This is a genomic window from Albibacillus kandeliae (genome assembly GCF_003116585.1).
Classification (GTDB): domain Bacteria; phylum Pseudomonadota; class Alphaproteobacteria; order Rhodobacterales; family Rhodobacteraceae; genus Albibacillus; species Albibacillus kandeliae.
In genome coordinates this window covers 224,636-280,340 of sequence record NZ_QEHM01000007.1, presented here as the reverse complement: position 1 = coordinate 280,340, position 55,705 = coordinate 224,636, and the positions used below count along the sequence as shown (strand labels likewise).

At 65.0% G+C, this 55,705-nt stretch carries 54 protein-coding genes (2 of these 54 cut by a window edge); 24 read left to right on the top strand and 30 right to left on the bottom strand.

The window, feature by feature from the left end:
• From DDT93_RS17155 to DDT93_RS17130, 6 genes are all read right to left on the bottom strand, one after another.
• Window positions 1-864, bottom strand: the 5' portion of a protein-coding gene (locus DDT93_RS17155; protein WP_109467225.1) for an ABC transporter ATP-binding protein. Its footprint begins 801 nt before the window's first position; 864 of the gene's 1,665 nt are visible here — the first part of the coding sequence; its start codon is at window positions 862-864; the stop codon falls past the left edge of the window.
• Window positions 865-890: 26 nt separating this feature from the next.
• A complete protein-coding gene (locus tag DDT93_RS17150; RefSeq protein WP_109467086.1) occupies window positions 891-1,760 on the bottom strand; it encodes an ABC transporter permease in 870 nt (289 codons plus the stop codon).
• Window positions 1,757-2,701 carry an ABC transporter permease gene (locus DDT93_RS17145; protein ID WP_109467085.1) on the bottom strand — a complete coding sequence of 315 codons (945 nt, stop codon included), beginning with the start codon at window positions 2,699-2,701 and terminating at the stop codon, window positions 1,757-1,759. The genes DDT93_RS17150 and DDT93_RS17145 overlap by 4 nt, the downstream gene beginning before the upstream one ends.
• A 95-nt stretch (window positions 2,702-2,796) precedes the next feature.
• Window positions 2,797-4,380 (bottom strand): ABC transporter substrate-binding protein, encoded by a 1,584-nt coding sequence (locus DDT93_RS17140; RefSeq protein WP_109467084.1) that lies wholly within the window; start codon window positions 4,378-4,380, stop codon window positions 2,797-2,799.
• Window positions 4,381-4,412: 32 nt separating this feature from the next.
• Complete coding sequence (locus DDT93_RS17135) at window positions 4,413-5,894, bottom strand: M81 family metallopeptidase (protein WP_109467083.1); 1,482 nt, start codon at window positions 5,892-5,894, stop codon at window positions 4,413-4,415.
• Window positions 5,895-5,917: 23 nt separating this feature from the next.
• The gene (locus tag DDT93_RS17130; protein ID WP_109467082.1) at window positions 5,918-7,243 is read right to left on the bottom strand and encodes an aspartate aminotransferase family protein; all 1,326 of its coding nucleotides are present in this window, start codon (window positions 7,241-7,243) and stop codon (window positions 5,918-5,920) included.
• 269 nt (window positions 7,244-7,512) lie between these two features.
• Between DDT93_RS17130 and DDT93_RS17125 the strand changes: the two genes are divergently transcribed.
• Window positions 7,513-8,370: a MurR/RpiR family transcriptional regulator gene (locus DDT93_RS17125; RefSeq protein ID WP_232825490.1), complete on the top strand. Its 858-nt coding sequence runs from the start codon at window positions 7,513-7,515 to the stop codon at window positions 8,368-8,370.
• A 4-nt stretch (window positions 8,371-8,374) separates the two neighbouring features.
• Here the strand turns inward: DDT93_RS17125 and DDT93_RS17120 are convergent, their stop codons facing one another.
• The 7 genes from DDT93_RS17120 to DDT93_RS17090 form a co-directional block, all read right to left on the bottom strand.
• On the bottom strand, window positions 8,375-9,211 hold the full coding sequence (locus DDT93_RS17120; RefSeq protein WP_109467081.1) for a 3-methyl-2-oxobutanoate hydroxymethyltransferase: 837 nt from the start codon (window positions 9,209-9,211) through the stop codon (window positions 8,375-8,377).
• 3 nt (window positions 9,212-9,214) lie between these two features.
• Window positions 9,215-9,679 (bottom strand): D-ribose pyranase, encoded by a 465-nt coding sequence (gene rbsD / locus DDT93_RS17115; protein ID WP_109467080.1) that lies wholly within the window; start codon window positions 9,677-9,679, stop codon window positions 9,215-9,217.
• A gap of 13 nt (window positions 9,680-9,692) precedes the next feature.
• Entirely contained in the window at window positions 9,693-10,610 is a 918-nt protein-coding gene (locus DDT93_RS17110) for a ribokinase (RefSeq protein WP_198654887.1), read from the bottom strand.
• Window positions 10,611-10,620: 10 nt separating this feature from the next.
• The gene (locus DDT93_RS17105; protein ID WP_109467223.1) at window positions 10,621-12,147 is read right to left on the bottom strand and encodes a sugar ABC transporter ATP-binding protein; all 1,527 of its coding nucleotides are present in this window, start codon (window positions 12,145-12,147) and stop codon (window positions 10,621-10,623) included.
• A gap of 55 nt (window positions 12,148-12,202) precedes the next feature.
• Complete coding sequence (locus DDT93_RS17100) at window positions 12,203-13,174, bottom strand: sugar ABC transporter substrate-binding protein (RefSeq protein WP_198654886.1); 972 nt, start codon at window positions 13,172-13,174, stop codon at window positions 12,203-12,205.
• Between the two features lie 86 nt (window positions 13,175-13,260).
• Complete coding sequence (locus DDT93_RS17095; protein WP_109467078.1) at window positions 13,261-14,298, bottom strand: ABC transporter permease; 1,038 nt, start codon at window positions 14,296-14,298, stop codon at window positions 13,261-13,263.
• Window positions 14,295-15,071: a phytanoyl-CoA dioxygenase family protein gene (locus tag DDT93_RS17090; protein ID WP_109467077.1), complete on the bottom strand. Its 777-nt coding sequence runs from the start codon at window positions 15,069-15,071 to the stop codon at window positions 14,295-14,297. Before DDT93_RS17090 ends, DDT93_RS17095 begins: the two co-directional genes overlap by 4 nt.
• A 99-nt stretch (window positions 15,072-15,170) precedes the next feature.
• Between DDT93_RS17090 and DDT93_RS17085 the strand changes: the two genes are divergently transcribed.
• Window positions 15,171-16,037, top strand: coding sequence for an AraC family transcriptional regulator (locus DDT93_RS17085; RefSeq protein WP_198654885.1), 867 nt, complete (start codon window positions 15,171-15,173; stop codon window positions 16,035-16,037).
• 4 nt (window positions 16,038-16,041) lie between these two features.
• Here DDT93_RS17085 and deoC read toward each other — a convergent pair whose 3' ends face one another.
• Window positions 16,042-16,746, bottom strand: a complete 705-nt coding sequence (gene deoC, locus DDT93_RS17080; RefSeq protein ID WP_109467075.1) for a deoxyribose-phosphate aldolase — start codon at window positions 16,744-16,746, stop codon at window positions 16,042-16,044.
• A gap of 208 nt (window positions 16,747-16,954) precedes the next feature.
• On the opposite strand from deoC, the gene DDT93_RS17075 reads away from it, so the two are divergent.
• The gene (locus DDT93_RS17075) at window positions 16,955-17,716 is read left to right on the top strand and encodes a GntR family transcriptional regulator (protein ID WP_198654884.1); all 762 of its coding nucleotides are present in this window, start codon (window positions 16,955-16,957) and stop codon (window positions 17,714-17,716) included.
• Between the two features lie 188 nt (window positions 17,717-17,904).
• The gene (locus DDT93_RS17070; RefSeq protein WP_109467073.1) at window positions 17,905-18,705 is read left to right on the top strand and encodes an IclR family transcriptional regulator; all 801 of its coding nucleotides are present in this window, start codon (window positions 17,905-17,907) and stop codon (window positions 18,703-18,705) included.
• Here DDT93_RS17070 and DDT93_RS17065 read toward each other — a convergent pair.
• The 3 genes from DDT93_RS17065 to DDT93_RS17055 are packed head-to-tail and all read right to left on the bottom strand — an operon-like array spanning window position 18,659 to window position 22,063.
• Complete coding sequence (locus DDT93_RS17065) at window positions 18,659-19,582, bottom strand: DMT family transporter (protein WP_109467072.1); 924 nt, start codon at window positions 19,580-19,582, stop codon at window positions 18,659-18,661. The two genes, DDT93_RS17070 and DDT93_RS17065, sit on opposite strands and share 47 nt — an antisense overlap.
• Entirely contained in the window at window positions 19,579-21,285 is a 1,707-nt protein-coding gene (locus tag DDT93_RS17060; protein WP_109467071.1) for an FAD-dependent oxidoreductase, read from the bottom strand. Before DDT93_RS17060 ends, DDT93_RS17065 begins: the two co-directional genes overlap by 4 nt.
• 25 nt (window positions 21,286-21,310) lie before the next feature.
• Window positions 21,311-22,063: an SDR family NAD(P)-dependent oxidoreductase gene (locus DDT93_RS17055; RefSeq protein ID WP_109467070.1), complete on the bottom strand. Its 753-nt coding sequence runs from the start codon at window positions 22,061-22,063 to the stop codon at window positions 21,311-21,313.
• A 163-nt stretch (window positions 22,064-22,226) separates the two neighbouring features.
• On the opposite strand from DDT93_RS17055, the gene DDT93_RS17050 reads away from it, so the two are divergent.
• The 3 genes from DDT93_RS17050 to DDT93_RS17040 all read left to right on the top strand — a co-directional run bounded on the left by DDT93_RS17050 (window position 22,227) and on the right by DDT93_RS17040 (window position 25,225).
• Window positions 22,227-23,255: a TRAP transporter substrate-binding protein gene (locus DDT93_RS17050; RefSeq protein WP_109467069.1), complete on the top strand. Its 1,029-nt coding sequence runs from the start codon at window positions 22,227-22,229 to the stop codon at window positions 23,253-23,255.
• A gap of 66 nt (window positions 23,256-23,321) precedes the next feature.
• Window positions 23,322-23,891, top strand: coding sequence for a TRAP transporter small permease subunit (locus tag DDT93_RS17045; protein WP_109467068.1), 570 nt, complete (start codon window positions 23,322-23,324; stop codon window positions 23,889-23,891).
• Window positions 23,888-25,225, top strand: a complete 1,338-nt coding sequence (locus DDT93_RS17040) for a TRAP transporter large permease (protein ID WP_109467067.1) — start codon at window positions 23,888-23,890, stop codon at window positions 25,223-25,225. Before DDT93_RS17045 ends, DDT93_RS17040 begins: the two co-directional genes overlap by 4 nt.
• A 188-nt stretch (window positions 25,226-25,413) precedes the next feature.
• Here DDT93_RS17040 and DDT93_RS17035 read toward each other — a convergent pair whose 3' ends face one another.
• The 5 genes from DDT93_RS17035 to DDT93_RS17015 form a co-directional block, all read right to left on the bottom strand.
• Complete coding sequence (locus tag DDT93_RS17035) at window positions 25,414-26,331, bottom strand: aminotransferase class IV (RefSeq protein ID WP_109467066.1); 918 nt, start codon at window positions 26,329-26,331, stop codon at window positions 25,414-25,416.
• Window positions 26,332-26,357: 26 nt separating this feature from the next.
• A complete protein-coding gene (locus DDT93_RS17030) occupies window positions 26,358-27,194 on the bottom strand; it encodes an amino acid ABC transporter ATP-binding protein (RefSeq protein WP_109467221.1) in 837 nt (278 codons plus the stop codon).
• Between the two features lie 8 nt (window positions 27,195-27,202).
• Window positions 27,203-27,868 carry an amino acid ABC transporter permease gene (locus tag DDT93_RS17025; protein WP_109467065.1) on the bottom strand — a complete coding sequence of 222 codons (666 nt, stop codon included), beginning with the start codon at window positions 27,866-27,868 and terminating at the stop codon, window positions 27,203-27,205.
• A 3-nt stretch (window positions 27,869-27,871) separates the two neighbouring features.
• On the bottom strand, window positions 27,872-28,537 hold the full coding sequence (locus DDT93_RS17020) for an amino acid ABC transporter permease (RefSeq protein WP_109467064.1): 666 nt from the start codon (window positions 28,535-28,537) through the stop codon (window positions 27,872-27,874).
• A gap of 88 nt (window positions 28,538-28,625) precedes the next feature.
• Window positions 28,626-29,456, bottom strand: a complete 831-nt coding sequence (locus DDT93_RS17015) for a transporter substrate-binding domain-containing protein (RefSeq protein ID WP_109467063.1) — start codon at window positions 29,454-29,456, stop codon at window positions 28,626-28,628.
• 193 nt (window positions 29,457-29,649) lie between these two features.
• Here DDT93_RS17015 and DDT93_RS17010 point away from each other — a divergent pair, with 193 nt between their 5' ends.
• The 5 genes from DDT93_RS17010 (at window position 29,650) to DDT93_RS16990 (ending at window position 36,030) form a co-directional block, all read left to right on the top strand.
• Window positions 29,650-30,351 (top strand): GntR family transcriptional regulator, encoded by a 702-nt coding sequence (locus DDT93_RS17010; protein ID WP_232825489.1) that lies wholly within the window; start codon window positions 29,650-29,652, stop codon window positions 30,349-30,351.
• 3 nt (window positions 30,352-30,354) lie between these two features.
• Window positions 30,355-31,833 carry a sulfatase-like hydrolase/transferase gene (locus tag DDT93_RS17005; protein ID WP_109467062.1) on the top strand — a complete coding sequence of 493 codons (1,479 nt, stop codon included), beginning with the start codon at window positions 30,355-30,357 and terminating at the stop codon, window positions 31,831-31,833.
• Window positions 31,830-33,587, top strand: coding sequence for a cobalamin-dependent protein (locus DDT93_RS17000; protein WP_109467061.1), 1,758 nt, complete (start codon window positions 31,830-31,832; stop codon window positions 33,585-33,587). The genes DDT93_RS17005 and DDT93_RS17000 overlap by 4 nt, the downstream gene beginning before the upstream one ends.
• A gap of 4 nt (window positions 33,588-33,591) precedes the next feature.
• Entirely contained in the window at window positions 33,592-34,476 is an 885-nt protein-coding gene (locus tag DDT93_RS16995) for a formylglycine-generating enzyme family protein (RefSeq protein WP_109467060.1), read from the top strand.
• A 168-nt stretch (window positions 34,477-34,644) separates the two neighbouring features.
• Window positions 34,645-36,030, top strand: coding sequence for a Glu/Leu/Phe/Val family dehydrogenase (locus tag DDT93_RS16990; RefSeq protein WP_109467219.1), 1,386 nt, complete (start codon window positions 34,645-34,647; stop codon window positions 36,028-36,030).
• A 52-nt stretch (window positions 36,031-36,082) separates the two neighbouring features.
• On the opposite strand, the gene DDT93_RS16985 is transcribed toward DDT93_RS16990, so the two are convergent.
• Genes DDT93_RS16985 through DDT93_RS16975 form a run of 3 tightly spaced genes read right to left on the bottom strand, consistent with a single transcriptional unit; the run spans window position 36,083 to window position 39,157 of the window.
• On the bottom strand, window positions 36,083-37,120 hold the full coding sequence (locus tag DDT93_RS16985; RefSeq protein WP_109467059.1) for an ABC transporter substrate-binding protein: 1,038 nt from the start codon (window positions 37,118-37,120) through the stop codon (window positions 36,083-36,085).
• The gene (locus DDT93_RS16980) at window positions 37,117-38,493 is read right to left on the bottom strand and encodes a sensor histidine kinase (protein ID WP_109467058.1); all 1,377 of its coding nucleotides are present in this window, start codon (window positions 38,491-38,493) and stop codon (window positions 37,117-37,119) included. The genes DDT93_RS16985 and DDT93_RS16980 overlap by 4 nt, the downstream gene beginning before the upstream one ends.
• Window positions 38,486-39,157, bottom strand: coding sequence for a response regulator transcription factor (locus DDT93_RS16975; RefSeq protein WP_109467057.1), 672 nt, complete (start codon window positions 39,155-39,157; stop codon window positions 38,486-38,488). The genes DDT93_RS16980 and DDT93_RS16975 overlap by 8 nt, the downstream gene beginning before the upstream one ends.
• 156 nt (window positions 39,158-39,313) lie before the next feature.
• Here DDT93_RS16975 and DDT93_RS16970 point away from each other — a divergent pair, with 156 nt between their 5' ends.
• From DDT93_RS16970 to DDT93_RS16960, 3 genes are all read left to right on the top strand, one after another.
• Entirely contained in the window at window positions 39,314-40,291 is a 978-nt protein-coding gene (locus DDT93_RS16970) for a Bug family tripartite tricarboxylate transporter substrate binding protein (RefSeq protein ID WP_109467056.1), read from the top strand.
• Window positions 40,292-40,378: 87 nt separating this feature from the next.
• Entirely contained in the window at window positions 40,379-40,810 is a 432-nt protein-coding gene (locus tag DDT93_RS16965) for a tripartite tricarboxylate transporter TctB family protein (protein ID WP_109467055.1), read from the top strand.
• Window positions 40,811-40,822: 12 nt separating this feature from the next.
• Window positions 40,823-42,361, top strand: coding sequence for a tripartite tricarboxylate transporter permease (locus DDT93_RS16960; protein WP_109467054.1), 1,539 nt, complete (start codon window positions 40,823-40,825; stop codon window positions 42,359-42,361).
• 95 nt (window positions 42,362-42,456) lie between these two features.
• On the opposite strand, the gene DDT93_RS16955 is transcribed toward DDT93_RS16960, so the two are convergent.
• Entirely contained in the window at window positions 42,457-43,164 is a 708-nt protein-coding gene (locus DDT93_RS16955) for a GntR family transcriptional regulator (RefSeq protein WP_109467053.1), read from the bottom strand.
• A 121-nt stretch (window positions 43,165-43,285) separates the two neighbouring features.
• On the opposite strand from DDT93_RS16955, the gene dctP reads away from it, so the two are divergent.
• From dctP to DDT93_RS16915, 9 genes are all read left to right on the top strand, one after another.
• Window positions 43,286-44,311, top strand: a complete 1,026-nt coding sequence (dctP, locus tag DDT93_RS16950; protein ID WP_109467052.1) for a TRAP transporter substrate-binding protein DctP — start codon at window positions 43,286-43,288, stop codon at window positions 44,309-44,311.
• A gap of 58 nt (window positions 44,312-44,369) precedes the next feature.
• Window positions 44,370-44,891, top strand: a complete 522-nt coding sequence (locus tag DDT93_RS16945) for a TRAP transporter small permease subunit (RefSeq protein WP_109467051.1) — start codon at window positions 44,370-44,372, stop codon at window positions 44,889-44,891.
• Window positions 44,881-46,197, top strand: a complete 1,317-nt coding sequence (locus tag DDT93_RS16940) for a TRAP transporter large permease (RefSeq protein ID WP_109467050.1) — start codon at window positions 44,881-44,883, stop codon at window positions 46,195-46,197. Before DDT93_RS16945 ends, DDT93_RS16940 begins: the two co-directional genes overlap by 11 nt.
• A gap of 12 nt (window positions 46,198-46,209) precedes the next feature.
• Window positions 46,210-46,371, top strand: coding sequence for a hypothetical protein (locus tag DDT93_RS26765; RefSeq protein ID WP_198654883.1), 162 nt, complete (start codon window positions 46,210-46,212; stop codon window positions 46,369-46,371).
• Window positions 46,372-46,376: 5 nt separating this feature from the next.
• Entirely contained in the window at window positions 46,377-48,110 is a 1,734-nt protein-coding gene (gene araD, locus DDT93_RS16935) for an L-arabinonate dehydratase (RefSeq protein ID WP_109467049.1), read from the top strand.
• An 8-nt stretch (window positions 48,111-48,118) separates the two neighbouring features.
• On the top strand, window positions 48,119-48,844 hold the full coding sequence (locus DDT93_RS16930; RefSeq protein WP_109467048.1) for a ribonuclease activity regulator RraA: 726 nt from the start codon (window positions 48,119-48,121) through the stop codon (window positions 48,842-48,844).
• Between the two features lie 69 nt (window positions 48,845-48,913).
• Window positions 48,914-50,443 (top strand): aldehyde dehydrogenase (NADP(+)), encoded by a 1,530-nt coding sequence (locus DDT93_RS16925; RefSeq protein WP_109467047.1) that lies wholly within the window; start codon window positions 48,914-48,916, stop codon window positions 50,441-50,443.
• 229 nt (window positions 50,444-50,672) lie between these two features.
• On the top strand, window positions 50,673-51,683 hold the full coding sequence (locus DDT93_RS16920; protein ID WP_109467046.1) for an Ldh family oxidoreductase: 1,011 nt from the start codon (window positions 50,673-50,675) through the stop codon (window positions 51,681-51,683).
• A gap of 40 nt (window positions 51,684-51,723) precedes the next feature.
• On the top strand, window positions 51,724-52,836 hold the full coding sequence (locus DDT93_RS16915; RefSeq protein ID WP_109467045.1) for a mandelate racemase/muconate lactonizing enzyme family protein: 1,113 nt from the start codon (window positions 51,724-51,726) through the stop codon (window positions 52,834-52,836).
• Window positions 52,837-52,865: 29 nt separating this feature from the next.
• On the opposite strand, the gene DDT93_RS16910 is transcribed toward DDT93_RS16915, so the two are convergent.
• The 4 genes in view from DDT93_RS16910 to DDT93_RS16895 are tightly spaced (at most 15 nt apart) and all read right to left on the bottom strand, a layout consistent with a single transcriptional unit that may run on beyond the window.
• A complete protein-coding gene (locus DDT93_RS16910; protein ID WP_109467044.1) occupies window positions 52,866-53,264 on the bottom strand; it encodes a RidA family protein in 399 nt (132 codons plus the stop codon).
• Window positions 53,261-54,124 carry an alpha/beta hydrolase gene (locus tag DDT93_RS16905; RefSeq protein WP_109467043.1) on the bottom strand — a complete coding sequence of 288 codons (864 nt, stop codon included), beginning with the start codon at window positions 54,122-54,124 and terminating at the stop codon, window positions 53,261-53,263. The genes DDT93_RS16910 and DDT93_RS16905 overlap by 4 nt, the downstream gene beginning before the upstream one ends.
• 11 nt (window positions 54,125-54,135) lie before the next feature.
• A complete protein-coding gene (locus DDT93_RS16900; protein WP_109467042.1) occupies window positions 54,136-54,867 on the bottom strand; it encodes an SDR family NAD(P)-dependent oxidoreductase in 732 nt (243 codons plus the stop codon).
• Window positions 54,868-54,882: 15 nt separating this feature from the next.
• Window positions 54,883-55,705: the 3' portion of a TRAP transporter large permease gene (locus DDT93_RS16895; protein ID WP_109467041.1), read on the bottom strand. It continues 467 nt past the right edge of the window; 823 of the gene's 1,290 nt are visible here — the last part of the coding sequence; the start codon falls outside the window, past its right edge; it ends in the stop codon at window positions 54,883-54,885.

Sequence of the window (55,705 nt, the reverse complement as noted above, 5' to 3'; positions counted from 1 at the left end):
TTCCTTGCTGAAACCACTGACCGACAGGACAATGTCGGCGTCTTCCGACTCGACCGGTTCGGGCGGGGTCAGCGATGGAATGGCGGCCAGCAGGTCCTTGGTATAGTCGGTCTTTGGCGCGGCCAGCAGCTCGCGCACCGGACCGGATTCCATCATTTCCCCCTTCCGCATGACGCAGACCCTGTCGGCGATGTCGACGACCACGCCCATGTCATGGGTGATGAACAGAACCGAGGTTCCGTTCTCGTCCTGAAGCTGACGGATCAGCGTCAGGATCTGCTTCTGCGTCGTGACGTCCAAGGCCGTTGTCGGCTCATCCGCGATCAGCAGGCGCGGTTTCAGCGCCAACGCCATCGCGATCATCACCCTTTGTCGCTGCCCGCCCGAGAGCTGGTGCGGATAGCTGTCGTAGATGCGGGGTGGATCAGGCAGCTGCACCGAGGCAAAGGCTTCGAGAACGGCGGCACGGCGGTCGCGTGCGCTCATGTCCCGATGGGCCATGTAGACCTCTTCCATCTGCAGGCCGATCCGCAGGACCGGGTTGAGTGCGGTCATCGGCTCCTGGAAGATCATCGCCATCTCGGCACCGCGCAGGGCCTTGGTACGGGCAGGGGTTGCCCTGAGGATATCCTCGCCGTTCAGCAGGACCTCGCCCCCGGTGGCGCGCAGCTCCTGTTCCGGGAGCAGGTCCATGGTGACCAGAGAGGTGACGGACTTGCCCGACCCGCTTTCCCCGACAAGGCAGACAACCTCGCCCGGGTTGATGTCGAAGCTGATCCCTTTCAGGATCTCGGAGGGGCGCGAGCCGATGGTGGCGACCCGCAGGTCGCGGACCGAAAGGACGGGTGAGGACGTGGTCGTCATGGTCTCGGTTCCTACGCGCGGTGCCATCAGCGCCGCGATTTCATCTTGGGGTCGAGGCTGTCTCGCAGGGCATCGCCCAGGATATTGATCGACAGGATGCACAGCGAGAGAACGATCGCGGGCCAGAACACCAGCCAGGGGTTGATCGCGAAATAGAGCCGACCCTCGGCCATGATGTTGCCCCAGGTGGGTGTCTCGGTGCCGATGCCGACGCCAAGGAAGGACAGGGCAGCTTCGGTCAGGATGGCGGCCGCGTAGATGTAGGTGCCCTGGACAATCATCGGACCGAAGGTCGACGGGAGGAGGTGGCGCCAGATGATCCGGGTCGAGGAGGTGCCAAGCAGGCGGGCGGCCTCGACGTAGGCCTCGCTTCGGATCGCGATCACACGGGAGCGGACCAGCCGGACGACCTGTGGAATCTCGGGTAGCATGATGGCGATGATCACCGTGACCAGCCCGGCCTTGGTCAGGGCGACAACCGCGATGGCCAGCAGGATGCCCGGGATTGCCATGAGGCCGTCCATGATGCGCATCAGCACGCCGTCTGCCCAGGGGAACCAGCCCGAGATCAGGCCCAGCGGCATACCAACTGCAAGGCAGCCAATGGCCGTCCCGAACCCCACCAAAAGGGAAATGCGGGCGCCGTAGAGCACGCGCGAGAACATGTCCCGTCCGTAGCTGTCGGTGCCCATCCAGTGTGTCGTGTCCGAGGGCTTCAGCCGCATCATTGAATTCAGTTCAGTAGGCTCGAAGGGCGCGAGAAGGGGAGCGAGGATACCCGTGATGATGATGATGACGAGCACGAGAACTGCCAGGGTCGTCAGCCAGTGCGGTCGGCGGAACGGCAGGCCCCTGCGCTGTCGGGGGGCGAGGACGGAAGCTGCGGAAAGGGTCATTGGTAGCGCACTCGCGGGTCGGTCAGGGCATAGGAGAGGTCGATCAGAAGGTTGATCAGAACGTAGAGGCCGGCGGTCAGCAGGATGATGGCCTGGATCAGCGGGTAGTCGCGGGCCAGCACAGCGTCGACGACAAGCCGTCCGAGCCCGGGGACGTTGAACACGCTCTCGGTGACGACCACGCCCGAGATCAGCATCGCGAAACCGGTGCCGACGATGGTGAGGATCGGGATGGCGGCGTTGCGCAGGGCGTGGCGGAACAGCACGATCTTCTCGCCCAGCCCCTTGGCACGGGCGGTGCGGACGTAGTCCTCCTGCAGGATCTCCAGCATCGAGGCGCGGGTCATTCGCGAGACCAGCGCGATGTAGATGGAAGCCAGCGCAAGGGCGGGCAGGAAGATGCGGTGGAGGAAGGGCCCGAGCCCTTCCGAGAGCGGCTTGTAGCCCTGGACGGGGAACAGTTGGAAGTGGACCGCGAAGATCGCGATCAGCACGTAACCCGTGACGAAGACAGGGACAGAGAAGCCCAGCACCGAGAAGATCATCACCGCGCGATCCAGCAGGCGGCCATGACGCCACGCGGCCATCACGCCGAGCGGGAGCGCCATGACGAGAGTCATCGCCATAGCGACCACGGCGAGGGACAGTGTCGGCCCGACCCGTTGACCGATCAGCTCGATCACCGGTTGCTGCGAAATCAGCGAGACGCCGAAGTCACCCTGCAGGAGATTGCCCATCCAGGTGACGAACTGGCCCAGCAGCGGCTCGTCTAGCCCGAGATTGCTGCGGATCGTTTCAAGCTGGCTCTGGGTGGCCTGGTCTCCGGCGATGATGACTGCGGGGTCACCCGGGGTCAGCCGCAGCAGGAGAAAGACGAAGACGGCAACGAAGAACATCACCGGGATCGCCATGACGAGGCGCTTGACGAAGTACTGGATCATGCTGGGGCTCCGATGGTGTCGGTCGGTTCAATGGGTCCGTGTGTCTAAGGTCCGACCGCAGCGCTCCCTCGTGGTGCGCTGCGGTCGGGACAATGTCAGCGGTGGATGCCCCAGAACTGGTTCACCATGCCGGGAACGATCCCGTCGAGGTCCGAGCTCCATGCGGAGAGGCTCAGGAATTCGCCCCCGTTGAAGTAGAAGCCGTCGTCGTAGACGATCTGCTGGATCCTAACGGCGATGTCCTTCTGCTCTTCGAGTGTCGGCGCAGCGATGTAGTCCACCCGAAGCTTCTCGACCTCGTCGCTCTTGCGCCAGCCGGACCATGCCCCGGGTTCGCCGGTGCCGTCGATCAGGACGCTGGCCAGCGGATTCCAGATCCCTTCGACGCCCCAGTAGGTAAAGAACATGTTCCAGCCCCCCTCGGCGGCAGGGGCCTGGCTGGTCCGGCGAGAGCTGAGAGTTGCCCAGTCCATCGACTCGACCTCGACGGTGAAGCCCGCCTTGCGCAGCAGTTCGGCGGCGACAATGGGCGGTGTCTGGAGGATTGCGAGGTCGGTCGGTTGCAGCATCACCACGGGCGTGCCGTCATAGCCGCTCGCCGCGAGGATGTCCTTGGCCTTGGCCATGCGCTCGTCGGCAGTACCTTGCAGGTACTCGGACCCGGCGTCGGAGGCGAGCGGGACGGTGCAGCCGTAGATCGAGGCGCACATCGAGTAGTACTCGGGGTTTCCGATCGCAGTCATCAGGATCTGTTCCTGATCCAGTGCGTACATCGCGGCGCGGCGCACCTCGGGATTGTCGAAGGGCGGGATCAGGTGGTTGAACTGCCCGGTGACCTGCGAACCGACCGGCTTGATCACGCCGTAGTCGACATTCTCGGCCATCTCGACGAGGGGCACTAGGTCGGTCGGCAGGGTTTCGAGGTAGTCGACGTCGCCTGCCTGCAGCGCGTTGATCGCGGTCTGGATGTCGGGCATCACCTCCCAGATCACCCGGTCGAAGTTGACGACCTTGCCGCCAGCATTGCCGGACGCGGGTTCCTCGCGCGGGACGTAGTCCTCGAACTTCTCATAGACGGCGCGGACACCGGGTTGGAACTCGTCCGCAACAAAGCGGAAGGGACCGGACCCGACCATGTCGGTGATCTGTTCGCCTGCCGGAGTGTCGGCAAGGCGCTTGGGCAACATGAAGGCCGGGATCGGCGAAGGTTTGGCGAGCAGGTCGGGCAGCTGACCGAAGGGCGCAGAGAGCGTGATGGTAAAGCCCTTGTCCGACGTCGCCTCCATCTTCTCGACAAAGGTCAGCATCTTTCCACCGGCACCGTCATGCGCGGCCCAGCGACGGATCGAGGCGATGCAGTCCTCGGCGGTTACTGCGGTTCCGTCGTGGAACATCAGGCCGTCACGCAGGGTGAAGGTATAGACAAGGTTGTCGTCCGACACGGTGTAGGAGGCCATCTCGGGCTGGACCGCCATGTTCTCGTCAAGGCCCAGCAGCGTGTCGAAGACCATGAACCCGTGCGAACGTACGATGCGCGCAGTGCTGCTGGTGGGGTCGAGTGTCCGCAGCGGCGCGCTCATCACCACCGTCAAATCCTCGGCCAGAGTCAGGCCGGGCAGCGCACCCAGCGGCAGCGCGAGCGCCGCGCCGAACAGGGCGGATCGAAGGTTGAGTTTCATGGGTTGGCTCTCCTGTTGTGGGATTTATTGGTTCAGTTTGTGAGGGGCGGGTTTTCCAGCCACGGGTAGACCTGCGCGGTCTGCAGCTGTTCAAACGCGATGAGGCGGACGTCGGCTGGTCCGAGGTCGGGCGTATCAACCACGATGATCCGGTCCGAGGCAGGTTCGTAGAAGGCGCGGAAGTGGGTCTTGGACCGCAGCACGATCACGTCATAGTCCTCGGGCTTTTCCCCGAAGATGTAGAAGGGGTCGCCATCGACGCCGAAAGCGAAGGCAGAGACCACCGAGACCCGGATATTGCCGATGTCGAGCAGCGCGGTTGTTCCGAGGTTCACCAGCTTGCCTGTCTCCATCGGCCCGGTGACCTTGTAAGACTTGGTCCCGGCCCAGAGCACCTTGGCGGTGGCGTGTACCGGACCGCCGCTCTCGGGCGAGCTCTTGCCGCCAATCGCAACCTCGATCTCAGCGCCTTCCCCGGCCTTCAGCGCCAGTTCGGCCGTTTCCGGGTCCAGCAGGAATGGAACTGCAACCCGTCCCACGTCACGCCCGATCAGGGCCCGCAGCAGGTAAGTCGAGTCATTCATCCGGTCCGCGTGTTCCAGCAGGACGACCGGCTTGCCGTTGCCGGGGCTTGCTTCGAGATCCGTCAGCGCGCCTGCGACGTCCATGACCTCGATCGAGTTCGAGATTTCGCGGCGCAGGTCGTGGAGCCGCTCGGCCAGTTTGCGCACCTTGGCCTCGGCGGCCTCCTGACCATCCCAGTCGATGGCGAGGACCGACATGCCGGTGTTGGGAGAGTCGGCATAGGAAAAGCCAGCCATGATGGAGATGTCGCAATCGCCCTCGGCTTCCATTGCCCGTGCTTCGGCGATCACGCTGGCGAGGGGTTCGAGGCGGGTGGCAGAGAGGATCGAGGGAATGATCACCCCGGGTTTGCACAGCGCGAGACCCGGCTTCCTCCCTTCGCGGAGAATGCGCATCAGGGCTTCGGTGGCGCGCTGCCCTGTCTGGCCCATGTCGGTATGCGGCGAGTGCCGGTAGGCGACCGCGACATCGCAATTGGCAAAGGTCCGGCTGTCGACATTGCCGTGGTAATCCAGCGCGATGGCCAGCGGAATGCCGGGCATCGCCTTGCGGACCTCGTCGATGATATGGCGTTCGATGTCGGGATAGCCGGGCGCCCAGGAGGCGCCATGCAGGAAGAGCACGATACCGTCGAGCGGACCGGCATCGGCCAATGCCCGGAGGATCTCGGCGGTCAGATAGGAGATTGCCTCGTCAGAGGCGGGGCCTAGGGCGCCGATCAGGGTCTGCAACAGGGGGACCGGCGTCACGTCATCAGCCGCTTCGAGGACGTCGAGGCAGCCACCGGCAACAGTGTTGGTCCCTCGGAAACCGTCCAGCAATTCGGCGCCACGGGTCATGCGCTGTTCAAACTCGGCCTTGGTGCTGACCACCGGAACGGCACTAACCGATTCCAGCATGAACCCGGCAAAGGCGACGCGGTAGGGCATGATGTTTTCCTTTGGCTTTCGGGCTATTCGGCGGTGGCGACGTCGATCGCACGGGCGACGCGGTCCACGATCTGGTGGATCTCTTCGGGCGAGATGATGAAGGGCGGCGCGAGCAGAATGTGATCTCCGCGCTGTCCGTCGATTGTGCCGGGCATCGGGTAGCACAGCAGGCCATGATCCATCGCGGCGGCTTTCACCTTGGCGTGGAGCCGCCTGGCGGGATCGAAGGGCGCCTTGGTATCGCGATCCTCGACCAGTTCGATCCCGCGGAACAGGCCGCGACCACGGATATCTCCGACATGGGGCGACTGGCCAAGACGTTCTTCCAACCCCTCCTGCAATAGCCTGCCCATGTCGCGGACACGTTGCATCATCTCGGGGCGGGTGATCTCGTCGAGCACGGCATTAGCGGCGGCGGCAGCCACCGGGTGCCCGAGGTAGGTGTGCCCATGCTGGAACGCGCCGCTGCCGTCGGCGAAGGCCCGGTAGATCTCCTCGCTCAGCAACACCGCCCCGATGGCCTGGTATCCGGCGCCAAGCCCCTTGGCGATGGTGATGATGTCGGGAACGACGCCCTCTTGTTCGACCGCAAAGAGCGAGCCTGTCCGGCCCATGCCGCACATCACCTCGTCGCAGATCAGCAGGACGCCGTAGCGGTCGCAGACCTCGCGGATGGCGCGGAGGTAACCTTCGACCGGCGGCACCGCGCCAAGCGTTGCCCCGACCACGGGTTCACAGACGAAGGCCATAACGGCGTCTTCGCCAAGTTCCCTGATCTTGGCATCCAGTTCATTGGCAAGCCGCGCGGCATAGTCCGCCTCGGTCTCTCCCGGCATCTGGTCGCGGTAGGCGTAGCAGGGCGAGACGTGATGGGTCTCCGGCAGGATCGGGCGGAACTGGGCGCGGCGCCATTCGTTGCCGCCAGCAGCAAGGGCGCCGATGGTATTGCCGTGGTAGCTCTGGCGTCGCGCAATGATGTGCCGCCTCTGCGGCTCGCCCCGCTCGACGTGGTACTGGCGCGCCATCTTCAGCGCGGCTTCGACCGCCTCGGATCCGCCCGAGACGAGGTACAAATAATCCAACTTCGGCGGCGCCAGAGCGCTGAGGCGCTCGCCAAGCGTTTCGGCCGCCTCGGTCGTGAAGAAGGAGGTATGGGCGTAGGCCAGCGCATCGACCTGCGCATGGATCGCAGCCCGGACACCGGCGTGACCGTGGCCCAGGCAGCTCACCGCCGCGCCACCGGACCCGTCGATGTAGTCGCGTCCTTCGGCATCTGTCAGGTAGACGCCGTGCCCGGAAACGGCGACAGGCAAAGTGGCTTTGGTCGAGCGATGGAGAAGGCGGGTCACAGGCGTATTCCAGTCAGTTGCAGGCGTTCCGAGCCGAGTCGGCATCTCGGTACGAGAGATTCTCGATGTTTGCAACGTTTGTTCCAAAAACATCATAAAGCAATCTAAATGTTTCATAGCTGCCGCATGTGAAACGATCAAAGCTTGAGCGATCTTTGATTTTAAAATGAAAATCGGTTGCCTGATCGAGGTGCTTGGCTAAGATCGTGACCAACTTCGAGCCGGGGATGAAACATTTGTTGCATGAAAATTCCGCAAGAGAGCGAATCGTGGAGCTCTTCGAGCAGATGCCGGGCAAGCTGCAGATCGCGGCGCGCTACATCCTCGATCATCCCAGCGAAGTTGCTCTGAACTCGATGAGAGACCTCGCGGCGAAGGCCGGGGTGCAACCTTCGACCATGACGCGCCTGTCCAAATTCCTGGGCTACGATGGGTTCAATGCGATACGTGATGCCCACGCCAATGCCATGCGCAAACCCAGCGAGGGCTTTGCCGCGCGCGCTCAGGCGTCGGGGGTGGCGGGGCAGGCGGTAGAGGCCAGCGACATGGCCCGCGACATGCTGAGCGTGTTGGGCCAACAGCTGATGCAGCTTGGCACAGGGGACATGCTTGCCAAGTTATGCGAAGCCGCAGAGCATCTCGACACCGCGCGCCGCGTCTATGTGCTGGGGCTCAGGTCGACCCATTCGGTCGCCTGGAACTTTCACTACGTGCTGTCCCTGCTGGGAGACAAGGCCGTCCTCCTCGACGGGACCGCCAACACCGCGGGCGACGCGCTGATCTGGGCGACGGACGAGGACGCGCTGCTATGCGTCTCGCTGAACCCCTATGTCGTACAGACGCTGAAGATGGCGGAACTTGCGCGCGGGAAGGGGCTGAAGGTGATCTCGGTGACCGACAGTGTCGTGTCGCCATTGGTCAACCTCAGCGATACGGCCCTGCTGTGCCCGATCGAAAGCGGTAGCTTCTTCCACACCCTCACCCCCGCGCTGGCAATCTCCGAGGTTCTCTGTGCGCTGCTCGCACATCGCAACCGCGCCGCAGCGGTTGAGGCGCTCAGGAAGGCGGACGAGCACATGCTGGCGACCGATGTCTATGCACAGACCCTGCCGAAACGGGATTTCTGAGGTACTAACCGTCCGAGAGCTGTGCCAGACGATCCCGCACTGCGCGCGCGGCCTCGGCATCGGGTTCGATCATTTCGCCACTGGCCGGAAAGGTGCCTCCTGCCACGTCCTGCCGAAACGACCTGAAGGCCGAGATCCGCGTGTCCTGTATCGTCCGATAGAGAGAGGCCAGATCGGCGTACTTGCGGGCATGACGAGGAACGCGGTCCGTTTCGCCGCAGATGTCTGAGCCGAACAGGAACTGGACCTCGGCACTGGGCCCGGAGCCGAGCGAGATCGTCACCAGCCCGGAACGCTTGCCGATTTCTTCCAGCAGCGGGGCAGAGATGAGCTCGGCTTCGACGGCAAAGGCGCCCGCGTCTTCCAGCCGGCGGAAACGGCCGAGCAGTTGTTCGGCCTCGTCAGGCGTACGGCCGACCCCCCTGATACGCCCGACCCAGGTGGACTTGCGGGGCACGAAGCCGAGGTGGCCGACGACAGGTATGTCCTCTGCCGCGAGCAGTTCAACCACCTCCAGCCGACGACCTGTGATCACGGCATCGGCGCCATCGGTGACCGCTCGGAAAGCGGTGCGCAGAATCTCGTCATTCGTCACCGCTTCGGCAAAGCCAAGCGCCGCGATAACGAAGACCGCCTGCGAGCCGCGCCTGACCTCGGTAACATTGCGGGCGCGGCAGGTGACCATCTCGATCCCCGCCGCCTCCGCGGCCGCGGCCTCCTCGGCGGTTTCTGCGGTCACCTGCGCAAAGGAACCATACCGACCCTTTGCCGCGCGCAGGCTCGCCACAGTCGCAAGGCGCGTCACCGGCTGGGCGCCGAAACTAAAGATCCGGTCGGCCATGCCTCAGGACCTTTTCAGTTTCTCTGCGTAATAGTCGGTGGGCTTCACGCCGGGCTTGTTGAACCAGTTCGGCGCGTCGACGCCCGACCAGAGCAGCACGTTCCCCCAAGGGTCGAACGCGCCTGTGCGCACGATCACCTTGGCCTGCGCGGCGTACTTCCCGAGGATGTCGTCGTGCGGCACCTGCTCATGATCGGAGTCAGAGAAGATGGAGCGGACGGTTTCCAGCAGGATCGGGTTACGCTCGGGCAGGTCCTCGGCATAGCCGACCTTCTCGGCGATGAGCTCGGCAGAGATCAGGCGGAGAACGGTCTTGAGGTCGGGGAGGTCGCGGGCCAGAGCGAGGTCGATGCGCCAAGCGTCGGAAGGGATCGGAAAGCCTGCGTCGCAGACGATCATCAGGTCGGTGTGCCCCATCGAGGCGATCGCGTGGTTCAGTTCGGAGTTGAGCAGGGCACTGCGTTTCATCTTGGATCCTCGGTCAATTGAATTCGAAGAGCGCGTCGAGTTCGGCGCGCGTGGGAAGCGAGGGGATGACCCCGAGCCGCGTGCAGGCATGGGCGCCGCAACAGGTGGCGAACCGGACAGCATCGAGCAGGGGTTGCCCTTCGCCGAGGGCGACCGCGAGCCCTGCGTTGAAGGCATCCCCCGCGCCGGTGGTGTCCACGACCTCGACCTGCGGACTTGGGACGATGACATCGTGCTCGTCCGTCAGCACCAGCGCGCCCTCGGGGCCCATCGTGACGATGACATTACCCACACCCCGGCGGCGAAGCTGCCCGGCAAGGTCGCGGGTTGGCGTCGGATCGTCCGGGTCCAGTCCCATCAGGATGCGCAGTTCGGTAGCGTTGGGCGTGAGGTAGTCGACATGGGCAAAGATCGCGTCGGGCAGGGCCGTGGCGGGTGCCGGGTTCAGGATGGTGCGCGCGCCAGCGGCCTTGCCGAGCTCCATCGCCCGCTGCGCGGCAGGGACGGGAATCTCGAGTACCGTCATGACGATGTCGCTGCGCGCGATACGCTCGCGCGCTCCATCGACAAAGGCCGCGTCCATCAACTCGTTCGCACCCATGTCGAGGATGATGAAGTTCTCTCCCTCGGCGTTCAGCACGATGACCCCGGCACCGGTGGCGCGCTCGGAGGTATAGCGGATGCCCGATGTGTCGACGCCCTCGGCGGCGTAGAGATCCCTGGCAACGTTGGCGAGTTGGTCCTCGCCAAGGCAGGTGACAAGCGCCGAGTCCGCGCCGAGGCGCGCAACCCCTACCGACTGGTTCGATCCCTTGCCGCCGGGGCCGAAGTCGAAATCGCGGCCCCGGATGGTTTCGCCGAAGACCGGCATCGTATCGGTCCGGATTGTCATGCCGACGGCAAAGCTGCCGACCACTGTGATCTTGCTCATCTTCTGTCTCTCATGCCGCATGGCGTCGCGACCGGGTCGCCAGCGCCATGATCGTTTCCTCGGTGATCTTCGCACCCGAAAGTTGCCCGGTCACCTGCCCCTCCGCCATCACCAGCACGCGGCTGGTATGCAGCACGATCTCGGGCAGTTCGGAGGAGATCATCAGGATTGCCAGGCCCTCGGCGGCAAGGCCCTTGAGGATGTCGTAGATCTCGGCCTTGGCGCCGACGTCGATGCCTCGGGTCGGCTCGTGCAGGATCAGCAGCTTGGGCTCGGTGACAAGGCCGCGCGCGAGAATGATTTTTTGCTGGTTTCCACCCGATAGCGTCGCGATGGCCTGGTCGAGTTGGGCCACCTTGGTGCCGAAACGGCCGATGTAGTACTCGGTCGTCTCGCGGATGGGTTTGCGATGCAGGAAGCCGCGCCGGAGGAACCGGCCGAGCGCCGAGGCGATGGTGTTCTCGGCCACCGACATCGTCAGCAGAGCCCCGGCGCCGCGCCGGTCGGCTGGAATATAGGCGATGCCTGCGGCAATCGAGTGGACCGGCCGGTTCGGCGAGAGGCGGATGCCGTTGACCTGCACGTCGCCGCTGCGGGGGGTGAGGCCGAAGAGCGCGTCGCCCAATGCGTCCTTGCCGCTGTCGGGCAGTCCCGCAACGCCGAGAATCTCGCCGCGCGCGACCGTGAAGCTCACATCCTCGAAAACGCCGGGGGCGGTCAGGCCGGAGACTTCCAGCACCGGTTCGCCCATGTGGTCTGCAACGCCCGGTCTGGTCGCGTATTGGTCAGCCGTGGCAACGTCGCGCCCTACCATGTGCGAGACCAGCGTGTCGGTTGTAAGCTCCGGAGACTTCTCGAAGCTTGTGACAAGTCGTCCGTCGCGCATCACGCTGAAGCGGTCGGCGAGGTCGAGCACTTCGTCCAGATGGTGTGACACGTAGACGATGGATACGCCCTGTGCGCGAAGGGCGCGTACCACTTCGAAGAGTTTCTCGCTCTCGGCAGGGGAGAGGGCGGAGTTGGGTTCGTCAAGCACCAGAAGCCGGGTGTCCTGGTTGATCACCCGCGCGATCTCGACCAGCTGCTGCTGCGCAACCGAGAGCTTTGCGACCGGGGTCGCCGGATCGAGCCGACCCATGCCGAGCCGTTCGAGGACCGGCCGCGCGGCCTGTCCGGCGCGGAGGCTTGCAAGCGGCGAAAGCGCTCCGCGGCGGGCGAGTTCCGGCAGCATCACGTTCTCGCCGACCGAGAGGTTCATGCAGAGCGACAGTTCCTGATAGACGACCCCGATGCCTGCGGCCTGGCTGGCCAGTGGGCTCGAGAAACTGGTGGTCTTGCCATCGACTCGCAGTTCGCCCTCGTTCGGCTGGATCGCGCCGGCAAGCACGTTCATCATCGTGCTCTTGCCGGCTCCGTTCTCGCCGATGACCGCATGGACCTCGCCGGGATGAAACCGGATCGAGACACCATCCATCGCGACGACGCCGGGATAGCGTTTGGTGACATCGACCAGTTCGACTATGGGGTTCTGGGTCATGGGCATTCCACCTGCGCCGGTCCGATCCCGGTAGTCCGGGACCGGACCTCTTCAGTTACATCGCTTCCTTGATGTTCTCGGGCGTGTAGATGCCGACGCCGGTATCGAGATCGTCGATGGTCTTGCCGTTCAGGAACTCGACCAGCAGGTTCACCGCCTCGAAGCCCTGGCGCGCCGGCGCCTGGTCGATGGTCACCTGGATCACGTCGTCGGCGACGAGGTCCACGGTCTGATCCAGCAGGTCGAAGCCGACGACCTTGACCTTGCCGGCCTGGCCGTTGCGTTTGACCCATTCGCCGGCGGCGGGCGTCGAGCAGCATTCGAGCGACAGGATGCCGGTGATACCGGGATCGGAGAGCATCGCGTTTTCGATGGCGGCATAGATCTCTTGCGGGTCGGTACCGGTGTTCAAGGTGCGAACCACCTCGATGCCTTCGACCTTGTCCAGCGCTTCGCGCACGCCCTTCTCGCGGTCGAGCGACCATTGGGCAGCCGCGTCGATGGTGGTGATCATGACACGACCCTTGCCGTCGAGCACCTTGGCCATCTGTTCGCCGGCATCGCGGCCCGATTGAACAAGGTCCTGGCCGGCAAAGACGAGCCGTTTGGAATCCGGGTTGTCGGTGTTGTACGAGATCACCGGGATCCCGGCCTCGATCACGCGATTGATCAGCGGCGACAGCGCGTCGGTCGAGACCGCCGAGATCGCGAGGCCGTCCATGTCACCGAGCAGGGTTTCGATCTCGGAGATCTGCCCGTCTGCGTCGGCGCCCACGGGGCCGATAAAACGCGCATCGACGTTCAGTTCCTTGTCAGCCTTCTCGACGCCTTGTTTCACGAAGGGTGCGAACTCGTTCGACACATCGTGATAGCTGACCATGATGTTCAGCGGCTTGCCCGAGGCAACCTTCTCGGCAATGCGCGGCGCGAGCTGGAAATCGCTGACGTTGACCGGGTCAGCACTGGCGATGACGGGAGCCATGCAGAGCAGGCCTGCCCCGGCGAGTGTTTTGAGTTTGTTGAGCATTCTTTATCCTCCCTGGATGAAAGTCTGTTGGATAAGGCGCTCCGGCCAACCCTCCTCTGGCGGGCCGGACGCTGTGTCTTGCAGGCTCAGGCAGAGCGGCTGCGCGTACTCCACTTGTCGATCGCGACGGCGATGATGATGACGAGGCCGATCATGACCTCCTGGGTGAAGGGCGAGACGCCCAGCAGGACCAGGCCGTTGCGAAGAACCCCGATGATCAGCACTCCGAGGACCGTGCCGAGCACCGTGCCGACGCCGCCAGAGAGCGAGGCGCCCCCGACCACGACCGCCGCGATGACATCGAGTTCCAGCCCGAGGCCGGTGCGCCCAGCCTGACCGGACGGCAGGAAGGCCATCGACAGGATCCCGGCAAGCGCAGCCAGCACGCCCATGATGACAAAGGACCAGAGCTTGACCCGTTCGGCGTTGATGCCCGACACGCGCGCAGCCTTGGCGCTGCCGCCAACCGCGAAGACGCGGAAGCCGAAAGCGGTGCCAGACAGCAGTAGCCAGCCGATCACTGCGATCACGATGAAGAAGACGAGTTGCATCGGAACGATGCCGAAGAGGTAGCCCTGACCCATGAACTCGAAGCGGTCGAGCACTTCGGGGATCGCGCCGTTCCGGGTGTTGACGGTGACGGGCTGCCCGCCGGTCATCAGCAGTGCCACGCCCCGCACGATGGACATCATGCCGAGCGTCGCGATCAGCGATGGCAGCCGCCCGTAGGTCGAGAGTACCCCGTTGACGAGGCCGATGCAGACACCGATGACGAGCCCGGCGGCAACCGCGGGCAGCAGACCCCAACCCATCACGATGAGCATGCCGGAGCTGAGCCCGGAGAGGGCGTAGGTCGATCCGACAGAGAGGTCGATCTCTCCCGAAATCAGCACGAAGGTCATGCCGACGGCCATGATCCCGAGCAGCGAGACCTGTCGACCGACGTTCAGCAGGTTGAGCGAGCTGAGGAAGTTGGAGGTCGCGAGGCTCAGGAACACGCACATCACGACCAGAGCGAGGAACACGCCGAGTTCCTTGCGTGCCACGAGGCGCGACCAGAGCTGGCCGCGTCGCTGGTGCGACGTGGCCGGTTCTTCCCGTGCGATGCTCGTGCTCTCGCTCATTCCGCCGCCACTTTCGCGTTCATGAAGCTTCCGGCGGGCACGGTTTCCAGCTTCTGGAAGTGACCGTAGTCGCGAGCCTGCATGAAGGGCGCATTGTGGACTGCGTTGTAGGAGCAGATGTAGCCCCAGCGGTAGGTGTCGCTGTTGTTGGCGTCCGAGCGGTGCAGAAGGTTGCAGTGGAACACCAGTGCGTCGCCCGGTTCCATCTCGACGTAGACATGTTCGAAACGCTCGACGGCGGCTTCCAGGTAGGGCGCCTCGACGTTGGTCTGCCCGTCTTCGCGCACGTGGTTCAGGCGGCCGAGGATGTGGCTGCCCTTGAGAACTTGAAGGCAGCCGTTCTCGCGGTTGGCGGGGTCGAGCGAGACGTAGATCGACAGCATCTCGGGGCTGAGGCAACCGTTGTTGTACCAGTAGCCATAATCCTGATGCCATTCCCATGCGCCGCCCTCGCGGGGCTGCTTCATGGTCATTTTATGGCTGTAAAGATAGATTTCCTCGCCAATCAGGGCCTCAGAGATGCGCACCATACGCTCGTCTCGGGCAAGCAGGCCATACTTGTCGTCGCCCGCATGGTTCCAGAGCTTGAGCAGTGTCGCGTTGCCGGACTTGTCGCCCTTTTTCATCACGTTGCCGCCCTTGCTCTCTTCTTCGAGCTGGCGGCGGGAGCTTTCGCGGAAATCGGTGACCTCCTCAGGCGACAGGAACCCCTTGCGCACAAAGTATCCATCGACCTCGTAGGCACGCATCTCGGCTTTGCTGGGAAACAGCATTCTTTCCTCCCAAATATCTTCGGCGCGGACGCCGATCTCCTCATGCGCAGGATGTCGGAGGAAGGCGGGTTGTCTCAATGGACAGAGCGAAAAGGATACATGTATAAATCGCGCATGGCCAATATTCGCTCTCATTCCGTTGTCCGGCTGTCGCACCACTTCACGCCGGACCCCGATACCAAGTTCGGTCTGACCACGATCCTGCGGTCAGGCTGGCTCGATGCCTCGCCCAACCGGGGCATCCGGCGAGAGAGTTGTCCGGGGGATGACGTGCTCTATTGCCTGTCCGGGCGCGGTACGGTCGAGACCTGCGGGATGAGCTTCGAGGTCGCACCGGGCGAGCTGGTCTGGATCGACGGAACCACACCGCATGCCCATTCGGCGGATACCGTCGCGCCGTGGTCGGTGATGTGGTTCCGGCTGGCGGGGAACGATACGGCGGCGCTGCGCAGGCGGTTCTTCGGGTCGGGCAGGCCACGCCTCAAGATCGCGCATGCCTCGGAGCTGATTGGCTGGTTCCAGCATCTGTTCGACACGATGGGCAGCCGAGGGATAGATACCGATGTGCACCTGCACGCGGCAGTCGCCCGTTTCCTGCAACTTGTCAGCGCCGAGCGCGCCCCGGCCGCTCGCGCCGGGCTGCCCGCCGCGCTGGCGCGACTGACCGAGGCGATCCGCTCAACGCCGCATCACCCCTGGACCGAAGAGCAGATGGAGGCGGCGGCGGGCCTCTCGGCGTCACAAATCCGCCGCCTGTTTCGCCAGCACCTCGACTCGACCCCGCGCAGCTTTGTGCGGCGGGAACGGATCATCATGGCGCAGGCGATCATGCTGGAAAGCCGACTGCCGATCTACGAAGTCGCCCAGACCTGCGGTTTCTTCGACGCCTACCACTTCAGCCGGGATTTCCGCCGGGTGACCGGCATTTCACCGAAGGACTGGCGCGAGCTTGAAAGCGGGCTGTGACGGGTCAGTAGCTTTCGGTCAGCGCATCTGCGGTGTTGTTGAGGATTTCGATTCCCGCGCTGGTGCCCACGCAAGCGGCGCCAGCTTCGAGGAGGGCGATCGTCTGCTCGTAGCGGGTGATCGAACCGGATGCCTTCACGAGGACACCATCGGGCGCGCGGGCTGCAAGAAAGCGGATGTTCTCGGGGCTCGCAGTTTCGATCTGGCCGCTGCTGGCGTTCTTGAGATAGGCGGCGCCGGCCTCGATACTGAGTTCCACGGCAATCTCGCGCTCTTCGGGGGTGAGCAGGGGAAGCTCCAGCATCACCTTGATCGGGACGCCAGAAGCGCGGACAACGCCTGCGATGTCTTCGCGGAAGAGGTCATGGTCGCCTGATTTCAGCCAGCCGACCTGAACGCCGATGTCGATCTGGGTGGCGCCGAGACGGACCAGTTCTGCCGCCTCGGCGGCCTTGCCTGCACTGGTCATGACTCCGACGGTCGGAAAATCCAGCGCGGAGGCGACGGGTACACCCGTCCCCGCAAGAACATCGGCAACCGTCCTGACCCAGGACCCGGGAACCATCGCGGCACCAAAGCCGAAGCGGGCGGCTTCCTCGGCGTGAGCGATCATGTCGGCGCGGGTCAGCCCGACCGAAATCTTGGTGTGCTGGATAAAAGGCGCAAGTTCCGCTGGTGACAGGGAACGATAGTCCGTGGTGCTGGTCATGGGTCTTACTTTCGGCTGGAAGGGCGCAGTGCCGGGGCGGCAGGGCGACTTGTCCGCACTGCAATTATGTATATGAACATCTATGGACATATTGGATCCGCACCAAAGCCGTCAACATCGGTTTTCGCGCTCGCGCCGGGCGCTTGCCGCTCGTATGGTTCCGGGGCGCCGACGGGATCGGGGCAAGACGCAGGGCAGGGAGGTACGGTTGAGCGACGGGGCGAAAGACGGGTTTGAAAACCTGCTGCGCGATGCGCCCGCATCGCTGCACAGCCAGATCTCCGAGGCCTTCCGGGCACGGATTGCATCGGGGGAATGGCCCGCGCATTACCGGCTCAAGACCGAGCCGGAGCTGGCGGTGGAACTTGGTGTCAGCCGCGGAACACTTCGGCGCGCGCTGACGACCTTGCTGGACGAGGGCCTACTGAGACGGGTACGGGGGCGCGGAACCTACGTCGCCTCGGCGATCATCGAGCCAGCCATTGCGCAGCGGCTCAGTACCCTGACCGAGGACTTCGTGCGGGACGGGATCCCGACCGAGGCCATCGTTCTCGACTGTACTCTCACCGTGCCGCCAAAGCCGGTGGCGGCCTTGCTGGACCTGCCGCAGGAGCAGTCGGCGCTGTTTCTTGCGCGGTTTCGCAGGACCGAAGCGGGGCCCGTCGCGCTGATGGAAAACTACGTGCGGGCGGACCTAACGCCGGGGATCGAGGCAATCGACTTTTCCGCCAACAGCCTTTTCGGAACACTGGAAGATCGCTATCGGCTGAAGATCAGCTCCGCCCGCCGGACCTTTTCGGCGGAAGCCGCCAATGAACGCGTCAGCGCCGCGCTGGAGATGCAACCAGGCGCGCCGGTGCAATACCTCCAGCAGATCACCTACCTCGCCGACGGGCGGCCGGTCGAATACTCCGACGTCTGGATCAACAGCAACCGGCTGCGAGTGACGTCCATACTTTCAAGACGTTAGCGGGTTCCGTGAGGGGAACCTGGGCCGTACCTCCGGAACAGGGTTCTCTGCGGGACGCGGGACGTGGGTTGGCCTGCAGGGGGACACCTGGGTTGCAGGCCAAACGAGGAGATAAGGGCAGGGGGCCCTTTCAGCCGCTCGACTTTTCCCCCCGCCTGACAGTACCTTCGGGCGAGATAAGGATTGCCATGAACGACCAGTCTTCCAAAGTGTCCAAATCCCGGGGCGTGCAGACCATCGAGACCGGTGGCCGCATCCTGACGGCCCTGTCGCTGGCTAAGAATCCGCTGCAACTGCGCGATCTTGCCGAGCAGGTGGGTATCTCGGCGGCGCAGCTTCATCCCTACCTCGTTTCCTTCCGAGAGATGGCGATGGTCGAACAGACCGAGCGGGGCCGCTACCAGTTGGGCCCCTTCGCGCTGCACCTCGGTCTGTCGCGGTTGCGCAACCAGAATGCCTATCGCGAGACCATCGCGCGGGTCGGTGCGCTGTCCGATGAACTGGGGTTGATGGTCACGATATCGGTCTGGGGGATGCATGGGCCGACGATCACCTATGTGCAGGAGTTCGACGGGCGCATCCATGCCAACGTGCAGGTCGGCGGCAACTACAACATGACGGTCACCGCGACAGGTGCGGTCTTCGGGGCCTTCCTGCCAAAGTCCATCACCCGGCCCATTGTCGAGAAAGAGCTCTCGGACTCGGAATTCCAGCGCCGGGCCTTCTTCAAGGTCGATCAGGCTGTCTATGACGCGGCGGCGGCGCGGGCCAAGGAAGACGGCTATGCCATCACCCGCGACATGCCTATCCCCGGCGTCTCGGCCGTTGCCGCGCCGGTGTTCGACCACACCGGCCAGATGCAGCTGGCGGTGACGGTGATCGGCCCCACCGGCTACATCGATCTTGAAAAGGCCGGCGAGCCGGTGCGGCGCTTGCTCGAATTCACCGGCGATCTCTCGCGGGATCTGGGGGCAGGGGCCGCCGCCTGAGGCGGTTGCCCAGCAGATCGAGCGAGACAAAGAGCCCCGTGGTTGCCGTGGCGAGGCCGATGATCTGCAACTGGTTCGGGGCCTGCCCGGTCATCGGGATGGAGCAGAGCACGGCCATCGGCGGCACGAGCGCGGGAAAGATCGCGGCCGACCCGCTGCCGAGGTGCGCGATGGCCGCCGTGAAGAAGACGACCGCCAGCGCGCCGCCCAATGCCCCCTGGTAGACAATCTGCTGCGCCCAGACCGACGCGGGAAGCGATGGGATGTCGAACAGCGCGAGATAGAGCGGCAGGTAGACGAGGGTCGAGACGATGGCGATCATCCCGGTCGTTCGGATAGCCTCGAGCCGCCAGTAGGACATCAGCCAGGTAAAGACTCCGAACAGCGTTCCGGAGAGCACGAAACAGAGGTCGCCCGCCCATGTTCCCACGTCAGGGTTCAGCGCGCTGTCCTGGTCGGAGGCAATGAAGACGAGGCCGAGCACGAGCAGTCCCATGCCGATCTTGCGGTTCAGCGGGACAGGGTTGCCGCCGACATAGCGGGCGAGGGCGCTCGCCACCAGCATGGTGACGCCGGGGCTGATCACCACGGCGTGGCTGAGCGGTGCCAGCGAGTAGCCGGTGTTGATGACCCATGCGAAGGGTGGGCCCGCAACGACGAAGAGCAGCGCCACGCGAAAGGGCGTGGTTCCGGCAAAGGGATTCACCCGTATCAGAAGGAGAAGGGGCAGCATCACGGCTGCCCCTCCCACATAGCGCAGCAGGGTGAGTTCGGCATTGCCAAGTCCCTGCTGGTGGCCGATGGCAACGCCGACGTTGTAGATCGCCCAAGCCAGCGATGCAGCCAGCCCAAAGGCGATCCCGCCGCTGCGCGTCACGCATTCCCCCCGGCCATGTGGCGCGCGGCGATGTAGCCGAACGTCAGCGCGGGGCCGAGGGTGATGCCACCGCCCGGATAGTTGCCGCCCATGATGCTGGCCGCGTCATTGCCTGCCGCGTAGAGCCCCGCGATGGGCTTGCGCGCCTCGTCCAACACCTGCGCGTACTCGTTGGTGCGCAGCCCGGCAAAGGTGCCAAGATCGCCCATCACCAGTTTGACCGCGTAGAACGGACCCTTCTCGATGGGGGCAACGCAGGGGTTCGGCTTGTGCTCGGGGTCGCCGAGCGAGCGGTTGTAGGAGGTTGAGCCCCTGTGGAACTCCGGGTCCTCGCCGCGCCGGGCTGGGCCGTTGAAGGCTTCGACGGTTTTCTCGAACTGCTCCGGGTCGGCGCCGATCTCTGCCGCCAGTTCCTTCAGGGTGTCCCCCTTGAACAGGTAACCGGTGGTGATGTGCTGCTTGTAGGGCACCGGGTAGGGTTTGACGAAGCCCAGCCCGTATTTCCTGAGCGTGCGGTGGTCGGCGATGAAGAAGGCACAGACCTCGCCGCCTTCCTCCGTGCAGCGCTTGACCATCGACTGGCCGAAGTCGTGATAGCTGTCCGCCTCGTTGCAGAAGCGGCGGCCCGAGCGGGTGACCGCGATCACCCCCGGCTTGGAGCGGTCGACAAAGTGCGGGAAGGTTCCGAGCGTGCCGTCCTTGCGCACCGGGCGCGAGATGGGGACCCAGGCCGCCGCGTTGGGCAGGTCCTCGTCCACCGAGGCGCCGACAGATTCGCCAAGCCGCAGGCCGTCGCCGGTGTTGCCCGGAGGGGCGGGCGAGGCGTGTTCGTTGCCGCTCGGCGCATGACCGAACAGCCGCATCCGCCGCGCGACGTCCTGCGGGAAACCGCCCGCGGCCATCACGACGCCCTTGGCCACGCGCACTTCGACCGTGCCTTTCGCGGTTTCGACCCGGGCACCGATGACGCGGCCAGCCTCGTCACGGATCAGGTCCTTGACGGCGGAACGGGTCCAGATCGGCACGCCCTTGTCAAAGCACGACTTGGCAAGCCGAGCGGCCAGCGCGTTGCCGTTCATCAGGCGCATTGGGCGACCGTGGAACGCCATGTCGCGCAAGAACTTGAGGAACAGCTTGGCGACGTAGAAGGCCGAGACCGGGGACTTGGTGACGTTGAAGAAGTGCAGCAGTTCCTTGCCGGTCCCGATCATCATGCCGAGGAAGGTGATCTCGGAGAGCGGGGGGCGCAGACGCCTGATCTGGTCGCCGAGTTCGCGCCCGTCGAAGGGGCGCGCCACGATGGAACGGCCTCCGTCGATCCCGCCCGGATCGTTCGGGTGGTAGTCGGCAAAGGTCGGGCCGAGGTCGAATTGCAGCGAGGTTTCATTCTCGAAGAAGTCGACCGCCTTGGGGCCGGCTTCCAGAAAGGCATCGACGCGGGCCGGGTCGAAGTGATCGCCAGCCTCGTTCTGCATGTAGATACGGGCCTTTTCGACGCTGTCCTCGACCCCGGCACGCTTGGCAGGGGCGTTGTTGGGGATCCACATCCAGCCGCCCGAACGTGCGGTGGTGCCGCCAAAGACAGGTTCCTTTTCAACGACGAGCACTTTCAGCCCGCGATGAGCCGCGCTGACCGCGCTGGAGAGACCGCCTGCGCCGGAGCCGACGACAAGGACGTCGCAATCGTAAGTCTGGGGTTTCATCTTTTCTCCTCCAGTCAGTATTTCGTCATGCGGTCAGGTAGCCGCCGTCGACCGGCAGCAGGGCTCCGGTGACGTAGCTCGCCGCCTTGGACGCTAGAAAGACGACCGGGCCGACGAGCTCTTCGGGCTGTCCGACCCGGCGCATGGGCGTGTGGGCCATGAACCGGCCGATCGCCTCGGGGGTCTGGCGCGTGATCTCGGTCATCGGGGTCTCGATCACGCCGGGCAGGATCGCGTTCACGCGGACGCCGTGCGGCGCCATGTCCTGCGCTAGCGCCTTGGTGAACTGCGCCACCGCGCCCTTGCTGGCGGCATAGGCCGTCAGGCCGGGGCCCGCGACGAGCGACATGATCGAGGCGAGGTTCACCACGCAGCCGGAGGTGGTCTTGAGATCGGGCAGGAAGGCGCGAACCATGTTCCGGGGGCCGGTCACGTTCACCGCAAATGTCGCGTCCCAGTCTGATTCGTAATTTGTGCCTTCGATCTCCGTGCGCCGGATCACGCCCGCGTTGTTCACCAGGATCGACGCCGGTCCAAAGCGCGCGTGCACCGTGTTACGGAAGGCGCGTGCGCCGTTTTCATCGGTCACGTCCAGCTGCGCCGCGATGGCCTCTCCGCCCGCTTCGGCGATGGTTTCCCGAACCTTTGCAACGGTTTCGCCGTTGATGTCGGCAAGTGCCACGCGGGCTCCGGCCTGGGCGAGACCCAGTGCGATAGCGGCCCCGTTCCCCTGTCCCGCGCCGGTGACGACAGCGACCTCCCCTTGAAGAACATGCATCTCATTTTCACTTTCACGTATTGCAAACGCGTTTGCATATATCTAATAATTGATGCATCGCCAAGGCATATTCAGTTCGGACCAGAGAGGATGGTGAACTGGAACTCGGGTGTCTGGCGTGCGAAACGCTTCAGCGGGGCCGCGCCCCGCAGTGGGAGGAAATATGAATAGATTTGTTGCGATGGCCGTTGCGGCCACGGTTGCGTTCGGCCATTCGGCGGCGGCGGACAGCTACGACCTGCAGAGTGTCTTTGGCCTGAACGTTCCCTCGATCGGGCCGAGCCCGGTGAACTGGGCCGACAAGGTGCGCACCATGACCGATGGCGAGGTGGACATCACCGTGCACGGTTCCGGCGACTTCGTGCCGCCGTTCGAGGTGTTCGGCGCGGTCAGCTCGGGCGCTATCCCGATGGGCTTTGACTGGATCGGTTACTGGGCGGGGCAAATCCCGGTCGCGAACCTTGTCGGCTCTATGCCGTTCGGCCCGTCGCCGGACATCGCGCTCAGCTGGATGTTCAACGGGGGCGGCCTCGCGATCATCCAGAAGGCCTATGACCCGCACAACGTGAAGATCATTCCCTGCCACCTCGTCGTGCCGGAAGCGGGCGGCTGGTTCAACAAGCAGATCAACACCGTCGACGACCTGAAAGGTCTGAACATGCGGATCGCCGGTCTGGGCGGGCAGGCGCTGGCCAAGCTCGGCGCCAACACGCAACTGGTGCCCGCGGGCGAGATCTATGTCTCGCTGGAAACCGGCCGGATCGACGCCGCCGAGTTCTCCGCGCCGCAGCTCGACAAGAACTTCGGGTTCCAGGAGATCGCCAAGACCTATTACTTCCCGGGCTGGCACCAGCCGTCGAGCTGGGATTCCATCATCATCAACATGGATGTCTGGAACGGCATTTCCGAGCGTGACCAGAAAGTCATGATCGAGGCCTGCAAGGCGAACATCGTCGACAACATGGCCGACCAGCTGAACCAGCAGGTCACCGCCATCGAAGAGATCGAGGCCGCCGGGGTCGAGGTCAAGCGCTTCCCTGACGAGGTGCTGGCGGCGATGAAGGAAGCCTCGATGCAGGTGATGGAAGAGGAGGCCGCAAAGGACCCGATCTTCAAGGAAGCCTACGAGTCGCTGACAGCCTATGTCGCGCGCGTTGGCCGCTGGAGCGAGCTGCAGGCCCTGCCGCACTGATCCGTTCCTGTTAGACTGATCGAAGGGCCGTCGCGGCGGCCCTTCTTCAACATCGGGCAGCACCACATGGACCAATTCCTGAAACGGATGATCGACCTCTGCGTCCTTCCCGGACGACTGGTGGGATGGCTTCTATTGCCACTGATCCTCTTCGTCTGTCTCGCCGTCTTCGCGGGGCAGGCCGGGTGGAACAACTTTGTCACCTGGGAGGGGGACCGTTTCCTCCTTGGCTCAGGTCTCACCGTGAACACGATGATCGACCTCCAGTGGCATATCTTCGCTCTGCTGGTGCTCTTCGGTGGTGCCTATGCCTTCCGCGACAATGCCCACGTGTCGGTGGACTTCCTATCGGCGAGCTTCTCACCGCGGACGCGTGCCGTGATCCGGGTTCTGGGTGACCTGTTCTTCGTGCTGCCCTTCTGTGTCATCATCGTCTGGTTCGGGACCAAATTCGCGATGACAGCCTTCACGTCGGGCGAGGGGTCCAATTACGGCGGGCTGCAGGACCGCTGGCTGATCAAGGCCTGCGTGCCGTTCGGCTTCGGCCTGCTTGGCGTCGCCGCATGTGCCCGTGCCCTCCGAACGATCCTCGGCCTCGTGCGGGGCGAGCTTTCCAAAGACGAGACCCTCGAATGAACGACTTCATCTGGCCCATCGCCATGCTGCTTGGCCTGATGGCGGGCATCTTTGCCGGTTACCCGGTGGCCTTCGTGTTGGCAGGCGTGGGTATCATCTTTGCCTTTGCTGCCGACATCCCCGTGCTGTTCCTCTCCATCGGCGTGCAGCGGATCTTTTCCGGGGTCCTCACCAACTGGCTGCTGATCGCCATCCCGCTCTTCGTTTTCATGGGCCTGATGCTCGAACGATCAGGCGTGGCCGAGCGTTTGCTGCGCTCGCTCGCCACTCTGTTCCGCAGTCTGCCCGGGGGATATGCCTTCGCGGTGGCGCTGATCGGCGTGATCATGGCGGCCTCCACGGGCATCATCGGCGCGTCCGTTGTGCTGATGGGCATGATGGCGCTCCCGCCGATGCTGCAGAACGGCTACGACCCCAAGGTCTCGACCGGGCTGATCGCGGCAAGCGGGACGCTCGGCATCCTGATCCCGCCGAGCGTCATGCTGATCATCCTTGGCGACCAGCTGTCGATCTCCGTCGGCAGCCTGTTCATCGGCGCGGTCGGGCCGGGCCTGCTTCTTGCAGCGCTGTACCTCGGGTACCTGATCCTGATCGTCCTGCGCTCTCCCGAGCGGATGCCGCCGATTGCGCAGGAAGCGCCCTCGGGCCTTGGCGAGGTGGTGAGCCGGCTGGCCTTCGACCTCGTTTTGCCCATCGTCCTGATCCTCTCGGTGCTTGGCACCATCGTCGCGGGTGTCGCTACCCCGACCGAGTCCGCCGCCATCGGTGCCGCCGGTGCCATGCTGCTGGCTCTGCTCTCGCGGCGGCTGGACTGGCGCACGCTTGGGCAGGCGCTGTCCGACAGCACCCGCACTACCGCCATGATCGTCTTCGTGATGATCGGCGCGACCATTTTCAGCCTCGTCTTCCGCAAGCTCGGCGGCGACAAGATGATCGTCGACCTCTTCGCGCTGGAGGGGGCGAGCCCCTATGCGTCGCTCCTCCTGATCATGTTCGTGGTATTCCTGCTGGGCTTCTTCCTGGAGTGGGTCGAGATCACTCTGGTGGTTGTGCCCATCGTTGCGCCCGTCATCACAGGGCTCGATTTCGGGCTGCCAAAGGATGAGGTGCTGGCATGGTTCGCCATCGCGCTGGCGGTGAACCTGCAGACATCCTTCCTGACACCGCCTTTCGGCTATGCGCTGTTCTATCTCAGGGGGATCGCCAAGGACGTGCCGATCACCACGATCTACAAGGGCGTGATCCCCTTCGTGGTGCTGCAGCTTATTGCGCTTGGGCTAATCATCGTCTTTCCCGGCATCACGCTGTGGCTCCCGGAGTACCTGGGCCGATAACGGCACTTAGAGAGGCCCGCGTAGGTCGTGCGGGCTTTCTCGCGCAGACAATTAAGCCTTAACATAACTCTCATTATGCGCTTTGTGGTGGCTAACCTTCTGGCAGCTGAACCTGTCACTACGGCCTCACCGGGGAAGACCAACCTCCCCGGCAAATCCGTCACTCAAGCGATACCTGCTGACCGCGCTCAGGCGCAGCTGCTGCGGACCCAGTCCCAGTAGACTTTCGTGGCTTCGCGCGTCATCGGGCCGGGTTTGCCATCGCCGATAATGTGACCGTCGATCTTGGTCACCGGGGTGATCCCGCCGAGCGTTCCAGTCACGAAAGCCTCGTCGGCCGAATAGGTTTGCGCCAGCGTAAAGTCCTTCATCTGCGCCGTGCCGATCCGTTCGCCCCAGAGGTCGAACACATGACCCCGGGTGATCCCGTTGAACGAATAGAGCCCCGGCGAGGTCCAGAGTTCGCCCTTGCGCACAATGAAGAAGTTCGTCGAGTTGCAGCTTGCGACCATGCCGCGCTGGTCCAGCATCAGCGCCTCGTCCGCACCCGCCGCGATGGCCTGGATCAGCGCCTGGATCAGGTTGAGGCGGCTGTGCGAATTCAGGCGCAGGTCAAACACGTCCGGGGTCGAGCATCGGAAGGTCGAGGTGAAGAGCGTCAGGCCCTTCTCGGCGAAGGTCGCGCGCGGCTTCTTCAGTTCGGCCACAATCACCACCGTCGCCCCCGATGCCATGAAGCGCGGATCCTGGTTCGGCGTGGTCTTGCGCCCGCGCGTGATCATCAGCCGGATGTGGGTGTCATCGATGAACCCGTTCTTTGCGCAGGTGTCCAGAACCGCCTGCGCCACCTCCTCGCGGGTCATCCCGATGTCGAGCGAGATCGCCCGCGCGCCTTCGAACAGACGATCCATGTGCAGGTCGAGCGACAGGAGCTTGCCGTTCACCAGCCGCAACCCCTCCCAGATCCCGTCGCCCAGCACGAAGCCGGCGTCGAAGATGGAGACGGACGCCTTGTCGCGGTGAACGAACTCGCCATTCACGTAGACCAGGGCGTCGTCGTTGCGGGGATCGCCGTCATAGGCCTGGGCGCTGGAAGCGGAAGTCATGGGGTGCCTTTCTGTCGGACGTTGACTCAGAGTGAGAATTCGGAAGACCGCGCGATGAAGGCGCGCGTCTTGTCGCGTTGCGGATTGCGGAAGACCTCTTCGGCGGTGCCGGTCTCGTGCACGACACCATCGCTGAGGTAGATGACGTGGGTGGCGAAGCGATAGGCAAAGCCCAGCTCGTGCGTGACCAGCAACATGGTGCGCCCGTCCTCAGCCAGCGACAGGATGGTGCGCAGCACCTCCCCCACCAACTCGGGGTCGAGCGACGAAGTCGGTTCGTCGAACAACAGGACCTCGGGATCCATCGCCAAGGCGCGGGCAATGGCGACGCGCTGCTGCTGTCCGCCCGAGAGACGGCCGGGATAGACATCGAGCTTGTCGCCGAGGCCGACGCGGGCCAGTTCCTGCGCCGCCCGCTCGCGCGCTTCGGCCTTGGGCCTGCGCAGGACCGTCACCAGCCCCTCCATGACGTTCTCGACCGTGCTCATGTGGGGAAACAGGTTGAACTGCTGGAACACCATGCCGACGCGCTTGCGGACGGCCATCAGGTCGCGCTCGCGATAGGTGATGGTCTCGCTGCCGTCCTTCGCGACGCGCGCGTCACCGATCCGCTCTCCGTCGAGGATCACCTGCCCACCTGTCGGACGCTCCATGAAGTTGAGGCAGCGCAAAAGGGTGCTCTTGCCCGACCCCGATCCGCCGATGATGGCGATCCGGTCGCCGCGCTTCACGTCAAGGTCGATGCCCTTGAGGACATCAAGGCTCCCGAACGACTTGCGTAGGCCGACGCTGCGCAGGATCGGCGCTCCGGTGTCTGGCGTGGGTGTGTCGTTCATCGTCGTCTCTCCGGCTTTGTCTGTCATCTCGGTCCTCATGCCCGGCGCCGCATCCGGCGCTCCATCGCGGCCGAGGCCCATGTCATCGGGTAAATCATGACAAGGTAGACAAGGCCCACCGTCGTCAGGATCTCGAGCGGGCGGTAGAATGTCGAGGACAGCACCCGCCCCTGGTACATCAGTTCGTGCACGCTCAGCACCGAGGCGAGCGAGGTCACCTTGGCGACTTCCACCGCGCGGTTGGTAAAGGCGGGGAGCATCCGGCGGAACACCTGTGGCAGCACCACGCGCCGGAAGGTGGCCGCCCGGCTCATCCCGATGGCCATGGCGCCTTCCCACTGCCCCCGCTCGATCGACTGGATCCCCGAGCGGTAGATTTCGGCCGAAAAGGCGGCCGTGTTCAGGCTGATCCCCAGCACTGCCGCCACAAAGGGCGAGAGCTGGGCGCCGATCACGATGGGAAAGGCGTAAAAAAACCAGATCAGCTGAATCAGCGCCGGGATGTTGCGGAAAATCTCGACAAAGGCCCGCCCGACAAAGCGCAGCGGCGCTGCAGGCGAAACCCGCAGGAGGGCCACGAAGAAGCCGAGGATCAGGCCGACCGCAAGGCAGGCGATCGTGAGTTCAACGGTTACAATCACCCCGCGCCAGAGCACCGGCAGGATCTTGATGACCATCGAGAAATCGAACTGGTATCCCATGTCTCAGACCTCCTGAAGCCGGTCTTCGGCCAGCTTGGCCAGCGACGAGAGCAGGTAGAGCAGCAGGAAGTAGATCAGGGCCAGCAAGGTATAGGTCTCGAGCGGCCGGTAGGTGATCGAGGCGACCTGCATGCCTTGGTAGAGCAGTTCTCCATAGGCCAAGGTAGAGGCCAGCGACGAGGTTTTGATGATCTCGAACGAGCGTTCGACGAAGGGCGCGACCATCCGGCGGGCCGCCTGCGGCACGATGATCCGGCGCAGGGCCTCGGTATGCGACATCCCGAGCGCGGTCGCGCCTTCCCACTGTCCCTTGCCAATGGACTGGATGCCGCCGCGCAGGACCTCGGCGTAGAAGGCGCTCGACTGTGTCGCCAAGGCGATGATCGCGGCCTCCAGCGGTCCGAGGTTCACGTTGGCTACCACCGGCAGCGCATAGTAGACCCAGAAGAAGTGCACGATGCCCGGCGTGTTGCGGTAGAACTCCACGTAGATGGTGCCGATCACCCGCAGCGGCGTGTGGCGCGACATTCGCAGCGTCGCGACCAGCCCGCCCCCAAGGATCCCGAGGATGATCGCGAGAACCGAGATCGCGACCGTGCCCCACAACCCCTGCAACAGCATCGGCCAATAGGCCAGCACCGCTCCGAAGTCCCACTCATATTGCTGCATCGTGTCTCCTGCTTGTCTCGCGCCGCCCGGGGGCGACGCGATGTCTCAAGCGTCCGTCAGGCCGCATCGGGCCCGGCGGTCCAAGGCATCAGTTCCAGTTTTCCTTGACCAGCCCCGGCACCTTCGCCGGGTCGATGCCCTTGGTCTTGATGTAGGCCTCGAAGATCTCGGTGGTCTTGCCACTCTCGTAGGACTTGGTGATGAAGTCGTTCACCCAGTCCTTGAACGAAGGATCCGCCGCCTTGGGAAGGCCGACCGAGGTGGGAACAGCGTGGATCGGCTTGGGCAGCACGACGCTGCCGGTCCCGATGCGCGACACCTGTACGATCAGCGCCGGGTGGAACTGCGATACCGCGTCCACGCGGCGAGAGGCAAAGGCGGCCACGGCCTCGTCGTTCGAGGCAAAGCGCTCGATCTTGGCGTTCGGCAGGGTCTCGGTCAGCAGCCGGTCGACCGTGGTGCCCAGCGTCACACCGACGGTGGTGCCTTCGACGTTCAGGTCCTGCCAGTCGGAGATCTCCATGCCATCCTGGATCAGCGCACCCATGGCATAGTAGAACAGCGGGTGATCCGGGAAATCGATTGCCTTCTTCCGCTCGTCGGTGGCGTCGAGGACGAACATCAGGTCGATCTGTCCGGCCTGGATCGCGGCGACGGAATTCGCCCAGGTCGTTTCGACCGGCTCAAAGGTCACGCCCAGTTCTTCGGCCATCGCCTGCCCCATCTGAACGCCGACGCCGGTCCATTTCTCCGAGATCGGGTCCTTGTAGAACCACGGGTCCGCCGCCGCCATCCCGACCCGCAGCGTGCCGCGCTGGGTGACGGTTTCCAGAGCGGTCTGCGCAACCGCCGGGAGCGCGACGCCAAGGCTCAGAGCGGTGGCGGCTATCGTCTGCATCATTCTGCGTCGTGAGATCATGGGACTTTCCTGTTGGTTGATTGCTTGATTCTTGGTCGCGAACCTCAGAGTCGTTGACCGATGATCGCTGATTGTTGACAATCAACCGCAATCGGAATGTAATCAACAAAAAACTGAGATCCGCCCGTCAACTTCTGCTAGCGCATTGGGAGGAGAGCCAATTTTGGGCACTACAGCTGGGCACGGAGGAGCCATGAGTACGGTGGAGACCAAACCGGGGATGGGAGTGCTGGCGCGCCGCACCTTTCGCGAGCAGATCGTCGAGGCCCTGCGCGGGTCGATCATCAGCGGCGAACTCGCGCCCGGCACGCCGATCGTGGAGTCCGACATGGCGCGCACCTTCGGCGTCAGCCGTGGCCCGCTGCGGGAGGCATTGGGCGACCTGATCAAGGAAGGCCTGCTGGTCACCATCCCGTATACGGGTACCCATGTGGTCGACCTGTCCCTCGACGAGGTGAACGAGATCTTCTCGTTGCGCACCGAGCTCGAAATCTTCGCCTTCCGCCAGCTCTGGGAAAAGCGCGACGCCGCCTACTTCGAGGAATTGAACCGCCGTCACGACCGGCTGCTTGCCAGCATCGCCGAGGGCGACGACGAATCCAGCATCGTCGACGAACTGGCCCTGCACAGCCACGTCTACGAGGCCTGCGGTCATTCCCTGCTGCTGGGGGTCTGGAACGGGATGCGTGGCAAGCTGCAGCTCTACTGGGCCGCGCACCACCGCGCCCACGGACGGCGAGGCCCCCTGCCCGAGGGTCATGCGCGCTATGTCGCGCTGGCCCAGGGGACGGACCTCGACCTCATGATCTCGGAAATCCGCGACCACATGGTGCGCGGTTTCAGCAGGACCGAAGCCTTCCTGCGCGAGCGGGACCAACTGAAGCAAGGCCAGTAGACCATGACAGGGACAGACCGTCCGAACATCCTCCTCATCACCGTCGACCAGTGGCCCGGTCACCTTCTTGGGGCCGCGGGCCACCCGGTCATCCAGACCCCGACGCTGGACGAGCTCTGCCGCAACGGCACGCGCTTTACCAACGCCCAGAGCGAGTGCCCGATCTGTGTGCCGGCCCGGCGCACGCTGATGACCGGCGCCTCGCCGCGCCGTCACGGCGACCGGGTGTATGATGACCAACTCGCCATGCCCGCCGAAACACTGGCCGCGGCCTTCTCGGCCGCGGGTTACCAGACCCAGGGTGTCGGCAAGCTGCATGTGTTTCCCCAGCGGGACCGCATCGGCTTTGACGACGTGCAGCTCGAGGAAGAAGGGCGCGCGCAGTACGGGGTGATGGATGACTACGAGATCTGGCTCGGCGACAAGGGCTACCCGGGCCAGCAGTTCGATCACGGGATGAGCACCGACGGCTACGTGCACAGGCCCTGGCATCTGCCCGAGGATCTCCACGTGACCAACTGGGCCACCCAGCAGATGATCCGCCAGATCAAGCGGCGCGATCCCAAGCGCCCCGGTTTCTGGTACCTGTCCTACCGCCACCCGCACCCCCCGTTGGTGCCGTTGCAGGCTTACCTGGACATGTACCGGGACGTCGAGATCGACTCTCCGCTATCGGACGACTGGGCCGAGACTCAGGACCTGCCTTTCGCGGTCTCGTCCAAGCGGGCCCGCGGCGAAAAGTACTCACCCGCCCAGATCGCCGCGATCCGCCGCGCCTTCTACGCGCTCTGCACCCATATCGACCACCAGCTCCGGCTGGTTATCGGCACGCTCCGCGAAGAGATGCTGCTGGACAATACCATCATCCTCTTCACCTCCGATCACGGCGACATGCTTGGCGACCACGGGCTCTGGGCCAAGAGCCTGTTCTACCAGGGTTCGGTGAACGTCCCGATGATCCTGCTCGGTCGTCCCTGCGATACCGATATCGGGGTCGGCACCGAGGAGGACCGTCTCGTCACCCTTGCCGATGTCATGCCGACGCTCTTGTCGCTCGCCGGGCTGGAGGTTCCCGACACTGCCGACGGGAGGCCGATGGTAGGTCCGGACCCGCGCGCGACGGTCTACGGCGAATTCGGCACCAGTGATGGCGCGACCCGTATGGTCAGGGACGCAAGGTTCAAGCTGATCTACTACCCGGTCGGCAACGTGCGGCAACTCTTCGACCTTGAGGCCGACCCGACCGAATCCCACGATCTGGCGAAGGCCCCCGAACATGCCGAAACGCTCGCCCGGTTGACGGAGCTGCTGATCGCGGAGCTCTACGGCAGCGATCTCGACTGGCTGACCGAGGGCCAGCTGACGGGGCTCCCCGCCAAGGAGGCTGGGCCCCGCCGCAACCGCGATCTGTCGAGCCAGCGCGGCCACCACTGGCCGCCCCAGCTGCATTCCGACATGCCCCAGTTGCTGACCAGCGCATGACCCTCTCGAGCCCCCTCCTCCCCGTCGAGTCCCTGCCGACGGGGCGTGAACTCCTCGCAGAGGGTGCGGCTGCCGCGCGGGACTGGTCGGTTGGTCCGTCTGCCTTTCTCGCGCAGGTGGGCGAAACCAGCGAACACGCCTACAAGCTGCGCTGCATGGCCGAGGGGCGCGTCATGCAGCATGCCCAGCTGGGTTATCGCGACCCTGAGAAAAGCTGCCGCGCCTATGCCGAGATCTGGGCGGCCTGCGACAAGCGCGGGGTGACGGTCGACCGCTATGGCCTCTGCCTCGACTGGTCGATGGCGGTGCCCCGCGCCCTGCGCGCCCGCGCCACCCGTGGCACCGGCATGATCCTTGCAGGCCCCGAGGATTTCGCGAGGCTCGCCAACTCGGCCCCGGTCGCGGCGCACTTCGGCGATTTCGTTCTCGGTTTTCCAGCGGCCTTCGAGAACACCAAGGCGGCGATTGCCGCCGGTGGGACCGTCATCGGGAACCTCGGGCAATACTTCACCTTCCGCATTCCGGGCCACGACGACGATGTCGAGGCGACCCAGCAGACCGTGCGCGCGCTTGGCCTGATCGCGGCGCAGCCGGTTCCGGTGATGGTGCATTCCAACATCGACGACGGCTATGCCGCGCAGTTCACCGACCTGACCTCCTGCCTTGGCATGGTGCTGATCGAGCGTGACCTGATCGAACGCCTGACCGGCGCGCCGATGGGCCACTGCTATGGTCACCATTTTTCCGACCCCTTCGCCCGGCTCGCATTCCAGCGCGCCATGGCGATGGCCGGCGCCATGCCCGGCACGATGATCTATGGGAACACGACCTCCTACCGGGGCTCCGCGGCCGAGAACTACGGTGGGCTCGCCTCCTACCTGCTGGCGGACGCGCTGGGGCAGATGATGCGTCCCACGGGTCATGCGATCAACGCCGTTCCGGTGACCGAAAACGAACGGATCCCCGAAGTGGATGAGGTCATCGAGGCGCAGCTCTTTGCCGGCTCCATGATCCGCCATGCCGAGGGGTTTCCGCCGATGATCGACAACCCGGCGGTCGACCTGCTGGCAACGCGGCTGCTCGAGGGAGCGAAACGCTTTCAATCAAATGTGATGCGCGGACTGGCGGACCGTGGCGTCGATACCGGCTGCCTGTTCCAGTCGCTGCTGGCGCTGCGACGCCTTGGCGCGCGGGTGCTGGAACGCGAATACGGTGCGGGCCCGGAGGATCCCAAAACCACCGGCGGGCGCGCACCGCTGATCGCCGCGACCCTGATCGAGGAACTGGCCGAGATGAGCGCCGCCGCGCTCGAGGGCGCTCCCGCCGACAGTCTGGACCGTATCCGCCGGGCGGCTCCCCGCGTCATGGTCGCCACCTCTGACGTTCATGAGCACGGCAAGATGCTGATCGACCGCATGGCGGTCGATATCGGGGCGATCCCGCTGGATGGCGGAGTCTCGACCGAGCCCGAGCAGCTTGCCCGTCTCGCGGCCGAGCACAAGCCCGACATCATCGCGATCAGCACCTATAACGGCGTCGCGCTGGGATACTACCGCGCCCTGCGACAGGCGCTTGCTGAACAGGGGCTCGACATTCCCGTCCTGATCGGCGGTCGGCTCAATCAGATCCCGGAGGGGTCGAATACCTCGCTCCCGGTGGACGTTGGCGACCAGCTTGCCGAGGCCGGTGCCCTTGTCTGCCGCGAGGCGCGCGAGCTGGTCGAGCGGCTCGACGCGCTAGTCAGCAGGGCCTGAACCGATGGGCTGCTGCACGCCGCAGTCGTCGCCAGTGGTTCCAGCGGCTTCACCCCTGTCCGCACCCTCCCCCGGCACGGTGGCGACAGACCTGCGCGCCATTCCCGGGGGTACCTTCCTGATGGGATACGACGGGCCCGAGATCGTCTCCTCTGACGGTGAACACCCCGTCCGCCCTGCCAGCGTCGGTGCCTTCCGGATCGCAGCTGCAACGGTCACGCGCGCCGAGTTCCGCCGTTTCGCCGAGGCAACGGGCTATCTCACCTCGGCGGAACGCAGCGGCCTTTCCTTCGTGTTCCACGCCTGCCTCGAAGACGCCGAAGCCTTTCCCGCCGACGATCGCGCGCCCTGGTGGCGGGAGGTTCCGGGCGCGAACTGGCGCATGCCGCACGGCCCCGGCTCGGAGCAGGCGGTGCCCGAGGATCACCCGGTCACCCACGTCGACTGGCACGACGCGATCGCTTACTGCCGCTGGTCGGGAACGCGCCTGCCGACCGAAGAGGAATGGGAGTTCGCCGCGCGTGGCGGACTGGATCAGTGCCGCTATCCCTGGGGAAACGAGTTCACCCCCGGCGGCAGGGCGATGGCCACCACCTTCTCCGGTACCTTCCCGACCCCGGACTGCACGGGACCGTTCCTTGGCACTACCCCGGCCCGCCACCATCCGGCGAATGGATACGGGTTGTTCCAGATGACGGGCAATGTCTGGGAATGGTGCCTGCGCCCCGCCGCTGACCGGCGACAGGAGCGAACGGACCTGCGCCCGGTGAGAGGCGGATCGCACCTGTGCCACGACAGCTATTGCAGCCGCTACCGCACCTCCTCCCGCCTCGTGGTCGCAGCGGTAACAACCACGGGACACATCGGTTTTCGGGTCGCGCACGACTAGTATTTGCAGGCGGCGAGGCAGAACCTGAAAGGATGGGCCGAGCTTGCCAGGCGTCTGGACAGCCCCGGCCCCGGCTCTGGTGCAGGAAACTGAACCAGCAGCGCAAATCGCTCGTCGCCGATGGGGCTGAACGGCACCGGACGCGGCGGCCAAACAGGGAGTCGCATGATGTCAGGAGCCAGCTTTCTCTCCAGCGTCGGCGCGCAATTCGACAAGGCGTTTTCTCACATGGAACTGGCACCGGGTCTCGCCGAGCGAATCCGCGCCACCAATTCCATCTATCGCGTCACCTTCGGCGTAAGGCTGCGGGGCGAACTGGTCAGCTTCACGGGTTGGCGCGCGGTCCACTCGGAACATGTCGAACCGGTCAAGGGTGGCATTCGCTACGCGCCTGACGCCAACAGCGACGAGGTCGAGGCGCTGGCCGCGCTGATGACGCTGAAATGCGCCCTCGTCGGCGTGCCCTTCGGCGGGTCCAAGGGCGCCCTGCGCATCGACCGGAGCGAGTGGAACGAGCTCGAACTCGAAAAGATCACCCGGCGTTTCACGCAGGAACTGGCGCGGCGCGGGCTGATCTCGCCCGGTCGCAACGTTCCGGCCCCCGACATGGGTACCGGCGAGCGCGAGATGGCGTGGATGGCCGACGAGTACCGCCGCATCTCGCCGCTGGAGACCCTGAACGCGGCGGCCTGCGTTACCGGCAAACCGCTCTCGCGCGGCGGCATCGCCGGACGGACCGAGGCCACGGGGCGCGGCGTGGCCTACGTGCTGGCCGAGCACTTTGAGGCGACCGGACGGTCGCTCGAGGGTTGCCGCATCATCATCCAGGGGTTCGGCAATGTCGGAAGCCACGCCGCGCTCATCCTGTCGCGCGAGTTCGGGGCCACCATCACCGGAATACTGGAGCGCGATGGCAATCTTTTCGACGAGAATGGCCTCGATATCCCCGCGCTGGTTGCCCATGTGGCCGAGGGCGGAACCATCCGCACCAGCCCGACCGGCCACTTCCGCGCGCCTTCTCCCGCGGCCATCTGTTCAGACTGCGATGTGTTGATCCCGGCGGCGATGGAGAATGCCATCACCGCCGAGAATGCCGCGGACATCAAGGCTCAGGTCATCGTCGAGGCGGCGAATGGGCCGGTCGATTCCGAGGCAGATGCCATACTGCAGGAACGCGGGGTCGAGATCGTTCCCGATCTCTGCGCCAACGCGGGCGGGGTGATCGTGAGCTACTTCGAGTGGGTCAAGAACCTGACCCATATGCCCTTCGGCCTGATGGAACGGCGCATTTCGCAGCGCCGCTTCGGTCATGTCGCGAACCTGATCGAGGGGCTGACACGGCAGGCGCTTCCGGTCAATGTCCGCTCCGAACTGGCCGAGAGCGGCTCCGAACTCGACTTTGTCCGCTCGGGCCTCGAAGACATGATGCGGGCAGCCTACCGGCGGATGGCCAACCGATTGCGCGACCAACCCGAGCTCGGTTCGCTGCGTCAGGCCGGATATGTCCTTGCGATCGAGGAGGTAGCCTATGCCTACCGGGATCTCGGCATCTGACAACCTTTCCCGGGTTTCGGCTGCCCGAGGTCACGAAGGCTGACCTCCCCTGTCACGGCACGCTGCCTGCGGCGAAGGTATCCTTCCAGAGTTTCAGGAGTTGTGCCCGGCGATTGGAGTCCAAAGCCACCAACAGGGGCGGCGCAAGGGCGATGGAACGCCGCGCGCTGAGCGGCAGACCAGTTTCGGAGGCTTCCATCGTCGTGATCAGCCCGACCCGGTCCAGCATGGCGCGCGCCTCGGCTGTCAGCAGGAAGTCGAGCAGGCCAGTCGCCGCGCCCTTTTGCCGGGCCTGTCGCGGGATCATGTAGGCGCGTGACAGGACAAGGGTGTAATCTTCGGGAAGGATGGTGCCCACCTCGGGGCGGGCCGCGCTGGTGACGTAAGATCCCAGAACGTTGTAGGCGACGAGATAGCGTCCCTCGGCCACCCCGGCGATGATCTCGGCGGAACAGCAGGTCGCCACCGCATCGACCCGGGCAAAGCTTTCCAGCAGCGCACCGAAGGTCGTGGCCTCCAAGCTGTCGCTGAAGGCAAAGAGATAGCCGAGCCCCGACTCCGCGATGTCGTAGGTCGCGATCTTGCGGCGAAAGCGGTCGGGATCGTTGCGCAGCGCGTCCAGCAGGGCAAATCGGCTGTTCGGAACCGTATGACCTGCAAACGCTGCCTTGTTGTAGGCAATCACTGCCGGTTCGGTGGTGATCCCCCAGATCTCGTCGCGCCAGCGCCGTGTGGATGGCAGGGCAAGCGTTTCCGGAGAGCGATAGGGCGAGGCGCACCCACCATTCACAAGCCACACCATCTGCTGCACGGCGGAAGACAGGATCGCGTCGGCGCCCGGTTCGTCGCGGCGGCAATCCTCTCGGCTCTTCTCGAACAGCGCGTTCGATCCCCACTGCTCGTAGGTAATGGCAAGGTCGGATCGACGGGCGGCAAAGCTCTCGATCAGGGGGCGAATGATGGCGATGTCGGTGGTCGAGCGGATGAGGAAGGGAGTGTCGCCCTGCCCGAACCGCTCGGTCGTCTCCTGAGCGGGCGCGAGGCTCGGGCAGAGGGCAAGCAAAAGGAGAAGGCAAAATACCCGGATCATGCGGTGTCCCTAGCGGCCGGCAGGACAAGGGCAATGCGAAAGCCCTGCCCGTCCTGCGTAATCTCCATGGTGCCACCGAACGCTGCGGCAACCGATTGCACGATCGACAAGCCGATACCGCTGCTGTTCTCGCCCGAGCGGGCACTGCGGTTGTGCCGCTCGCCCATCCGCGCGATCACCGCGTCATCCGGGCCGGGGCCGCTGTCGCGGACCCAGAGGATCGCATCGTTGCCGCGCCGCTCGGTCCCAATCAGGATTGGCGATGCCCCGTGGGTCAGCGCATTGACCAGCAGGTTGCGCGTCGCCTCTCCCAGCGAGAAGGCATCGGCGCGGACCATCACGGGTTCGTCGCCGATCTCGAGTTTCAGGCTCGCGCCGGGCGCAAGAACCGCGTGGTCCTCCCGCTCCATGATCTCCAGCGCGATGTCTCGCAGATCGACCGCGACGCGCGGGGCACTGTCGCTGCGATGCATGACGAGGGCGCGGCTCAGAAGCTGATCCAGCAGCGTGGCCAGCGAACGGGTCCTGACCAGCAGCCGGTCCAGCGCGCGATTGCGGGCTGCACCCTCCGGCTCGTCGGCCGCGAGTTCGGCCTGGATCCGGATTGCGGCCACTGGCGTACGGAGCTGATGCGCCGTGTCGGAAATGAGGGTGCGCATGGATTCCACCTGCCCCTCCAGCCGTCCCATGAAGCGGTTCAGCGCGCCCAGCATCACCTGCAATTCGCGCGGAAGCCTGGCCATCGGGATGGCGGTCAGGTCGTAGGGATCGCGCCGGGCAAGGTCTTCGGTTATCGCCTCCAGCGGTCGCATCGCCTGTCGCACGACGGCCCAGGCGATGACCAGCAGGGCAGCCCCCGCCGCGGCCATAGGCAGCAGCGCGTCGAGGCTCAGTTCGCGGGTCATCACTTTGCGCGCCCGCAGGGTCTGCCCGACGATCACATCGACGGTGCCCGAGAAATCGCGTTCGACAAAGCGGCGGCTGACCGAGACGAAACGGGCGGGTTCACCGTGCAGCGCAGCATCGAAGAAGACCGATCGCCCCCGCTCCGGCGGCGTGATCTGCACCTCCGGATCGAGGCCGGTGATCAACGTCCCGCCGGGCCCGCGCACCGAGTAGTAAACGCGGTCATCGGGCGCCTGCGCCAACAACTCGAAGGCCGAGACCGGCAGCATGACCAGCGGGACACCGTCCTGGATTCGGATCGACTCGGCGATGTCATGGGCCGCGCCTAGCAGGATCCGGTCGTAGGATTGACGCGCCGCCTGCCGCCCGTTCCACCACGTCGACGCGGCAACCAGCACGCCACCCAGCACCATGATCGCGAGGACGGCAAACAGGACGCGGGTGGCAAGGGCGCGCGGCCTAGTCATTCAGGCCGATCCGGTATCCGATGCCGCGTTGCGTGGTGATGGCGACATCGCTGCCGCTGAATTTCTTGCGCAGGCGGGCGATGTAGAGCTCGATTGCGTTCTCCCCGACATCGGCATCCTCGAACCCGTAGAGCGTGTCGTAGAGGCGCGCCTTTGACAGGTACTGCCCCTGGTGGCGGATCAGCGCGTCCAGCAGCGCGGCTTCACGGCGGGTCAGGTCCAGCGGAAGCGTTCCCAGCATCGCGCTCCGGTCCTTCAGGACGTAGGTCAGCGAGCCCAGCGTGATCGTCTCGGACTTGCGGGCGGCATCGCGACGCACCAGCGCGCGCAGCCGTGCCTCCAGTTCGCGCTGGTCGAAGGGCTTGCCAAGGAAATCGTCCGCCCCCTGGTCCAGCGCCTCGACCCGGTCGTCGACCGAGGCCAGCGCCGTCAGCATGAGGACCGGGGTGCGGTCGGCGCCTACCCGCATCTCGCGCAGGAGCGAGAGGCCGGATCCGTCGGGGAGGTTGATATCCAGAATGATGGCGTCATAGGCCTGCACCGCGCGAAAGTCGCGAGCCTCCTCGACGCTCGCGGCAAGGTCGCAGGTCAGGCCGGAGCGCGCGAGGTGAGCGACGACTCCCTCGGCGAGGTCCTCGGCGTCCTCGACCATCAGAATACGCACGGCTCCTCCCCCGCGTTTTCGCCGTGAGTGACAGGTTCACGACAGGAACATTGGTTACACATCCTGAACCCGCAGGAAAGAGGCCGCTGGCCCGGCCCTGTCGGAGTTCGGTTCCGGCGCATGGGAGCGCGCCGGGCGAAGCCTGAGGAGGACCAAATGAAACGAACCGCAACCCGTGGCGCGATTGCCGCCATCGCCCTGTCCCTGAGCGCCTTCGCGGCCTCGGCACAGGAAAACCCCGAATGCATCGCGCCGGCCAACCCGGGCGGCGGCTGGGACTTCACCTGCCGGCAGGTCGGCAAGTCGCTGCAGGATCTCGGCCTGATCGACCAGACCATGCAGGTGGTCAACCTCGCCGGTGGTGGCGGTGGTGTCGCCTTTGCCGAGGTGGTGAACAAGCGCAATGACGACGACAGCCTGATCGTCGCGGCCTCGTCCGCCACCGCGACCCGGCTGGCGCAGGGCGCCTATCCGGGCAACACGATGGAGCAGGTGCGCTGGCTCGCCTCGGTCGGTGCCGACTACGGCGTGATCGCCGTTGCCAAGGACAGCGACATTGAAACGCTCCCGCAGCTGCTCGACAAGATCAAGTCGGACCCGGGCGCGGTTTCGATCGCAGGCGGTTCCGCCGTGGGCGGCTGGGACCACCTCAAGGTGCTGATCGCGGCCTCGGCCTACGGCATCGAGGATGTTCGGAAGGTCAAATACATCGCCTTCGACGGCGGCGGCGAGGCGGTGACCCAATTGCTGGCGGGTTCGGTTCAGGGCTTTACCGGCGACATCTCCGAAGCCAAGGGTTTCGTCGACTCCGGCGACATCAGGGTGATCGCCGTCCTCGCGCCCGAGCGGCTGGGCGGCGAATTCGCCGACTTCCCGACGGCGCGCGAACAGGGCGTTGACGCCATCGGCGCGAACTGGCGCGGCTTCTATGCCCCGGGCGGCATGTCGGACGAAGCCTACAATGCATGGGTGTCCAAGATCGGAGAGCTCTACGCCTCCGACGAATGGAAAGCCGTGATGGATGCCAACGGCATGGCGCCGCTGGACCTGCAGGGGGACGCATTCCAGTCCTTCGTCCATGACTCGGTCGCACAGATCCAGGCGATCTCGAAAGAGATCGGCATCATCAAGTAACCGCCTGCCACTCACGGGCGCTCGCCGGGTGCTGCGCGAAAGTGCGGTGCCCGGCACCTAACTGAACTCGGACACAGGAGATCCGCCATGAGCGATCGCATCTTCGGTGTCGTCGGCATGCTCCTCGCCATCGGCTACGCTCTTGCGGCCTTTGCGATCGAGGAGAGCTTTCTTTCGGATGCCGTCGGACCCAAAGCCTTTCCCCTTATCATTGCGACCATTCTGGGCCTCTCCAGCGCGGTCATCGTCCTGCGGCCCGACGCGGAACCGACATGGCCCGCGCTCGGTCGGCTGGTCGAGATCGTTGCCGCCGTGGTGGTCCTGATTCTTTATGCCGAGATGCTGCCGGTCGCGGGCTTCATCATCGCCACGGCCTTTGCTGCGGCCTACCTCGCATGGCGGCTAGGCTCCTCCGCGCTCGAAGCGGTTGCCGTCGGCATCGGCACCTCCATCGGCATCTACGTCATCTTCCACCTTGTCCTCGGCCTCTCGCTGGCCCGCGGCCCATTCGGTTTCTGAGGAGGGAACGCAATGGAACTTCTCTCGAACCTCGGCGATGGCTTCTTCATCGCCCTGACATGGCAGAACCTCGGGCTGGCGCTACTTGGCTGTTTTCTCGGCACCATCATGGGTGCCCTGCCGGGCCTTGGCCCCTCGAACGGGGTCGCCATCCTGATCCCCCTCGCCTTCACGCTGGGCCTCGGCGCGACACCCTCGCTGATCCTGCTCACCTCGGTCTACTACGGCGCCATGTACGGTGGCCGTATTTCGTCGATCCTGCTGGGCATTCCCGGGGACGAGCCTGCGATGATGACCGTTCTCGACGGCTACCCGATGGCCAAGAAGGGTCTTGCGGGCGAAGCGCTGTCGCTCTCGGGCATCGCGTCCTTCATCGGGGCCTTCCTGGCCACCTGGGGCCTGATCCTGCTGGCGCCGCAACTGGTCAAGATCGCGCTGCTGTTCGGCCCGGCCGAGTATTTCGCGCTCTTCGCGCTCGCCTTCATGACGCTTGGCGGGGTGTCCTCGACCAACCAAGCCAAGTCGGCCTTCGCGGCGGCACTGGGCCTCGGCCTCGCCACCATCGGCGTGGATACCCAAACCGGTGTGCCGCGCTTCACCTTCGGCGAGGTGCATCTCTATGACGGGCTCGACTTCCTCGTCGCCATCGTCGGCCTCTTCGCCCTGTCCGAGGTCTTCATCTTCCTTGAAACCCGCCACGGCGGTTCGGATGCCGCGGGCCGCAATATGCAGATCGGCAAGCTCTATCCGCCGATGTCGATGCTGAAGCAGTGCACCCCGACGATGCTGCGGACCTCCGTTCTGGGTTTCATCGCAGGCGTCCTGCCGGGGGCCGGGGCCTCGCTGGGGTCCTTCATCTCCTACTCGATGGAGAAGCGGCTGGTCGACAAGGAAGGCACCTTCGGCACCGGCGATCCGCGTGGCGTGGCTGCGCCCGAAGCCGGGAACAACGCTGCGGCGGGCGGTGCGCTCGTGCCGATGCTCGCGCTCGGGGTTCCCGGATCGGGCACCACGGCGGTCTTGCTTGCCGTGCTGCTCTCGCTGAACATCACGCCGGGGCCGCTGCTGTTCACCCAGAACCCGGATGTGGTCTGGGGTCTGATCGCCGCGCTCTTCATCGCCAACTTCATGCTGCTCGCGCTGAACATCCCCATGGTGGGCCTGTTCACACGGGTGCTGATGGTGCCCTCGCGGATCCTGATGCCTATCGTCGCGATGGTCAGCTTCGTCGGGATCTACGGCATCTCGGGGTCGACCTTCGACCTGCTGGTGATGATCGGCTTTGGCGTCCTGGGCTGGGTGCTGCGCAAGTTCGACGTGCCGCTGGTGCCGATCATCCTCGGGACGCTGCTGGGCAATGCGATGGAGAACAACCTGCGCCGGGCAGTCACCATCGACAACGGCAACTGGTTCACGCTGTTCGACAGCCCGCTGGCACTGACGCTCTGGGTCATCGCGATCATCGGGTTCGTTCTGCCCTTGATCGTCGGGGCGCGAGTCAAGTCCGGCATGCACGCCCGCCGCGACGAAGAGGGCGCGATCAGCGACTGACACTGGCAAAGGTCACTCCCGGAGCCATCCGGGAGTGACTATAGGCGCCCATTGGCGCGTTGATGACTCGATAGACGAGAGTTGTTCGAGGACTTCTAGAAGTACTGGGGATTGCGGTCCCGGATGGTGTTGGCCATCGCAAGCGTACCGGACAAGTGCTCCCGCAGCGCCGCGCAGGCCGCGTCCGTATCTCCCGCCTCGATCGCATCAAGAATCCGTGTATGGCAGTCGAGAATGGATTGGATCTTGCCCGGATCCGGCAGGTTCAGCTTGCGAAGCCGGTCGATGTGGCCGGATCGCGCGTCGATCAGGCCATAAAGCTTTTCCATCCCCCCTGCTTCATAGAGCGCGAGGTGGAATGACCGGTCGAGCCGCGCGAAGGCGTCTAGATCCCCGGTGTCGCGGGCCACGACCTGCTGCGCGAGGATCGACCGGGCGGTCGCCGTCAGCGCCGGATCCCGTTTCGCTGCGATACGCCGTACGATCTCGAGCTCGAGCGAGAGCCGCAGGAAATGGGTCTCCTGGGCATGCTCGATATCGATTTTCGACACTTCGGTCTTCGACTGCGGAAAGGTGTCGATCAGCCCCTCCTCTTCCAGCTTGATCAGCGCGTCGCGCACGGGCGTGAGGCTGACGCGATACTCGGCCGCGATCTCGGCGCGGGACAGCGCCTGTCCGGGCTCAAGGTCGAGGTCGAGAATCCGCTCCCGCAGCGAATCGTGCAGCTGCAGGCTGACGGATCCGCGCTTGAGTTGCTGTCGGATCGGTTGTGGCGGGGCCAGTTTGTTGGTCGAAGCGATCATTACACCTGAAGTCTCGAAGTCTGCTGGTCGAGTATAAAGAACTCTTGCCTGATGAATACTAATATATTAGTGCATTAGTCAGTCGGGAAGAGGATTCCCGAACGATGAGGGAGGAAAACCTATGAAATTCACCAAAGCATCCGTGCTGGCCGGCGGCGTTTCGCTGCTCGCTTGCGCTGCTTCTGCCGAAACTCTGAACATCCAGACGTCCTTCAACGCCGGTGACTTCTCGACCCAGTACCTGACCGAGACCTGGCTGCCGAAGATCAGCGAGATGACCGATGGCCGGATCGAGATCGTCCTGACCCCCAACGGTTCGGTCGTGCCCGCGCGTGAGACCCCCGAAGCGGTCGCCGCAGGCGTGCTCGACGGCGACTTCACATCGGTGAACTACTTCGCCGGTCTCGAACCCGCCTATGCCATCATGGGTGACCTGATCTCGGGCTACGACACGCCCGAACAGATGCTCGGCTTCTGCAAGGACGGCGGCGGCGAGGCGATGATGCAGAAGGCCGCGGACTCCGTGACCGATGGCGAAGTGCACGTCGTCGCATGTGGCCCCTACTCGCGCGAGGCGCTGCCCGCCCGCGTGCCGATCCGTACCTTCGAAGACCTCGCCGGCAAGAAGATCCGCTCGCCCGAAGGTCTGGCCGCAGCCGTGTTTCAGGCCGCTGGCGCTTCGCCTGTCTCGATCCCCTTCTCCGAAGTCTTCGGGGCGCTTGAAAAGGGCATCGTCGATGCTGCCGACGCCTCGGCCTACGTGAACAACGACGCCACCGGCCTGCACGACGTCGCGCCCTACCCGCTCTATCCGGGCATCCACTCGATGCCGTCGATGCAGTTCACCATCAACGCCGAGAAATGGGAAAGCCTGTCCGCAGAGGATCAGCAGGCGCTGCGGACGTGGTGGTACGATACGATGTACGCCATGGCCGCCGAAGTGACCAAGCTCGACAAGGAACTGGCCGAGCGCGACGCGGCCGGCGGCAAGATCGAGGTGATCGACTGGCCGCAGGACAGCCGCGACAAGCTGCGCGAAGTCGCCCGTGCCCAGTGGGAAGACTACGCGACCAAATCCGACCTGGCTAAGGAAGCGCTGGACGCGAACCTCGCCTACATGAAGCAGATCGGCCTGTTCAAGGACTGATCCGAACCGCCGCACCGGGCTGCCGGTGCGGCGCATCCAACATTCTCCGGGGGGTGTCATGAAGAACCTTCTGGCCCGCTTCGCCGATGGCATGGACCGCGTCAGCGTCTTCATCGGTCAGGGCTGTTCCATCCTGTTTCTGGCCTGCATCGTGATCTCTGCCGCCGAGGTCGTCCTGCGCTATGGCTTCGATCGTCCGACGGTCTGGTCGACCGAGCTCGCCATGACGCTCTGCGCGACCGCCTGGGTGCTGGCCGTTGGCTTCGTCACCGAACGCAACCGCCATATCTCGATCACCATGCTCGAACTCGTCGTCGGTCCGCGCATCTGGCGTCTGTTCCGGCTGTTCCAGATGCTGATCGCCTTTGGCGCAATCGCGGTGCTGACCATGGCCCTCTGGAAGCCTGCGATGAAGGTTCTCAGCCGCACCGAGTATTCCGGCACCGCCTTCAACTCGATCCAGCCCACGATCTTCAAGGTGCTGATCGTGATCGGCTGCTTCCTCTACCTCGCCCAGCTGATCGCCAACCTGATCCGCTGGTTCCAGCACACCGAAGGAGACCTGTCCGGTGGGCATTGAAATCATCACCCTCCTGATCGTCGTCTCGCTGCTGGCCCTGATGGCCATCGGCGTCCCGCTCGGCATCACCACGCTGACCGTCTCGCTGGCGACGGCGATCCTCTACTTCGGCGAACGCGCGGGCTTCTTCATCGTTGCCGCCAACGTCAGCGAGGTGCTGCACAAGTACGAGCTGATCGCGGTTCCCTTCTTCGTCTTCATGGCGAACGTCCTCGAACGCTCCGGCATCGCGAAGTCGCTGTTCGACTCGATGGCGATCATGGGCGGGCGTTTCCGCGGTTCGGTCGGGGTTCAGACCTGCATCGTCGCCGTGGTACTCGCGGCCATGTCCGGGATCATGGGCGGCGAGATCGTCATGCTGGGCCTGATCGCCCTGCCCCAGATGCTGCGCCTCGGCTACGACAAACACCTCTCGATCGGCATCATCTGCGCCGCCGGTGCACTCGCCACGCTGATCCCGCCGTCGGTGGTTCTGATCATCTACGGCCTCGCCGCACAGGTCTCGATCACCAAGCTTTTCGCCGCCTCGGCGGTGCCGGGCCTGATCCTCGCATCGCTCTACATCGTCTACATCCTCGTCCGCGTGCGGCTGAAACCGTCGATGGCACCGATCTACGACATCCCGGAAACCGGCCTGCCCTTCTTCCAGCGGCTGCGTTTCCTCAAGGGGGTGATCCTGCCCGGTATCCTGATCGGTGCGGTTCTGGGCGTGATCTACACGGGCATCGCCACCGTGACCGAGGCGGCCGCCATCGGTGCCGTCGGCGCGCTGGTCGTAGCCGCCGTAAGGGGCGAGCTGAACTGGAAAATGACCCGCGACGCCATGCGCCAGACCGTTCTGACGGTCGGCTCGATCATCTGGCTGGTCCTCGGGGCCGTGTCGCTGATCGGCATCTACAACCGCATCGGCGGCGGCGACTTCCTGCGCGGCCTGCTGACCGGGCTCGACCTGGCGCCGATCATGGTGATCGTCGTGATGATGCTGATCGTGATGGTGCTCGGCACCTTCCTCGAATGGATCGCGATCATCTTCATCACCGTGCCGATCTTTGCCCCCGTGGTGGTCGACCTCGGGTTCGACCCGGTATGGTTCGGCGTTCTCTTCGCCATGAACATCCAGATCTACTACCTCTCGCCCCCCTTCGGACCGGCCTGCTTCTTCCTGAAGTCCGTCGCGCCCAAGGGCATCGAGCTGCAGGACATCTTCGTCGCTGTGCTGCCCTTCATCGGACTTCAGGCGGTCGGACTGTTCCTCGTGCTCTTCATCCCCGAACTGGCGCTCTGGCTGCCGTCGATGCTGGATTAAGGAGGAACACAGATGTCCGACAACGATCTCACCCGGCAGGACGAGGATATCTCGCAACCCGAGTTCGAGGCCGAGAACGCCTTCCGCAACTATGACTTCGGCAACTGGCCCGAGGTCTTCGGCCTCCTCCTCACCGCCCTGCTCGTCTGGCTTACCTTCGCTCTCACCGGATAACCGCAATGACCCGCAAGACCCCTCAGGATCTCCGCTCAGCCCGCTGGTTCGCGCCGGACGACCTCCGCAGCTTCGGTCACCGTTCGCGCATGATGCAGCTTGGCTATGCCGAGGACGATTTCCGCAACAAGCCCGTGATCGGCGTGCTCAACACCTGGTCCGAGCTGAACACCTGTCACGCGCACTTCAAAGACCGCGTGCAGGACGTGAAGCGCGGCGTACTGCAAGCCGGGGGCTTCCCCGTCGAGATGCCCGCACTCTCGGTCGATGAAAGCAACATCAAGCCGACCTCGATGCTCTACCGCAACATGCTGGCGATGGAGACCGAGGAGATGATCCGCTGTCACCCGCTCGACGGCGTGGTGCTGATGGGCGGCTGCGACAAGACCACGCCGGGCCTCGTCATGGGCGCTATCTCGGCCGGGGTGCCGCTGATCTACCTGCCCGCCGGTCCGATGCTGCGCGGCAACTACGCGGGCAAGATCCTCGGCTCCGGCTCGGACGCCTGGAAGTACTGGGACGAGCGCCGCGCCGGCAACATCTCGGACGAGGAGTGGCTGGGCGTGCAGGGCGGCATCGCCCGTTCGGCGGGCACCTGCATGACCATGGGCACCGCCTCGACCATGACCGCCATCGCCGACGCGATGGGCATCACCCTGCCCGGCGCGTCCTCGATCCCGGCGGTGGATGCGAACCACCAGCGCATGTCGGCGGCCTGTGGGCGCCGGATCGTCGAGATGGTCTGGGAAGACCTCACGCCCGACCGGATCATCACCGCGGGCGCCTGCCGCAACGCTGCCATCGTCGCCATGGCCACCGGCTGCTCCACCAACGCTGTTGTTCACCTGATCGCAATGGCCCGCCGCGCCGGGGTCCCGATGCAGCTCGAAGAGCTCGACGAACTCGGCCGCACCACGCCGCTGATCGCCAACGTCCGCCCCTCCGGCAAGGACTACCTGATGGAGGACTTCTATTACGCCGGGGGTCTGCGCGCCCTGATGAAGCAGATCGAGGACCGGCTCGATACCTCCTGTATGACCGTCACCGGCAAGACCATGGGCGAGAACCTCGAAGGTGCGGTGGTCTACAACGAGGACGTGATCCGACCGCTGTCGAACCCGGTCTACCACGAGGGCTCGCTCGCGGTGCTCAAGGGCAATCTCTGCCCCTCGGGCGCCGTGATCAAGCCTGCCGCCTGCGATCCGAAGTACCATGTGCACGAAGGTCCGGCGGTGGTGTTTGACAGCTACCCCGAGATGAAGAAGTTCGTCGACGACGAGAACGCCGAGGTCACCCCCGACACTGTCATGGTGCTGCGCAACGCAGGGCCGCTCGGCGGCCCCGGCTTCCCCGAATGGGGCATGCTGCCGATCCCCAAGGCGCTGATCAAGCAGGGCCACCGCGACATGCTGCGCATCTCCGACGCGCGGATGTCGGGCACCTCCTACGGGGCCTGCGTGCTGCACGTCTCGCCCGAGTCCTACGTCGGCGGCCCGCTTGCGCTGCTGAAGACCGGCGACATCGTTCGGCTCGACCTGCCCAACCGTTCCCTCGACATGCTGGTCTCCGAAGAGGAGCTGGCCGAGCGCCGCAAGGCTTGGGTCGCGCCCGAACCCCGTTTCGAACGCGGCTGGGGCTGGATGTTCTCCAAGCACGTCACGCAGGCCGACCAGGGCTGCGACTTCGACTTCCTGCAATCCGATTTCGGCAAGACTGCCGGCGAACCCGATATCTTCTGAGGTTACCAATGACCGACTACGTCCTCTCCGACGAGACCCGCGCGCGTTACAAGCGCATCTCCACCGCCTCCATCGCGACCCAGCTTTACAAGCGCGGCCTGCGCAACCAGTTCATCCAGGGTGTCAAGCCGGTCTCGAAAAAGGCCGAAACCATGGTCGGACAGGCCTTTACCCTGCGCTACATCCCGGCGCGCGAAGACCGCAACCAGCTGGAGGTGTTCCGCAACGCCGACCACCCGCAGCGCGTCGCGGTCGAGACATGCCCCCCGGGCCAGATCCTCGTGATGGACGGGCGCGGTGATGCCAGCGCGGCGACCGCCGGGTCGATCCTGATCACCCGCATGGATGTGCGCGGCTGTGCCGGTGTCGTCTCCGACGGCGGCTTCCGCGACTTCGAAGGCATCGGCGAACTGAACATGCCCGCCTTCTGCGCCGGTCCCTCGGCCCCGACCAACCTCACCAAGCACGAGGCGCTGGACATCAACGTGCCGATCGCCTGCGGCGGGGTCGCCGTGTTCCCGGGTGACGTGCTGGTCGGCGATGGTGACGGCGTGATGGTGATCCCCGCCCACCTCGCCGACGAGATCGCCGAGGTCTGCGCCGGGATGGAGGATTTCGAAGCCTTCGTGCTCGAAGAAGTGCTGAACGGTACCCCGATCATCGGCCTCTATCCCTGCACCAAGGAAGAGAACCAGAAGAACTTCGACGCGTGGATGGAGAAGAAGGGCAAGTAAGCCTGCCCCGCGCGTAACACAGACCCGGGTCCGTCACGGCCCGGGTTCCCCATTCGAAAGGAGCCCTTCATGGACGGAACGACCGCCAATTTCACCCCGCACGGCAAGCACCTGATCGCAGGCGAGTGGATCGCGACGGAAGAGACCTTCCGCTCCGAACCCGCCCATGGCGAGGCGCATGACTTCTCCGTTGGCACCCCCGCCCTCGTCGACCGCGCCTGCCAGGCTGCCGAAGACGCATTCTGGACCTATGGCTATACCACCCGCGAAGCCCGCGCTGCCTTCCTCGAGAGGATCGCCGACGAGATCGAGGCCCGCGCCGAGGCCATCACCCAGATCGGCACCGAGGAAACCGGCCTGCCCACCGCCCGCCTGCAGGGCGAGCGCGGCCGCACCACCGGCCAGTTGCGCCTCTTCGCGTCCCACATCCGCGCCGGTGACTACCTCGACCGCCGCCACGACGAGGCACTGCCTGACCGCCAGCCGGTTCCCCGCCCGGAGCTGTTCATGATCCAGCGTCCGATCGGCCCGGTGGCCGTCTTTGGCGCCTCGAACTTCCCGCTCGCCTTCTCGACCGCCGGGGGCGACACCGCCGCCGCGCTGGCCGCCGGTTGCCCGGTCGTGGTCAAGGGCCACGGCGCGCACCCCGGCACCGGCGAGATCGTGGCCGAGGCCATCAATGCCGCGATCGAGGCCTGCGGCATGCCCGCGGGTGTCTTCTCGCTGGTGCAGGGCGGCAACCGCACCGTCGGGCAGGCCCTTGTGCAGCACCCACTGATCAAGGCGGTCGGCTTCACCGGCTCGCTCGGCGGCGGCCGCGCCCTGTTCGACCTCTGCGCCCAGCGTCCCGAGCCGATCCCCTTTTTTGGCGAGCTCGGTTCGGTCAACCCGATGTTCATGCTGCCGGAGGCCATCGCGGCTCGTGGTGCCGACCTCGGCAAGGGCTGGGCCGGTTCGCTGACCATGGGCGCGGGGCAGTTCTGCACCAACCCGGGCATCGCCGTCGTGATCGAGGGCCCCGAGTCCGACGCCTTTGTCGAGGCGGCGCGCGCGGCGCTTTCCGAGAGCGGCGCGCAGGTGATGCTGACCGGCGGCATCGCCGCTGCCTACAGCTCCGGCGCGGCCCGTATTGGTGGTCAGGCCGGGGTCAAGGACCTGCTCACCTCCATGTGCGACCGGCGCGAGGCAAAGCCCTTCCTCTTCAAGGTCTCCGCCGCCGACTGGCTCGGCAACCACGCCCTCAGCGAAGAGGTCTTCGGCCCGCTCGGTCTCGTCGTCGTGGTGCAGGATGCGGCCGAGATGGCAAAGGTGGCGCGCAGCTTCGACGGTCAGTTGACCACGACCCTGCACATGGACGAAGGCGATGCGGCGCTGGCCGCTGACCTGCTGCCGATCCTCGAACGCAAGGCCGGCCGCATCCTCGCCAACGGTTTCCCGACCGGCGTCGAGGTGACCGACACCATGGTCCACGGCGGCCCCTACCCCGCCTCGACCAACTTTGGGGCGACCTCAGTCGGCACCCTCTCGATCCGGCGCTTCCTGCGCCCGGTCTGCTACCAGAACCTGCCGGTCGGACTCCTCCCGCGCGACCTGCAGTGACCGGGGCGGTTGGCGCGACCTCGGGGTCTGCGCCAGCCGCTCAATTCGGCCCGGACCGCGCGGCATGGCGCGGTGCGCGAGCCCTGCGTGACCTTTGGGCTTGCCTGCAGCATCAGACCATCCCTCTGCGGCAAAAGACGATTTCCGGATTGCATCGACCGCCCAGTGCGTCCGTTACTGGGGCGCAGTTGGTTCTCCGCCCCGGAGGACGTCATGCACGGAGGCCGGAATGACCGAGACCATGATGACCTTGGACGAGGTCGAGGCAGCCGCCTTTCGCGCGCTCAGGGCGACAGGCGCGTCAGCGGCCCAGGCCGCGCCGGTAGCACACTCGATCCGGGCAGCCGAGGCCGAGGGCACACGAGGCATCGGCCTCGGCTACCTGCCCTACTACTGCGGGCACCTCACCGTCGGAAAGATCGTCGGCGATGCGAGCCCGGTTGCCAGTTCTCCCGCGCCCGCGCTGATCCGGGTCGATGCCGCGTCCGGCTTTGCCCACCCGGCCTACATTGCCGGAGAGGAAATGCTGATCGCCGCAGCTCAATCACAGGGCATCGCGCTGATGGGCATAGCCAACGCCTATGCCTGTGGCGTTCTCGGCTACTTTACCGACCGGCTTGCGCGGCGCGGCCTCGTCGCGATCATGACCGCCAATGCATCGTCCACGATGGCGCCATTCGGTGGCCACGCACCGTTCTTCGGAACCAACCCGTGGTCCTTCGCGGCGCCCCGGGCGCAGGAACCGCTGGTCATCGACTCCTCTTCCTCGGCAACCGCCTTCGTCAACATCGCCAACGCGGCGGCGGCGGGTCAGGCAATTCCGCCGACCTGGGCCCTCGATGCCGACGGGCAGCCGACGACCGATCCAGCACAGGCGCTGGCTGGCTCCATCGCACCGGCTGGCGGCCACAAGGGCGCGGCGCTCGCGCTCATGGTAGAGGTTTTGGCCGCCGGTCTGACCGGCGCGAACTGGTCCTACCAAGCCTCCTCGCTGGGCGACGACAATGGCGGTCCGCCCAACCTCGGGCAGACGCTGATTGCCATCCGCGCCGACGGGCTGAACGCGGGTAACCCGCTTGTGCCGAGGCTGGATTCCATGCTCTCGGCGATGACCGATCAGCCGGGCACACGTGTCCCCGGCGACCGGCGACATGCCAACCGGCGTCGCGCAGAGGCAAATGGAGTCGCTGTTGACGCAGCGCTGCTCGAAACCCTCCGTAGTCTCAAGGCAATCTCTTAAGCCCTTCTGAACGAGAGACATTTCGGGGAGTATCTGCTGAATGACCGCGCTTGTTCCGATCGTATCCGCGCGCGCGTGGCGCCAGTACCAGCCCTTCGAGGGCGGTTCGTACATCTGCCGGGGCCAGACGGAACACGGGTTTCATGCAGTGATCGTGGAACTTGTGGCGGCGGACGGGACCGTCGGCTGGGGCGAGGCGGCACCGCTCGGCGCCTTCTATGCCGAGGCCTTTCCCGAAGAGATGGCGGAAGGCACCGCGCGCCTGTTGCCAGAGGTGATCGGCCTCTCTGCCGATGCGCCTGCGCGGCTCTCGGACCGGCTGAACGAGGCCATGCTGGGCCAACCGGGTGTGAAATCCGCGCTTGACATGGCCGCCTGGGATCTCGCCGCGCGGCGCGCAGGGCTGCCGCTGGCCGACCTGTTGGGCGGCGTGGCCCAGAGATCGACCGCGCTCTACCGTTCGATCAGCCAGGCGACTCCCGACGAGATGGCCGAGAGTGCGCGCCACTACCTCGACGAAGGCTACCGGAGGTTGCAGGTCAAGGTCGGGCAGGATCCGCTGGAGGACATCGAACGCCTGCGCGCGGTGCGGTCGGCGGTGCCCGCCGACGTCGTCCTCTATGCCGATGCCAACGGCGGCTGGCTGGTCGACGACGCCCTGCGCTTCCTGCGCGGGACCGGTGACGTCGATTTCTGGCTCGAACAGCCCTGCATGACGCTTGCCGAGAACCGCAGGCTCGCCCGCTCCTGCCCCCACCCCTTCATCCTGGATGAGGGGATTACCGGCCTGACCTCGCTGCTGGAGGCGCATGCCGATGGGCTGATCTCGGGCGTGACACTCAAGATCGCGCGCCTTGGCGGCGTCGGACCGACGCGCGTGCTCCGCGATGTGGCGACAGCGCTGGGGCTGAAGGTCACCATCGAGGATACCGGCGGCAGCACCATCGACACAGCGGCCACCGCCCATCTGATGGCGAGCGTTCCGGCGCGCCATGTCGCTCATACGGTCGATTTCATGAACTGGGTGACCGTGCAGAACGCAACCGGAATGCCGCCCTGCTCGAACGGGCTGCTGCACCTGCCCGAGGGGCCCGGACTGGGCATCACTGTCGATCCCGAGCAATTCGGCGCACCCTTCGCGACGGCTGGCTGACCAACACGTCGCGAAGAGCTTGATTTTTCCTAGCCTGCCGTTCCGGACGCGGAGAGAGTCAGATCCGCGATAGCCGTCACCTCGATGCGCATCCCCTCCGCCACCAGCGCGGCGACAACAAGGCTCGCCCGGTTCGGATAGGGCGCGCTGAAGTAGCGTTTGTAGACCTCGTCCACAGGCTTCATGTCGGCAACGTCCAGCAGGAAGATCTGCACCTGCACGATATCGTCCAGCGTTCCACCCGCCTCCTCAAGCACGGCGCGCATGTTCTGAAACGTCAGCTCGGCTTGGGCGGTGATGTCGCCTTTGAGGATGGCGCCCTCTGCCGTGATCGGCCCGTGGGTCGTGTAGAGCAGGCCGTTGGCGCGAATGCCCCAGGAAAACGGCTGCGGCGCTGGCGGCAGGCCGCCGGTGATTTCTTCCTTCATCTGGTGCTGTCCCTCATCGTTTGCAGATCGTGATACCAGCGATGCCCGGGGTCGATCAGGGCAAGCTGAGTGCCGAAATGGTCGGCGTCGACACAGTGAAAGCTGGCGAGGTCTGGTTTCCCTTCCAGCAGGTCCCGCGCGGCCTGGTTCGACTGTCGGACGCGTTCGCTGTCACGAGCGCCCCAGCAGAAATGCGTCGGCACGCTCAGGCGCTCCAGGGCGAGGAGCGGGCTTGCCTCCACGTCCTGCGCGGGATCGGCCAGCACCATCTCATAGACGCGCGCCTCAAGGCTGCCGGGAGGTGGCGCCGGGTGTCGCAGGTCGAGGATCCCGCTCAGCGGCAGGCAGCCCTTCAGCGCATCGAAGGGCGCATCGCTCCACAGCTCAGGGTTCAGCGCGGCCTGCATGGCAACATGCCCGCCCGCTGAATGACCGCCGAGGAACAGGCGGTCCGGGCTGCCACCCCATTCCGCGACGCGCGCACGGATGGCAGCGATTGCGGCGAGGGTGTCGAGGACCGCCGTCGGGTAGCGGTATTCGGGTGCAAGCCGGTAGGTCGGTGCCACCAGCAGCGCACCCCGGGCCGTGATGCCGGGCGCCATCAGGCCGCACCATTCCTTGTAGCCGTGCGTCCAGCCTCCGCCGTGTAGAAAGATCACCACGTCGCGGTCCGTCTCGCCCGTGTCGGGTGCAAAGACGTCGAACCTCTGCCACCGGTCGGGGCCAAAGGCGACATCACGTATGCTCCGCACTCCGGGCCAGTCGCCGGCGGAGGCGGCCAGCGCCTGCGCGGCAAAGAGCGCGGCGGCATGAAAGGGCAGCGGCGGTTGCGGATCGAGATCGAAGTTCAGCAAAGTCATGTCGGATCCGTTCAGATGTTCAGACCGCCGAGCGACTTGCCGCCATCGACGAACAGCGTCTGCCCGGTGATGAAACCCGCATCCGGCGAACAGAGGTAGGCGACCGAGGACGCAATCTCGGACGGGCTCGCCGCCCGGCCGTTCGGCTCGAGTGCTTCCCACGCGGCGAACATCTCTGACGGCGCAGAGCGTGTCATCGGCGTGTCGGTGAACCCGGGCGCGACTGAGTTGACCGTGATCCGCTTCTCCCGCAGTTCCATGGCCATGGCACGGGTCAGTCCGACCACGGCTGCCTTTGAGGCGACGTAGTGTGCGAACCGCGTTCCCCCCAATGCTCCGCGCGACGAAATGGTCACGATACGCCCGCCTTCCTTCATCCGCCGCGCGGCTTCCTGCGCGAGGATGAAGGTGCCGATCAGGTTGACGTCCATCATCTTGCGGAAATCGTCTTCGGTCAGGTCGAACAGGGCGCGATCCCAGTAGAGCCCTGCAGCGGTCACCACAGCGTCCACGCTGCTCTCGGCGTCGAGGATGGCAGTGATCGCATTGCGGTCCATGACATCGGCGGCGCAGCCAGTGCAGTCAAAGCCCTTGTCCGTCAGGTCGGCCGCCGCCTTGGTCACGGCCTCGCCGTTCCGGTCTATCAGGATGGTGCGGAAACCGTCCGCTGCCATACGCTCGGCAATGGCAAAGCCGATGCCCTGGGCCGCGCCGGTCACGAAGGCGGTACGTGGAGTGGTCATGATGGTGGTCCTTGGTCAGTAGCCGAACGCGTGCGGGAGGAAGAGCACGATTTCGGGGAAGAGGATGAGAAGCCCGAGGAAGGCGATCAGGGCGACGAAGAAGGGCACAACGGCGCGAAAGATCTTCTGGATCGGAACCCCGGTCAGCGAGGCGAGCACGAAGAGCACGAGCCCGTAGGGCGGTGTGATCAGGCCGATCATGAAGTTGATCACGACGACAACGCCGAAATAGGTGAGGTCCAGCCCGAGCGCCCGCGCCGAAGGCAACAGAAGCGGGATGAAGACGAGCAGGATGACCGACCCGTCAAGGAAACAACCCAGCAGCAACAGGACCACGTTCACGATCAGCAGGAACTGAAGCTGGGTTACCTCGGCAGATTCCAGCATGTGCCCCAGCGCGGCAGCGAGACCCTCGTTGGCAATCGCGTAGTTCACGACGAAGGCCGAGGCGATCAGCAGCATGGTCGAGGCCATCTGCCGCACGGACTCCCGGAACGACTCGCCGAGTTGCCCGATGCGATAACTCCGCAGGATCACCAGCCCGAGGATCATGGCCCAGAGCGCAGCCACCGCAGCGGCCTCGGTCGGGCTGAACCAACCGGTCCAGATGCCGCCCAGCAGCACGACCGGCAATGTCATCGGCATGGTGGCGCGGCCAAAGGCGGGGATCGCCTCGGAGAAGCCCACGGCGCGGCCAGCGGGCAGCCCGTGTTTCTTGGCGACCATCGCGACCGTCAGCATGATGGTCAGGCCCATCAGCAGGCCGGGAACGATGCCAGCCAGGAAGAGCCCGCCGACTGAGGCTCCCGAGAGCATCGCGTAAATGACGAGCGGAATG

Excerpts from the sequence above, each read along its gene's own strand:
- DDT93_RS17055 (WP_109467070.1), bottom strand. The coding sequence starts at position 22,063 with ATGCATGTTCTTCAAGGGGAGGTCGCTGTCGTCACCGGCGCGGGACAG.
- DDT93_RS16965 (WP_109467055.1), top strand. The coding sequence starts at position 40,379 with ATGAGCGATCGCATCTTCGGTGTCGTCGGCATGCTCCTCGCCATCGGC.
- DDT93_RS17030 (WP_109467221.1), bottom strand. The coding sequence starts at position 27,194 with ATGACAGACAAAGCCGGAGAGACGACGATGAACGACACACCCACGCCA.
- DDT93_RS16985 (WP_109467059.1), bottom strand. The coding sequence starts at position 37,120 with ATGATCCGGGTATTTTGCCTTCTCCTTTTGCTTGCCCTCTGCCCGAGC.
- DDT93_RS17135 (WP_109467083.1), bottom strand. The coding sequence starts at position 5,894 with ATGCCCTACCGCGTCGCCTTTGCCGGGTTCATGCTGGAATCGGTTAGT.
- DDT93_RS16995 (WP_109467060.1), top strand. The coding sequence starts at position 33,592 with ATGGGCTGCTGCACGCCGCAGTCGTCGCCAGTGGTTCCAGCGGCTTCA.
- DDT93_RS16900 (WP_109467042.1), bottom strand. The coding sequence starts at position 54,867 with ATGACCACTCCACGTACCGCCTTCGTGACCGGCGCGGCCCAGGGCATC.
- DDT93_RS17000 (WP_109467061.1), top strand. The coding sequence starts at position 31,830 with ATGACCCTCTCGAGCCCCCTCCTCCCCGTCGAGTCCCTGCCGACGGGG.
- DDT93_RS17020 (WP_109467064.1), bottom strand. The coding sequence starts at position 28,537 with ATGCAGCAATATGAGTGGGACTTCGGAGCGGTGCTGGCCTATTGGCCG.
- DDT93_RS17150 (WP_109467086.1), bottom strand. The coding sequence starts at position 1,760 with ATGACCCTTTCCGCAGCTTCCGTCCTCGCCCCCCGACAGCGCAGGGGC.
- DDT93_RS16945 (WP_109467051.1), top strand. The coding sequence starts at position 44,370 with ATGAAGAACCTTCTGGCCCGCTTCGCCGATGGCATGGACCGCGTCAGC.
- DDT93_RS17090 (WP_109467077.1), bottom strand. The coding sequence starts at position 15,071 with ATGCTGTTTCCCAGCAAAGCCGAGATGCGTGCCTACGAGGTCGATGGA.
- DDT93_RS17050 (WP_109467069.1), top strand. The coding sequence starts at position 22,227 with ATGAATAGATTTGTTGCGATGGCCGTTGCGGCCACGGTTGCGTTCGGC.
- DDT93_RS17005 (WP_109467062.1), top strand. The coding sequence starts at position 30,355 with ATGACAGGGACAGACCGTCCGAACATCCTCCTCATCACCGTCGACCAG.
- deoC (WP_109467075.1), bottom strand. The coding sequence starts at position 16,746 with ATGACCAGCACCACGGACTATCGTTCCCTGTCACCAGCGGAACTTGCG.
- DDT93_RS17025 (WP_109467065.1), bottom strand. The coding sequence starts at position 27,868 with ATGGGATACCAGTTCGATTTCTCGATGGTCATCAAGATCCTGCCGGTG.
- DDT93_RS17120 (WP_109467081.1), bottom strand. The coding sequence starts at position 9,211 with ATGGCCGACCGGATCTTTAGTTTCGGCGCCCAGCCGGTGACGCGCCTT.
- DDT93_RS16930 (WP_109467048.1), top strand. The coding sequence starts at position 48,119 with ATGACCGACTACGTCCTCTCCGACGAGACCCGCGCGCGTTACAAGCGC.
- DDT93_RS17100 (WP_198654886.1), bottom strand. The coding sequence starts at position 13,174 with ATGCTCAACAAACTCAAAACACTCGCCGGGGCAGGCCTGCTCTGCATG.
- DDT93_RS17045 (WP_109467068.1), top strand. The coding sequence starts at position 23,322 with ATGGACCAATTCCTGAAACGGATGATCGACCTCTGCGTCCTTCCCGGA.
- DDT93_RS17070 (WP_109467073.1), top strand. The coding sequence starts at position 17,905 with ATGAACGACCAGTCTTCCAAAGTGTCCAAATCCCGGGGCGTGCAGACC.
- DDT93_RS16920 (WP_109467046.1), top strand. The coding sequence starts at position 50,673 with ATGACCGAGACCATGATGACCTTGGACGAGGTCGAGGCAGCCGCCTTT.
- DDT93_RS17140 (WP_109467084.1), bottom strand. The coding sequence starts at position 4,380 with ATGAAACTCAACCTTCGATCCGCCCTGTTCGGCGCGGCGCTCGCGCTG.
- DDT93_RS17060 (WP_109467071.1), bottom strand. The coding sequence starts at position 21,285 with ATGAAACCCCAGACTTACGATTGCGACGTCCTTGTCGTCGGCTCCGGC.
- DDT93_RS17145 (WP_109467085.1), bottom strand. The coding sequence starts at position 2,701 with ATGATCCAGTACTTCGTCAAGCGCCTCGTCATGGCGATCCCGGTGATG.
- DDT93_RS26765 (WP_198654883.1), top strand. The coding sequence starts at position 46,210 with ATGTCCGACAACGATCTCACCCGGCAGGACGAGGATATCTCGCAACCC.
- DDT93_RS17110 (WP_198654887.1), bottom strand. The coding sequence starts at position 10,610 with ATGAGCAAGATCACAGTGGTCGGCAGCTTTGCCGTCGGCATGACAATC.
- DDT93_RS17040 (WP_109467067.1), top strand. The coding sequence starts at position 23,888 with ATGAACGACTTCATCTGGCCCATCGCCATGCTGCTTGGCCTGATGGCG.
- DDT93_RS16915 (WP_109467045.1), top strand. The coding sequence starts at position 51,724 with ATGACCGCGCTTGTTCCGATCGTATCCGCGCGCGCGTGGCGCCAGTAC.
- DDT93_RS16905 (WP_109467043.1), bottom strand. The coding sequence starts at position 54,124 with ATGACTTTGCTGAACTTCGATCTCGATCCGCAACCGCCGCTGCCCTTT.
- rbsD (WP_109467080.1), bottom strand. The coding sequence starts at position 9,679 with ATGAAACGCAGTGCCCTGCTCAACTCCGAACTGAACCACGCGATCGCC.
- DDT93_RS16960 (WP_109467054.1), top strand. The coding sequence starts at position 40,823 with ATGGAACTTCTCTCGAACCTCGGCGATGGCTTCTTCATCGCCCTGACA.
- DDT93_RS17010 (WP_232825489.1), top strand. The coding sequence starts at position 29,650 with ATGAGTACGGTGGAGACCAAACCGGGGATGGGAGTGCTGGCGCGCCGC.
- DDT93_RS16980 (WP_109467058.1), bottom strand. The coding sequence starts at position 38,493 with ATGACTAGGCCGCGCGCCCTTGCCACCCGCGTCCTGTTTGCCGTCCTC.
- DDT93_RS16910 (WP_109467044.1), bottom strand. The coding sequence starts at position 53,264 with ATGAAGGAAGAAATCACCGGCGGCCTGCCGCCAGCGCCGCAGCCGTTT.
- DDT93_RS16970 (WP_109467056.1), top strand. The coding sequence starts at position 39,314 with ATGAAACGAACCGCAACCCGTGGCGCGATTGCCGCCATCGCCCTGTCC.
- DDT93_RS17035 (WP_109467066.1), bottom strand. The coding sequence starts at position 26,331 with ATGACTTCCGCTTCCAGCGCCCAGGCCTATGACGGCGATCCCCGCAAC.
- DDT93_RS17105 (WP_109467223.1), bottom strand. The coding sequence starts at position 12,147 with ATGACCCAGAACCCCATAGTCGAACTGGTCGATGTCACCAAACGCTAT.
- araD (WP_109467049.1), top strand. The coding sequence starts at position 46,377 with ATGACCCGCAAGACCCCTCAGGATCTCCGCTCAGCCCGCTGGTTCGCG.
- DDT93_RS16955 (WP_109467053.1), bottom strand. The coding sequence starts at position 43,164 with ATGATCGCTTCGACCAACAAACTGGCCCCGCCACAACCGATCCGACAG.
- DDT93_RS17085 (WP_198654885.1), top strand. The coding sequence starts at position 15,171 with ATGTATAAATCGCGCATGGCCAATATTCGCTCTCATTCCGTTGTCCGG.
- DDT93_RS16925 (WP_109467047.1), top strand. The coding sequence starts at position 48,914 with ATGGACGGAACGACCGCCAATTTCACCCCGCACGGCAAGCACCTGATC.
- DDT93_RS16990 (WP_109467219.1), top strand. The coding sequence starts at position 34,645 with ATGTCAGGAGCCAGCTTTCTCTCCAGCGTCGGCGCGCAATTCGACAAG.
- DDT93_RS17095 (WP_109467078.1), bottom strand. The coding sequence starts at position 14,298 with ATGAGCGAGAGCACGAGCATCGCACGGGAAGAACCGGCCACGTCGCAC.
- dctP (WP_109467052.1), top strand. The coding sequence starts at position 43,286 with ATGAAATTCACCAAAGCATCCGTGCTGGCCGGCGGCGTTTCGCTGCTC.
- DDT93_RS17015 (WP_109467063.1), bottom strand. The coding sequence starts at position 29,456 with ATGATCTCACGACGCAGAATGATGCAGACGATAGCCGCCACCGCTCTG.